Source organism: Pseudomonas chlororaphis (assembly GCF_001921865.1).
GTDB lineage: Bacteria > Pseudomonadota > Gammaproteobacteria > Pseudomonadales > Pseudomonadaceae > Aquipseudomonas > Aquipseudomonas chlororaphis_D.
On record NZ_MSCT01000010.1, the window covers coordinates 170942 to 228612 of the forward strand.

38 protein-coding genes (2 of these 38 running past the window's edge) are annotated in these 57671 nt (G+C 66.8%); 27 read left to right on the top strand and 11 right to left on the bottom strand.

Features of this window, described 5'->3' with window-relative positions; translation table 11 throughout:
• The 4 genes from BTN82_RS13245 to BTN82_RS13260 all read right to left on the bottom strand — a co-directional run.
• Window positions 1–1249 carry the 5' portion of an MFS transporter gene (locus BTN82_RS13245; protein ID WP_075119565.1) on the bottom strand. Its footprint begins 92 nt before the window's first position, so 1249 of the gene's 1341 nt are visible here — the first part of the coding sequence; it begins with the start codon at window positions 1247–1249; its stop codon lies off the left edge, out of view.
• Between the two features lie 63 nt (window positions 1250–1312).
• Window positions 1313–2506, bottom strand: a complete 1194-nt coding sequence (lhgO, locus tag BTN82_RS13250) for an L-2-hydroxyglutarate oxidase (RefSeq protein WP_075119566.1) — start codon at window positions 2504–2506, stop codon at window positions 1313–1315.
• Window positions 2507–2611: 105 nt separating this feature from the next.
• Window positions 2612–3322, bottom strand: coding sequence for a FadR/GntR family transcriptional regulator (locus BTN82_RS13255; protein ID WP_075119567.1), 711 nt, complete (start codon window positions 3320–3322; stop codon window positions 2612–2614).
• A 77-nt stretch (window positions 3323–3399) separates the two neighbouring features.
• Window positions 3400–3753: a hypothetical protein gene (locus BTN82_RS13260; protein WP_075119568.1), complete on the bottom strand. Its 354-nt coding sequence runs from the start codon at window positions 3751–3753 to the stop codon at window positions 3400–3402.
• Between the two features lie 510 nt (window positions 3754–4263).
• Here BTN82_RS13260 and BTN82_RS13265 point away from each other — a divergent pair.
• Window positions 4264–9132 (top strand): NAD-glutamate dehydrogenase, encoded by a 4869-nt coding sequence (locus BTN82_RS13265; protein ID WP_075119569.1) that lies wholly within the window; start codon window positions 4264–4266, stop codon window positions 9130–9132.
• Window positions 9133–9325: 193 nt separating this feature from the next.
• Here BTN82_RS13265 and BTN82_RS13270 read toward each other — a convergent pair whose 3' ends face one another.
• From BTN82_RS13270 to BTN82_RS13280, 3 genes are all read right to left on the bottom strand, one after another.
• Window positions 9326–9745, bottom strand: coding sequence for a cupin domain-containing protein (locus BTN82_RS13270; RefSeq protein WP_075119570.1), 420 nt, complete (start codon window positions 9743–9745; stop codon window positions 9326–9328).
• Between the two features lie 94 nt (window positions 9746–9839).
• The gene (locus tag BTN82_RS13275) at window positions 9840–10121 is read right to left on the bottom strand and encodes a putative quinol monooxygenase (protein WP_075119571.1); all 282 of its coding nucleotides are present in this window, start codon (window positions 10119–10121) and stop codon (window positions 9840–9842) included.
• Window positions 10122–10249: 128 nt separating this feature from the next.
• Complete coding sequence (locus BTN82_RS13280; protein WP_075119572.1) at window positions 10250–11683, bottom strand: PLP-dependent aminotransferase family protein; 1434 nt, start codon at window positions 11681–11683, stop codon at window positions 10250–10252.
• A 166-nt stretch (window positions 11684–11849) separates the two neighbouring features.
• On the opposite strand from BTN82_RS13280, the gene BTN82_RS13285 reads away from it, so the two are divergent.
• Window positions 11850–12290 (top strand): carboxymuconolactone decarboxylase family protein, encoded by a 441-nt coding sequence (locus BTN82_RS13285; protein WP_075119573.1) that lies wholly within the window; start codon window positions 11850–11852, stop codon window positions 12288–12290.
• Between the two features lie 32 nt (window positions 12291–12322).
• Complete coding sequence (locus tag BTN82_RS13290) at window positions 12323–12949, top strand: FMN-dependent NADH-azoreductase (RefSeq protein WP_075119574.1); 627 nt, start codon at window positions 12323–12325, stop codon at window positions 12947–12949.
• Between the two features lie 119 nt (window positions 12950–13068).
• Here BTN82_RS13290 and BTN82_RS13295 read toward each other — a convergent pair whose 3' ends face one another.
• On the bottom strand, window positions 13069–13422 hold the full coding sequence (locus BTN82_RS13295; RefSeq protein ID WP_075119575.1) for a hypothetical protein: 354 nt from the start codon (window positions 13420–13422) through the stop codon (window positions 13069–13071).
• A 271-nt stretch (window positions 13423–13693) separates the two neighbouring features.
• On the opposite strand from BTN82_RS13295, the gene BTN82_RS13300 reads away from it, so the two are divergent.
• From BTN82_RS13300 to BTN82_RS13310, 3 genes are read left to right on the top strand one after another with little or no spacing between them, the layout of a single operon-like run.
• The gene (locus BTN82_RS13300; RefSeq protein ID WP_075119875.1) at window positions 13694–14308 is read left to right on the top strand and encodes an STN domain-containing protein; all 615 of its coding nucleotides are present in this window, start codon (window positions 13694–13696) and stop codon (window positions 14306–14308) included.
• The gene (locus tag BTN82_RS13305; protein ID WP_075119576.1) at window positions 14305–14850 is read left to right on the top strand and encodes a sigma-70 family RNA polymerase sigma factor; all 546 of its coding nucleotides are present in this window, start codon (window positions 14305–14307) and stop codon (window positions 14848–14850) included. The genes BTN82_RS13300 and BTN82_RS13305 overlap by 4 nt, the downstream gene beginning before the upstream one ends.
• Window positions 14851–14888: 38 nt before the next feature.
• A complete protein-coding gene (locus tag BTN82_RS13310) occupies window positions 14889–15839 on the top strand; it encodes a FecR family protein (protein ID WP_075119577.1) in 951 nt (316 codons plus the stop codon).
• A gap of 164 nt (window positions 15840–16003) precedes the next feature.
• Here BTN82_RS13310 and BTN82_RS13315 read toward each other — a convergent pair whose 3' ends face one another.
• Window positions 16004–16633: a type II secretion system protein GspJ gene (locus tag BTN82_RS13315; RefSeq protein WP_075119578.1), complete on the bottom strand. Its 630-nt coding sequence runs from the start codon at window positions 16631–16633 to the stop codon at window positions 16004–16006.
• Window positions 16630–17091 carry a type II secretion system minor pseudopilin GspH gene (gene gspH, locus BTN82_RS13320; protein ID WP_075119579.1) on the bottom strand — a complete coding sequence of 154 codons (462 nt, stop codon included), beginning with the start codon at window positions 17089–17091 and terminating at the stop codon, window positions 16630–16632. Before gspH ends, BTN82_RS13315 begins: the two co-directional genes overlap by 4 nt.
• 109 nt (window positions 17092–17200) lie before the next feature.
• On the opposite strand from gspH, the gene BTN82_RS13325 reads away from it, so the two are divergent.
• Window positions 17201–17632 (top strand): type II secretion system protein N, encoded by a 432-nt coding sequence (locus tag BTN82_RS13325; RefSeq protein WP_075119580.1) that lies wholly within the window; start codon window positions 17201–17203, stop codon window positions 17630–17632.
• Window positions 17633–17751: 119 nt separating this feature from the next.
• On the opposite strand, the gene gspI is transcribed toward BTN82_RS13325, so the two are convergent.
• Window positions 17752–18144 (bottom strand): type II secretion system minor pseudopilin GspI, encoded by a 393-nt coding sequence (gene gspI, locus BTN82_RS13330; protein WP_075119581.1) that lies wholly within the window; start codon window positions 18142–18144, stop codon window positions 17752–17754.
• A gap of 166 nt (window positions 18145–18310) precedes the next feature.
• On the opposite strand from gspI, the gene gspG reads away from it, so the two are divergent.
• The 20 genes from gspG to BTN82_RS13435 form a co-directional block, all read left to right on the top strand.
• Window positions 18311–18760 carry a type II secretion system major pseudopilin GspG gene (gspG, locus tag BTN82_RS13335; RefSeq protein ID WP_186828390.1) on the top strand — a complete coding sequence of 150 codons (450 nt, stop codon included), beginning with the start codon at window positions 18311–18313 and terminating at the stop codon, window positions 18758–18760.
• Between the two features lie 8 nt (window positions 18761–18768).
• Window positions 18769–19752: a type II secretion system minor pseudopilin GspK gene (gene gspK, locus BTN82_RS13340; protein WP_075119583.1), complete on the top strand. Its 984-nt coding sequence runs from the start codon at window positions 18769–18771 to the stop codon at window positions 19750–19752.
• Entirely contained in the window at window positions 19749–20939 is a 1191-nt protein-coding gene (gene gspL / locus BTN82_RS13345) for a type II secretion system protein GspL (RefSeq protein WP_075119584.1), read from the top strand. The genes gspK and gspL overlap by 4 nt, the downstream gene beginning before the upstream one ends.
• The gene (gene gspM / locus BTN82_RS13350; protein ID WP_075119585.1) at window positions 20932–21498 is read left to right on the top strand and encodes a type II secretion system protein GspM; all 567 of its coding nucleotides are present in this window, start codon (window positions 20932–20934) and stop codon (window positions 21496–21498) included. Before gspL ends, gspM begins: the two co-directional genes overlap by 8 nt.
• Window positions 21495–23909 (top strand): type II secretion system secretin GspD, encoded by a 2415-nt coding sequence (gene gspD, locus BTN82_RS13355; protein ID WP_075119586.1) that lies wholly within the window; start codon window positions 21495–21497, stop codon window positions 23907–23909. Before gspM ends, gspD begins: the two co-directional genes overlap by 4 nt.
• A 1525-nt stretch (window positions 23910–25434) precedes the next feature.
• The gene (gspE, locus tag BTN82_RS13365) at window positions 25435–26856 is read left to right on the top strand and encodes a type II secretion system ATPase GspE (protein WP_075119587.1); all 1422 of its coding nucleotides are present in this window, start codon (window positions 25435–25437) and stop codon (window positions 26854–26856) included.
• Window positions 26856–28067, top strand: coding sequence for a type II secretion system inner membrane protein GspF (gene gspF / locus BTN82_RS13370; protein WP_075119588.1), 1212 nt, complete (start codon window positions 26856–26858; stop codon window positions 28065–28067). The genes gspE and gspF overlap by 1 nt, the downstream gene beginning before the upstream one ends.
• A gap of 530 nt (window positions 28068–28597) precedes the next feature.
• Entirely contained in the window at window positions 28598–29755 is a 1158-nt protein-coding gene (locus BTN82_RS13375; RefSeq protein WP_075119589.1) for a substrate-binding domain-containing protein, read from the top strand.
• Window positions 29756–29875: 120 nt separating this feature from the next.
• Complete coding sequence (locus tag BTN82_RS13380) at window positions 29876–31036, top strand: substrate-binding domain-containing protein (RefSeq protein WP_075119590.1); 1161 nt, start codon at window positions 29876–29878, stop codon at window positions 31034–31036.
• A gap of 138 nt (window positions 31037–31174) precedes the next feature.
• A complete protein-coding gene (locus BTN82_RS13385; protein WP_075119591.1) occupies window positions 31175–32326 on the top strand; it encodes a substrate-binding domain-containing protein in 1152 nt (383 codons plus the stop codon).
• Window positions 32327–32464: 138 nt separating this feature from the next.
• Window positions 32465–45103, top strand: a complete 12639-nt coding sequence (locus BTN82_RS13390) for a filamentous hemagglutinin family protein (protein ID WP_075119592.1) — start codon at window positions 32465–32467, stop codon at window positions 45101–45103.
• 88 nt (window positions 45104–45191) lie between these two features.
• Entirely contained in the window at window positions 45192–45617 is a 426-nt protein-coding gene (locus BTN82_RS13395; protein ID WP_261792965.1) for a hypothetical protein, read from the top strand.
• A gap of 341 nt (window positions 45618–45958) precedes the next feature.
• Window positions 45959–46507 (top strand): YbhB/YbcL family Raf kinase inhibitor-like protein, encoded by a 549-nt coding sequence (locus tag BTN82_RS13400; protein ID WP_410002813.1) that lies wholly within the window; start codon window positions 45959–45961, stop codon window positions 46505–46507.
• Between the two features lie 336 nt (window positions 46508–46843).
• Window positions 46844–51109 carry an AMP-binding protein gene (locus tag BTN82_RS13405; protein WP_075119594.1) on the top strand — a complete coding sequence of 1422 codons (4266 nt, stop codon included), beginning with the start codon at window positions 46844–46846 and terminating at the stop codon, window positions 51107–51109.
• 199 nt (window positions 51110–51308) lie between these two features.
• Window positions 51309–52019: a helix-turn-helix transcriptional regulator gene (locus BTN82_RS13410; protein ID WP_261792966.1), complete on the top strand. Its 711-nt coding sequence runs from the start codon at window positions 51309–51311 to the stop codon at window positions 52017–52019.
• A gap of 353 nt (window positions 52020–52372) precedes the next feature.
• Window positions 52373–52975, top strand: coding sequence for a transposase (locus BTN82_RS13415; protein ID WP_075119595.1), 603 nt, complete (start codon window positions 52373–52375; stop codon window positions 52973–52975).
• 74 nt (window positions 52976–53049) lie between these two features.
• Complete coding sequence (locus BTN82_RS13420; RefSeq protein ID WP_075119596.1) at window positions 53050–54711, top strand: ShlB/FhaC/HecB family hemolysin secretion/activation protein; 1662 nt, start codon at window positions 53050–53052, stop codon at window positions 54709–54711.
• A 20-nt stretch (window positions 54712–54731) separates the two neighbouring features.
• On the top strand, window positions 54732–56555 hold the full coding sequence (locus BTN82_RS13425; protein WP_075119597.1) for a DUF2341 domain-containing protein: 1824 nt from the start codon (window positions 54732–54734) through the stop codon (window positions 56553–56555).
• An 11-nt stretch (window positions 56556–56566) separates the two neighbouring features.
• Entirely contained in the window at window positions 56567–56992 is a 426-nt protein-coding gene (locus BTN82_RS13430) for an ExbD/TolR family protein (RefSeq protein WP_009048781.1), read from the top strand.
• Between the two features lie 3 nt (window positions 56993–56995).
• Window positions 56996–57671 carry the 5' portion of an energy transducer TonB gene (locus BTN82_RS13435; RefSeq protein WP_075119598.1) on the top strand. The gene runs 32 nt beyond the window's last position, so only the first 676 of its 708 coding nucleotides appear in the window; it begins with the start codon at window positions 56996–56998; its stop codon lies beyond the right edge, outside the window.

Sequence of the window (57671 nt, forward strand, 5' to 3'; positions counted from 1 at the left end):
CGTCGGTCGAGTGAGTGGCCGAACCGGCCACCAGGGCCAGGCCGCCCAGGGGCGCCAGGCCCCCGGCGATAGCGGTGCCGATTTCCCGGCCGGTGCCGAAACCCGAGGAGCGGGTCTGGGTCGGGAACTGGCGGCTGAGGAACGAGCCCTGGGGGGCGAACATCATCGGCGCCAGGACCCCGGTACCGATGGCGATGGCCAGGTAGATCATCAGCGGTTCGCCGGTATTGAGCAGGCTCAGGAAGGGGTAGGCGAACAGCGCCGAGCACAGGCCGCCGAGCATCAGCACCTGCTTGCTGCTCCAGCGGTCGCAGAGCCAGCCGAAGCAGGGCACGGCGACGATCGCCACCAGGCTGGCGATGGTCACCGACAGCGAGGTGACGTGGGCCTCGACGCCCTTGTACTGGGTCAGGTAGGCCAGGGAGAAGGTCTTGAAGATGTAGCTCAGGGCGTTGTAGCCGATGGCGACGAACAGCACCACGACCAGGCCCTTGAGGTCGTTCTTGAACAGCAGCTTGAGGGGCGAGGCCTGGACCTTGGCGCTGTGCGGGTCCTGGGCGTTGTCCAGCTCCTTGAACTGCGGGGTTTCCGGAATGCTGCGGCGCACCCACAGGCCGACGCCGACCAGGACGATGCTGCAGACGAACGGAATGCGCCAGCCGCCGGCGAGCAGGAAGTCGTTGCCGTTCATGGTCAGCAGGTAGACGGTCAGGGACGACAGCAAAAGGCCCAGGTTCAGCCCCAGCGCCGGCCAGGCGCCCTGGCTGCCGCGCTTGCCTTCGCTGGCGTGTTCATAGGAGGTCACCGCCGCGCCAGACAGTTCGGCGCCGGCGCCCAGGCCCTGGATGATCCGCACCAGCACCAGGATGATCGGCGCCCAGATGCCGATCGAGGCGTAGCTGGGAATCAGGCCGATCAGGGTGGTGCACACGCCCATCAGGCAGAAGGTGATGACCAGCACCTGCTTGCGTCCGAACCGGTCGCCCAGGTAGCCGAACAGCACGCCGCCGAAGGGCCGGGCGATAAAGCCGATGGCGAAGGTGGAGAAGGCCAGCAGCGAGGCGACCTTCGGGTTGCCGGGGTCGAAGAAGATTTTCGAGAAGACGATGGCCGCCATGGTGGCGTAGAGGTAGAAGTCGTACCACTCCAGCATCGAGCCGAAGATGGTCGCGGCCGCGACCTTGCGCAGGCGTTTGCGTTTCTGTTGCGGCGTTTCGGGTGCGGCCGTGGCCGTCTCGTAGACAGACATCCGAGGTTTCCTTGTTGTTTGTAGTTATTTTCAAGCAGGCGCCAGGCACCTGTGCAGCGGGGTTCAAGCAGTCTTGAGAATTCTCTGGGCAATCATCTGGCCGATCGGGATGGCCGAGGTCGCGGCCGGCGAGGGGGCGTTGCAGACGTGCACCATGCGCGGGGTTTCGGCGAACAGGAAGTCGTGTACCAGGGTGCCGTCGCGCATCACCGCCTGGGCACGGATCCCGGCTTCATAAGGCAGCAGGTCCTCGACTTCCAGGGACGGGCAATACTTGCGGCACTGTTCCAGGTAGCCGCGCTTGAACAGCGAGTTTTTCATTTCCGCGGTGCCGGAGCCGAGGTTGTTCCAGAGGGTTTTCCAGAAGCCGGGGAAGCGTGCGTACTCGGCCACGTCGCGCCAGTCGATCGAGAACTTGCGGTAGTTCTCCCGGCCGAGGCCCAGCACGGCATTGGGGCCGACTGTGACGCTGCCGTCGATCATCCGGGTCAGGTGCACGCCGAGAAACGGCAGTTCCGGGTCGGGGATCGGGTAGATCAGGTGGTTGACGATGGCGTTCTTCGCCGCGGGCAGGCGGAAGTACTCGCCGCGAAAAGGAATGATCTGGTGGTCGATCCTGACCCCGGCCAGGGTCGCCAGGCGGTCGGATTGCAAGCCGGCGCAGGCCACCAGCTGGCGGGCCTGCCAGACCTTGTCCTGGCTGCTGACGGTGACGCAGTCGGTGCTCTCGGCAATGGCCGTGACGCTTGTGTCCAGGCGGATCTCGCCGCCCGCGGCCTCGATCACCCGAGCCATGGCCTGGCACACCTGTTTGTAGTCGACGATGCCGGTGGCATCGAGGAACAGCCCGCCGAGGCCGACGATATTCGGCTCGCGGCGGCGCAGTTCGGTGGCGTCCAGGCGCTCGACCTTCAGGCCGTTCTGTTGCGAGCGCTCGTACAACGCATGCATGCGCTCGACTTCCAGCGGGGTGGAAGCCACCAGCAATTTGCCGCAGACCTCGAACTTGATCCGGTGCTGGGTGCAGAAGTCCTTGGTCGCCTGGGCGCCGCGCTTGCACAGGTCGGCCTTGAGGCTGCCGGGGGCATAGTAGATGCCGGCGTGGATCACGCCGCTGTTGTGGCCGGTCTGGTGCCGGGCCAGCACGCTTTCCTTTTCCAGGATCAGCAGCGAGGCGCCGGGCTGGCGCTCAAGCAGCGCCATGGCCGTGGCGAGGCCGACGATGCCGCCGCCGATGATGCAGTAGTCGTGGATCATGCAGATGTCATCCTGGTGGTGCTTGTTTTTATCTGATCATCAGGTTGTCAGACAAAGCTAGGCGAATAAAAAGCGCCGCACCGCGGCGCCGTCGGGTCAGCGGTTTCAGTCGATGCTGGGCAGGTCGATTTTCAAGCGTTGGGCGGCGGCCCGCAGGTGCGCTTCGGCGCAGGCGGCGGCCTGGAGCCGATCGCCGGCGGCGATGGCTTCGTACAGCGCCTGGTGTTCGCGACCGGCGTCGGCGGAACCGCCGACCGAATGCGCCGCCGAGTTCTCCCAGGCGGTGCGTCGCGCCTCGGCGAGCTGGCCGCGGAGAAAGTCATGGAAGGCCACGAAGTAGTGGTTTTTGCTGGCGTCGGCGATGGCCCGGTGGAACGCCACGTCGGCCAGGGCGGCCGCGGCGAAATCGCTGCGCTGCTCGTGCATGTCCTGCAGGGCGGCGCGCATCCGCGCCAGGTCGGCCTCGTCACGGCGCTGGGCGGCGACGGAGGCGGCCTGGGTTTCGATCCACAGGCGCATTTCGAACATCTGCGCCAGGTCAGGCTTGCGGCCCTTCTGGCTGGGAAAGCGGAACACGGTGCCGTTGGGGTTCTGCGAAATGTACGAGCCCAGCCCGCGGCGGCTGATCAGAATGCCGTCGGCCTTGAGTTGCGCCACGGCTTCGCGCACCACCGAGCGGCTGACGTTCAGTTGCTCGGTCAATTGCTGTTCGGTGGGCAGGCGCGATTCGGCGGTCAGGCGGCCGGAGTCGATTTCCTTGCGGATGGCGTTGACCACTCGTTCGACCAGGGTGTCGGGGCGCTGGAGCTGAAGCATGGGAGGCGGTGGCTCGTAAGTCAGGTTGTCAGACAATGCCGGGGCGACGGTTTCTTGTCAAGAAACCGGCTGCGGGCTCAGAGCTGGCTGATGTAGGTGCCAGTGCCGTCGAGGATGTTCTTCAGGGTTTGCTCGACCTCGGCCAGGTCCGCGGCGGCGGTGCCGTGGAGGATTTCCAGGCGGTCGCTGCCGTTGAGCGCGTCGGCGTCGCCGGCGGCGATTTCCAGCAGCAGGCGGGTCGGGCTCAGGGTGACTTTCACCCCGTCCAGGGTCGAAGGCTCGCCGTCGAGGGTGATCTCCAGTTCGTCCTCGTCCGGGTAGCGGGTCATCAGGAACATCTCGCCGCGGTCGCTGTGGCAGCAGAGCATGGCCATGTTGTCTTCTTCGTCGTCGCACGGATTGGCGATCAGGTGGGCGGTGGTCATTTGCATGGGGCGGGGTCCTGGGTCTGGCTCCGGCGGCGGAGCAGGGCGATCAAAGGGCAATTCTGCCAGCCCGGGGGAATTTCTGCTGCTTTGTGTGTCAGAGAACAGGTTGCGGCGTCGCTCGCGAATGCGGGTTTTTCTGGTACGCCAGTGCCGCAAAACCTCGGCCGGGCCGGCATTTTAGCCGCCGGCTGCTAGTGTTGTGGGTGGCCTGGCCCGCCAGTTGCCTGCCAATGACCGAATATGTCGCAGCACCGCAAGCAGCAGGCTTGCCGCTCTCGTTAAGCTGCGCAACGGATGGGCACCTGTAAAGGCATTGCCGGGGCGGCCCGGACAGTCGTTTTTACAGAGGCCCATCCGGGTACGGTGAATGTGACTTGAGCGTCTCGTCCAGCTTCACCACCCTGTCGTCCTGCGACCTCTGCCCGAGATCCAGGAGCAGGATGACCGACAGCCCCGCAAGGGGATTTGCATGCGACGCTTTACTCAATAACAAGCCCAAGCGGAGTACCACAGATGGCGTTCTTCACCGCAGCCAGCAAGGCCGACTTCCAGCACCAACTGCAAGCGGCACTGGCGCAGCACATCAGTGAACAGGCACTGCCACAAGTGGCGCTGTTCGCTGAACAATTCTTCGGCATCATTTCTCTGGACGAACTCACCCAGCGTCGCTTGTCCGACCTGGCGGGCTGCACCCTTTCTGCCTGGCGCCTGCTTGAGCGCTTCGACCACGCGCAACCGCAAGTGCGCGTCTACAACCCCGATTACGAACGTCATGGCTGGCAGTCGACCCACACCGCGGTCGAAGTCCTGCACCATGACCTGCCGTTCCTGGTGGACTCGGTCCGCACCGAGCTGAACCGCCGCGGCTACAGCATCCATACCCTGCAGACCACCGTGCTGAGCGTGCGTCGCGGGAGCAAGAACGAGCTGCTGGAAATCCTGCCCAAGGGCACCCAGGGCGAAGGCGTCCAGCAAGAGTCGCTGATGTACCTGGAGATCGACCGCTGCGCCAACACCGCCGAGCTCAATGTGTTGAGCAAGGAGCTGGAGCAGGTGCTGGGCGAAGTCCGCGTCGCGGTCGCCGACTTCGAGCCGATGAAGGCCAAGGTCCAGGAACTGATCGACGGCATCGGCAACAGCCAGTTCGTCATCGACAGCGATGAAAAGATCGAGATCAAGAGCTTCCTGGAATGGCTGGTGGGCAACCACTTCACCTTCCTCGGCTACGAAGAGTTCGTGGTGCGCGAGGACCAGAACGGCGGCCATATCGAATATGACCAGAACTCCTTCCTCGGCCTGGCCAAGCTGCTGCGCGCCGGCCTCACTGTCGACGACCTGCGCATCGAAGACTACGCCGTGAACTACCTGCGCGAACCGACGCCGCTGTCGTTCGCCAAGGCCGCGCACCCGAGCCGCGTGCACCGTCCGGCCTACCCGGACTACGTGTCGATCCGCCAGATCGACGCCGACGGCAAGGTGCTCAAGGAATGCCGCTTCATGGGCCTGTACACCTCGTCGGTGTACGGCGAAAGCGTGCGCGTGATTCCCTACATCCGCCGCAAGGTGGAGATCATCGAGCAGCGCTCCGGCTTCCAGGCCAAGGCGCACCTGGGCAAGGAACTGGCCCAGGTCCTCGAAGTGCTGCCGCGCGACGACCTGTTCCAGACCCCGGTCGACGAGCTGTTCAGCACCGTGATGTCGATCGTGCAGATCCAGGAACGCAACAAGATCCGCGTGTTCCTGCGCAAGGACCCGTACGGCCGCTTCTGCTACTGCCTGGCCTATGTGCCGCGCGACATCTATTCCACCGAAGTGCGGCAGAAGATCCAGCAAGTGCTGATGGATCGCCTCAAGGCCAGCGACTGCGAGTTCTGGACCTTCTTCTCCGAATCCGTGCTGGCGCGCGTGCAACTGATCCTGCGGGTCGACCCGAAGAACCGCCTCGACATCGATCCGCTGCTGCTGGAAAAAGAAGTGGTGCAGGCCTGCCGCAGCTGGCAGGACGACTACGCCGCCCTGACCGTCGAAAGCTTCGGCGAAGCCCACGGCACCAATGTGTTGGCCGACTTCCCGAAAGGCTTCCCGGCCGGCTACCGCGAGCGCTTCGCCGCGCATTCGGCGGTGGTCGACATGCAGCACCTGCTGAGCCTCTCGGAAAAAAATCCGCTAGTGATGAGCTTCTACCAGCCGCTGGGCCAGGTCTCCGGCCAGCGCGAGCTGCACTGCAAGCTGTACCACGCCGATACCCCGCTGGCGCTGTCCGACGTCCTGCCGATCCTGGAAAACCTCGGCCTGCGCGTGCTCGGTGAGTTCCCGTACCGCCTGCGCCACACCAACGGCCGCGAGTTCTGGATCCATGACTTCGCCTTCACCGCCGCCGAAGGCCTGGACCTGGATATCCAGCAGCTCAACGACACCCTGCAGGACGCCTTTGTCCATATCGTCCGCGGCGACGCCGAGAACGATGCGTTCAACCGCCTGGTGCTGACCGCTGGCCTGCCATGGCGCGACGTCGCGCTGCTGCGTGCCTACGCCCGCTACCTGAAGCAGATCCGCCTGGGCTTCGACCTGGGGTACATCGCCAGCACCCTGAACAACCACACCGACATCGCCCGCGAGCTGACCCGGTTGTTCAAGACCCGTTTCTACCTGGCGCGCAAGCTCACCAGCGAAGACCTGGAAGACAAGCAGCAACGCCTGGAACACGCGATCCTCACCGCCCTGGACGAGGTCCAGGTGCTCAACGAAGACCGCATCCTGCGTCGCTACCTGGACCTGATCAAGGCTACCCTGCGGACCAACTTCTACCAGACCGACGCCAACGGCCAGAACAAGTCCTACTTCAGCTTCAAGTTCAACCCGCACGCGATTCCCGAGCTGCCCAAGCCGGTACCGAAGTTCGAGATCTTCGTCTACTCGCCGCGCGTCGAAGGCGTGCACCTGCGTTTCGGCAACGTCGCCCGCGGCGGCCTGCGCTGGTCCGACCGCGAGGAAGACTTCCGCACCGAAGTCCTGGGCCTGGTAAAAGCCCAGCAAGTGAAGAACTCGGTGATCGTGCCGGTGGGCGCCAAGGGCGGCTTCCTGCCGCGTCGCCTGCCGCTGGGTGGCAGCCGTGACGAGATCGCGGCCGAAGGCATCGCCTGCTACCGCATCTTCATCTCGGGCCTGTTGGACATCACCGACAACCTGAAGGACGGCGCCCTGGTGCCGCCGGCCAACGTCGTGCGTCACGACGACGATGACCCGTACCTGGTGGTGGCGGCCGACAAAGGCACCGCGACCTTCTCCGACATCGCCAACGGCATCGCCATCGACTACGGCTTCTGGCTGGGCGACGCGTTCGCCTCCGGCGGCTCCGCCGGCTACGACCACAAGAAGATGGGCATCACCGCCAAGGGCGCGTGGGTCGGCGTGCAGCGCCACTTCCGCGAGCGCGGCATCAACGTCCAGGAAGACAGCATCACCGTGGTAGGCGTGGGCGACATGGCCGGCGACGTGTTCGGCAACGGCTTGCTGATGTCCGACAAGCTGCAACTGGTCGCCGCCTTCAACCATCTGCACATCTTCATCGACCCGAACCCGAACCCGGCCACCAGCTTCGTCGAGCGCCAGCGCTTGTTCGACCTGCCGCGCTCGGCCTGGAGCGACTACGACAGCAGCATCATGTCCGAAGGCGGCGGCATCTTCTCGCGCAGCGCGAAGAGCATCGCCATTTCGCCGCAGATGAAGGAACGCTTCGACATCCAGGCCGACAAGCTGACCCCGACCGAGCTGCTCAACGCCTTGCTCAAGGCGCCGGTGGACTTGCTGTGGAACGGCGGTATCGGCACCTACGTCAAGGCCAGCACTGAAAGCCACGCCGACGTCGGCGACAAGGCCAACGACGCGTTGCGGGTCAACGGCAACGAGCTGCGCTGCAAGGTGGTGGGCGAGGGCGGCAACCTCGGCATGACCCAGCTGGGTCGTGTGGAATTCGGCCTCAACGGCGGCGGTTCCAACACCGACTTCATCGACAACGCCGGCGGCGTGGACTGCTCCGACCACGAAGTGAACATCAAGATCCTGCTCAACGAAGTGGTGCAGGCCGGCGACATGACCGACAAGCAGCGCAACCAGCTGCTGGCGAGCATGACCGACGAAGTCGGTGGCCTGGTGTTGGGCAACAACTACAAGCAGACCCAGGCTTTGTCTTTGGCGGCGCGTCGCGCCTTTGCCCGGATCGCCGAGTACAAGCGCCTGATGAGCGACCTGGAAGGCCGCGGCAAGCTGGACCGCGCCATCGAGTTCCTGCCGTCCGAGGAGCAGCTGAACGAGCGCGTCGCCGCCGGCCACGGGCTGACCCGTCCGGAACTGTCGGTGCTGATCTCCTACAGCAAGATCGACCTCAAGGAGCAGCTGCTGGGCTCCCTGGTGCCGGACGACGACTACCTGACCCGCGACATGGAAACCGCGTTCCCGCCGACCCTGGTCAGCAAGTTCGCCGACGCCATGCGCCGTCACCGCCTGAAGCGCGAGATCGTCAGCACCCAGATCGCCAACGACCTGGTCAACCACATGGGCATCACCTTCGTGCAGCGCTTGAAGGAGTCCACCGGCATGAGCCCGGCCAACGTGGCGGGCGCCTATGTGATCGTGCGCGACATCTTCCATCTCCCGCACTGGTTCCGCCAGATCGAAGCCCTGGACCACCAGGTTTCGGCCCAGGTGCAACTGGAGCTGATGGACGAGCTGATGCGCCTCGGCCGTCGCGCCACCCGCTGGTTCCTGCGCAGCCGTCGCAACGAGCAGGACGCGGCGCGCGATGTCGCGCACTTCGGCCCGCACCTGGCGGCGCTGGGCCTGAAGCTCGACGAGCTGTTGGAAGGCCCGACCCGCGAAGGCTGGCAGACCCGCTACACCGCGTACGTCGAGGCCGGCGTGCCTGAGCTGTTGGCGCGCATGGTGGCAGGTACCACCCACCTGTACACCCTGCTGCCGATCATCGAGGCCGCCGACGTGACCGGCCACGACGCCGCCGATGTGGCCAAGGCCTACTTCGCCGTGGGCAGCGCCCTGGACTTGCCGTGGTACCTGCAGCAGATCAGCGATCTGCCGGTGGCCAACAACTGGCAGGCCCAGGCGCGCGAAGCCTTCCGCGACGACGTGGACTGGCAGCAGCGGGCGATCACCATCTCGGTCCTGCAAATGGCCGACGCGCCGCAAGACATGGAAGCCCGCGTGGCCCTGTGGCTTGAGCAGAACCAGAGCATGGTCGAGCGCTGGCGTTCGATGCTGGTGGAAATCCGTGCCGCCAGCGGCACCGACTACGCCATGTACGCGGTGGCCAACCGCGAACTGCTGGACCTGGCCATGAGCGGTCAATCGGTGCTCGTCACCGCCTGATCGAGCGTTGCCTGAAAAAGCCCCGTATCGCGAGATACGGGGCTTTTTTTTGCCTCATGGAATCGGTATGGCCGCCCCCTGTAGGAGCGAAGCTTGCTCGCGATCCGCGCAGCGGCCAGACAGCCGCTTATCCGGCGTTGTCTGTACCGGCCTCATCGCGAGCAAGCTTCGCTCCTACAGGAGAGGCCGGGGCTTATTTTTTCAGCGGCGTCAGCACGTCGTCCTTGTCGTCCTTGAGCATGAACACCAGCAGCTTGGCCGGCTGGGTGGTGCTGGCGTTGGCCGACACCGGATGCTGCGAGCCGGCCGGCTCGTACCAGGATTGCCCGGCTTTGTAGGTGATGGCCGGCTCGTCGTTGACCCGCGAGGTGATCTCGCCTTCCAGCACATAGGCCATGGCCGAGCCGGCGTGCATGTGCGGCACCGTGGCCTGGCCCGGAGCGTACTCGACGGTGAGCATCATGGCGGTCTTGCCGGGGGCGTTGGTCAACTGATGCTCCTGCAGGACAGTGAGCTTTTCCTGGCCGTACACCGGGTCATGGGCGGCGGCGCCAAGGCTGGTCAGCAGGCCGAGGCCGGCAAGGGCGCAGGTGAGGGCGTTGAGGGTTTTCATCTGGGTTTCTCCGGTTCGAGGGGGTGATTCAAGGTAAGCCGAGCTCCCCGATCGGCCTATAACCAATCCCGGCAAAGAACGGCAGACCAATGCCTCAGTGATCGAAGTCCAGGGCGCAGGCCAGGCGGCTGGCCAGCAGGTCGATGAAGCCCTGGGCCGCCGGCAGGCGGAAATGCGCCTGCATCTCGGCCGCCGAGCGCCACTGGCCGCGCACGGTCCAGTGCAAGGGGTCGCCGGCGTCGCGGCGAGCGCTGTACGCCAGGCAACCGGGGGCCGCGCCCAGGGTGGCGAGCAGCGTCGTCAAACGTTGGCCAAGCTCGTCCGAGCGGCCCTGGGCGGCGCGGATCTGCACGGTGTTGATGGCTGGACTGGACATCTGGAATCCTCCGCGAAGTCCCGTCGGCGGCGCAAGGTATCCGCCGCGACGGCATGGGGTGGAGGCTTAGGGTAGGGCCGCGAGGTTGCAACAAAAATAGCCAATCCCCGGGAAAAGCCCCGGGCCAATCAGGCGATCTGCCGCAGCAGGTCGCGCACCTTGCCCAGGGCCGGGTCGATGTCCAGGGTTTCGATGGCGCCGAAGCCGATGAACAGCCCGTCCCTGACCGGCTGCTGATAGAAGAAACCGTGCAGCGGGTACAGCCCGACCTCGACTTTCTTCGCCAGCTCCAACAGCAATGGGATGTTCACCGGCACCTTGCACAGTGCCGCCATGTGGAAGCCGGCGGTGGACGGCACGGCCTGCAGCCAGGGCGCGAGGTCGCCGTCGAGGCGTTGCAGGATGCGCTCGCGGCGCCCGGCGTACACCGTGTGGCAGCGGCGGATGTGCTTGAGCAGGTAGCCCTCGGCAATGAACTTGGCCAGTGCCCATTGCGGCAGGGTCGAGGTGTGGCAATCGCTCAGGCGCTTGGCCTTGACCACCGCCGGCAGGATCGCCGGCGGCAGCACCGCGTAGCCCAGGCGCAACTGCGGCAGCATGGTCTTGGAGAAGGTCCCGACATAGGCCACCACGCCGCGTTTATCCAGGCTTTGCAGGGAGTCGGTGGGGCGTCCCTCGTAGCGGAAATCGCTGTCGTAGTCGTCCTCGATGACGATCGCCCCCAACTCCCGCGCCCGCTCCAGCAGGGCTTCGCGGCGGGCGTGGCTCATGGGCATGCCCAGGGGGAACTGGTGGGACGGGGTGACGTAGATCAGCCGCACGCCGTCGGGAATCCGCTCGACCTGGATGCCTTCCTCGTCCACCGGCACCCCGACCACCGTCGCGCCCTGGGCGCTGAACAACAGGCGCGCGGGGGTGTAGCCGGGGTCTTCCATGGCCACCAGGCTGCCGGGTTCCAGCACCACCCGGGCGATCAGGTCGAGGGCCTGTTGCGCGCCATTGCAGACCACGATGTCGGCGTCGCCGCAGATCACGCCGCGGGAGAACGACACATGCCCGGCAATCGCGCTGCGCAGGGCCGGCAGGCCTTCGGGCTGGCTGTAGAAACCGCCGCTCTGGGCCACCCGGCGCAGGGCGTCCTGGGTGCAGCGCCGCCATTCTTCCTGGGGGAACTGATTGCGTGTGGTGGCGCCGCCGATGAACTCGTAGCGCGAGGTGCCTTCCAGGGTCGGATGGCTCAGGGGCGAGGGCAGTTCCTGCCATTTTTCCAGGCTTTGCGCGCAGGCCAGGTCCGCGGCGCTCTGCTTGCGTTCGGCCTTGACCGGGCGGGCGTTGACGAAGGTGCCGCGGCCGATCCGGCCGATCAAAAAGTTTTCGTAGGTCAGCAGGCTGTAGGTGTCCGACACAGTCTTGCGCGAGATGCCCAGTTGCTCGGCCAGCAGGCGGCTGGGCGGCAACTGTGTGCCCGTCGCCAGCCGTCCGCACTCGATGGCGTCGCGCAATTGCCGGTACAGCTGCTCGGCCAGGTCCTTGCGCCCGTTGATGACGACATGCAGTTCCATCGATGAGATTCCAAAACGATCAGTGCCCGCCAGATTACCCCCAAGGCCGGGTTTGGTGTAGCGGCCGGCCCATTGGACTGCCCATAACCCCCGGGATTGGTTATAGGACCTGGCGGCCACGCCCCTTAGGCTATGCCATATCCATTCGCAACGCCCACGGTGCCCCATGGAACCCCGCCTGGATTACTACAGCGCCTCGCCAGAAGCCCTCAAGGGCCTGCTGATGCTCGAAGCCCAGACCTTCGAGCTGTCCATCGAGAAGCCGCTGCTGGAACTGGTCAAGGTCCGTGTTTCGCAGCTCAACCACTGCGCGTTCTGCGCCGACATGCATGCGGTGCAGGCCCGTCAACACGGCGAGAGCGAGCCGCGGCTGCATGCCCTGAGCGTGTGGCGCGATTCGGCGGCGTTCAGCCCGCGGGAAAAGGCCGCGCTGGCCTGGAGCGAGGCGGTGACCCTGTTGTCCGAGGCCGCGGTGCCGGATGGGGTGTTCCAGGCCGCACGCGGCGAATTCAGCGAACGCGAGCTGGTCGACCTGACCGTCGCGGTGGCCGCCATCAACTGCTGGAACCGCCTGGCCGTGGCGTTTCGCCAACAGCCCAGCGTTTAACCCCGTTTTTCAATCCCACCAAGGTAACTGTCATGAAACTGCTGCACGTCGACGCCAGCTCCAAAGGCCAGCGTTCCAATTCCCGGGCCCTGGGCCGTCACTTCATCGAGCTGCTGCAAGGCCAGGGCGTGGAACTGGACATCGACTACCTGGACCTCGCGGTGGAAACGCCGCCCCACGTCAGCGAAGCCTTTGCCATCGCCACCTACACCGCGCCGCATGCGCGCACGGAAGAAATGCGCCAGACCCTGGCGGCCTCGGACGCCCTGTGCCAGCGGGTGATGGACGCCGACGCCTGCCTGTTCGCCATGCCGATGTACAACTGGTCGATGCCGTCGACCTTCAAGGCGTTCATCGACAGCATCACCCGCACCGAGCTGACCTACCTCAACACCCCGGACGGTATCGTCGGCCAGTTGACCCGGCAGAAGGTGCTGTTCCTCACCAGCCGCGGCGCCGACCTGCGCCCGGGCAATCCCATGGCCTGGATGGACGCGCTGACCCCGGCGCTGAAGGCCGCCTTTGCCTTTATCGGCGTGGAACAGCCGCTGTTCGTCGACGCCCAGCCGCTGCAATTCGCCAACCCCGAAGCCCGCGAGGAAGCCCTGGAACGGGCCCGGGCCGAGCTGGCGGTGGTGGCGCGGCAATGGGCGGCGTGACGCCTCGATAACGACGGCTGCGCCGTCGATCGCGAGCCAGCTCGCTCCTACAGGGACGGCCGCGTTCTTTGTAGGAGCGAGCTGGCTCGCGACAAGACCCGTCAGGCCGACACCCAACCTCAAGGCCGCTGCGGGGTCACCGAGGTGCCGAAGCTGTTGCCCATCCGCGTGCCGGTGGCCGCGGGCGTGGCCAGGCCCATCTGGTTCGGCGCGCGTTTGTTGATCGGCACCTGCATGGCTTCCTGGTTCATCTGGGTGGCCTTGGCGCCGTCGGGGTTGTTGCCCATCTGTTGGCTCAGGCAATCGTAGTCCGGGGCCTTGTAACCGCCGACGCTGACATCCACGCAACCGCCTCGGCCGACGGCCGTGGCGTTTTCGGCCGGCGGTTCGACAGGCTCGGCGGCGTGGCCGGCCAGCGGCAGCAGGGCACCGAGCAGCAGGCTGGCGGCAAGGGTGTAGACACGGTGTTTCATGGGGGCCTCCTGGCGGGCCCGGGAGGGGCCGTTGTGGTCCTTGAGTGTAGAGCAGGACGCGTGGCGAAAAGGTGATGGTTTTTTTGCGGGCGCCGTCACACCAGATTCATAAACTGGCCTCAGGATGACGGTTTTCAGGGACAGGTCAGCCGTGCAGCGACGCCGAGCAAAGGTCGGGTATCGGTCTTTCTTTCACGCGTGGATCGCGCGCTGCGGCCTTGCGCTGCTATTGGCGCTGGCGGTCTCGGGCGTGGCCCGGGCGGAGCCGCCGATGGTGGATTCGCGACAGTTGCAGGACCTGGACATCGCCGCCCAGGACCTGGCCGACGCCCTGGAACTTTTCAGTCGTTCGACCGGGATGGCGGTGCTGGTGGACCGCGAACTGACCCGGGGGCGTCGCTCGGTACGGGTCCAGGGGCGCTACAGCGCCCGGGATGCCTTGAGTCGCCTGCTGACAGGGAGTGGTTTGATGGCCCGTTACGCCCGTTCCGATGCTTTTACCTTGCAAGTCGCCCAACTCAGCGATCCGCCCGCCGCCAAAGGCGCGGGCGGCAGCGCCGGGGCCTGGGCCAACGGCAGTTTCGCCAGCGCCTTGCAGCGCGCGGTGGAGGCCGGCCTGTGCCGTTCGGAATTGACCCGCCCGGGTCGCTACCGCGCGGTGCTGCAACTGTGGATCGACCGCGGCGGGCATATCGAGCACAGCCGCCTGGTCACCACCACCGGCGACCTGAGCCGCGACGAGGCGCTGGTGCAGAGCCTCGGCGAGACCTGGGTCGAGCGCCCGGCGCCGAGTTCGCTGCGCCAGCCCGTGACCTTGCTTCTGCTGCCCGACAGCACAGGAAAACCCATGGATTGCCGACAGCGGGAAGGAGCTTCCGGGGCATGAAGAATACCGGGCACAGTCCGATGGTCAGGTTGTTCCTGAGCTCCTACGACGACTTCAAGGCGCGCCTGCGCCGCCGCCTGGGCTCGGAGGACCTGGCCAACGACGTGCTGCATGAAACCTACCTGCGGGTCGACCGCATGGAAGCGCCGCCGAACCTGGCCCAGCCCAATGCCTACCTCTATCGCATGGCCCTGAACATCGCCGCCGACCGCCGCCAGGCCGACGCCCGGTTGCTGACCGGCAGCGAGGTCGAGGAGCTGTTGCAGATCAGCGACGAGGCCCTGGACCCGTCGCGGGTGGTGGGCGGGCAGAAGGAAATCCAGTCCCTGCTCAAGGCGCTCTACGAGCTGCCGGCGCGGCGGCGCAGGATCTTCATCGCCGCGCGCCTGGAGGAGGCGCCGCACCTGGAAATTTCCCAGCGCTTCGGTATTTCGACACGGATGGTCGAGAAGGAAATCAAGGCGGCCCTGGGCCATTGCGCCGCGCGCCTTGAAAGAAAAGTGATTCAGCGGTTCGGTCCCGGCGCCGGAAAACCGTCCTAGTCACAAAGGCCCCGATTAATCCGTGAGTACCTGCACGCTTGAACATCTTTAGCATCTCTTCCTCTCGGGCCGCACCGGACCACCGGTTGCGCCACGAGGCCCAGGACTGGCTGGTCCTGTTGACGTCGGGGCGAGCCACCGCCGCCGATGCGCGGGCCTTGCAGCAGTGGTGCGCGCAGAGCCCGCAGCATGCCGAGGCGTTCGAGCAGGCCAAGCGCTTGTGGCACAGCCTGCAACCGGCCGCCGAACAGTGGCAGCGCGAGGCCCGGCCGCGGCGCTTCGGGCGCCGGGCGTTTCTCGGCGGGGCGTTGGCGGCGTCGGTGGCGCTGGTCGCCGTGCGGGTTTCGTTGCCCGGCGGTTTTGCCGGGCTGGGCGCCGACTACAGCACGGCGGTCGGCGAACAGCGCCGGGTCGAGCTGGACGACGGCCTGAGCCTGGAACTCAACACCCAGACCCGCATCAGCCGGCGCCAGCTGGCCGAAGGCGGGCAGGGCATCGAGTTGCTCGAAGGCGAGGTCGAGGTGTCGAGCCAGGGCGCGCTGCCGGTGCGGGTCCAGGCCGGCGACGGCTGGCTGAGTGCGTCCCGGGCGCGTTTCAACGTGCGCAACACCGACCACAGCGTCTGCGTGACCTGTATCGACGGCGCGTTGCAAGTCGAGGTCGGCGGCCGCCTGATTCGCCTGGACAGCGGCCGCCAGCTGACGTACGACAGCCGCCAGGTCGGCGAGCCGCGAGCGGTGGACCCGACGACGGTGATCGCCTGGCGTGAACAGGTGCTGGTGTTCGACAACGCCACCCTCAACACCGTGATCGACGAAATCAACCGCTACCGCCCGGGCATGCTGGTGCTGCTCAACGCCGAGCTGGGCAAGCGCAAGGTGCAGGCCCGGTTCAACCTCAACCAGCTGGCCGGCGTGGCCCTGCTGATTCGCGACGCCTACGGCGCCAAATGCACCGAGCTGCCCGGCGGCGTGGTGCTGTTGAGCTGAAGGGCGGCGGTGCCCAGGCTGGCTCTATCGCGAGCAAGCTCGCTCCTACAGATTGCCGCGATTCTTGTAGCCGCTGCCGAGCGCAGCGAGGCTGCGTACGAGGACGAAGTCCTCGCCAAGCCTGGGCCCGCGGTTTATCTGGCGCAACGGCGCGGCCGCCGGGGTCATTCCAGCGGCCCCAAGACCTGGCGATAACGTTCTTCGCCCTGGGGCGTCTGGCGCACCAGGCGGATTTCCAGGCCCGGGGGGTTTTCCTTGCGGTTGCCGCTGAGCTGGCGCCAGCCCTTGTCCCGGTCCCAGACCCGCACTTGCAATGCGCTGACGTGTTCCAGCACCGCCACGCCGTTGTTCGGCGCCGGCAGCGGATAACGATCGCGCGCGGCGGCCGCCGCGCGGTACAGGGTGTCGCCCTTGAGCCACCAGCGCACCCGTTGCAGGCCGTCGCCGGGGATCGCCGCGCTGCGGATCACGTCGAGGCGGAAGGTTCCACCGTCGGCGCTGCGCACGGTCAGCGCGGCCGGTACCGCGGCGGCCTCGGCGCCGGCATCGGCCCCGGGCAGGGCCGGCTCCTTGAGCTCGACGCTGGCCCGCAACGCCACGTCGCGCTCCAGCTGATGCAGAGTGCGCAACAGCGCCTCGGTCTGTTCGCTGCTGGCCTGCAAATGGCTGTCGGCGCGGCTGACGCTGTCCAGGCCGCGCCAGGCGATGACGCTGACCACCGCCATCAGCAGGATCGCCACCATCACCTCGATCAGGGTAAAGCCGCCCTGGCGGTCGTTCCGGCGGCGGTTCATTGCAGCGCCACCACCCGCACCACGCCGCTGGCCGTGCGCTGCACGGTCAGGCTGTGCTGGCCGTCGGAAAGCCGTACCTGCAACGGCGCGTCTATCCATTCGGCATTGAGCACCAGGCGTGGGCCGGGCTCGATCCGCACCTTGATCGACGGGCTTTCCCAGGGGCGCGGGCGCAGCTGCGGGTCGTCCTTGAAACGGTCGACGCCGCGACCGTCCTCGCTGGTCCGGCTGAAGGCGAAACCCTTGGCGTCCGCGCGCCAACTGATGGGCCGGCCGTCGACCCGGGCTTCGGCCTGGGCCACCTGCAGCAGCTGCGCCAGGCGCTCGGCGTCCTTGCGCAGGCCTTGCAGCGGGTCGGGGCGGATGCTCAGGCTGATGGCGGCGCTGGCGATCCCGATGATCACCAGCACCACCATCAGTTCGATCAGGGTGAAACCCTGTTGTCGGGATCGGGTCATGGGGGCGCGGCTCCTGTGCGTCGGTTTTCATCCTGCCCGGCGAATGTGAAATAAAAACGTGACCATTGCCCGGTAGGCTGCGAGGACGGACAAACAGGAGGTCCCCGCCATGGCATTCGCCCATCGATTTTCCCCGCCGCAGCTGGTGCAGGCGCTGGCCCTGCTGGCCATCGTGGCCGGGGTGGCGACCTGGTCGTCGCTGCTGCTGACGCCCGCCGAGTCGCGCACCCCGCAGGCGCCGCCGCAAACCCTCGCGGCGCGCGCGCAAAGCCCGGCGCAGCAGTGGTTTTCCAACCAGCCGCAGGTACTGGACATCAAGGTCACCGGGTTGCTGGCCAGCCCCCGCGGCGCGGTGGCGATCCTCAGCCTCAACGACGCGCCGCCGCGCAGTTTCCTGGTGGGCGAACGCCTGGCCCAGGGCGTGCGACTGGTGGCCATCGAGGGCGACGCGGTGGTGATCGAGCGCGGCGGCGAGCGCTCGCGACTGGATGTCGGCAAGCTGCCGGAAGGCCCGGCGCTGCCGGTGCTGACCCGGCAATAGAGCGACGGCGCGGCACCCGCACGCAACCTGTAGGAGCGAGGCTTGCCCGCGATCCAGGCAACGCGGATTGTCTGAACGGACGCCATCGCGGGCAAGCCTCGCTCCTACAAAGGGCCTGGTCAGCGATTGGTGTTTTTCGGTACGCGCGCCACCAGGGTGTCCAGGCGCGCCAGGGGCGGGGCCTCGCGGCTGCGGTCCAGGACCAGCACGCTGACCCGGGACAGCCGCGGGTCGGGGCCGGGCCCGATGTTTTGCTCGCAACGCAGCTTCAGCCGGCCCTGATCGCACTCGATATTCTTGCTGCCCGGGGCGAAGCGGCCTTCCAGGCGCAGTTCCGCCAGGCGCGACTGGGCCGCCAGCATGGCGATGGATTTGTCCCGCAGCAGGCCGTTGCCCTGAGTCATCAACCCGGCCACGCGCACCGCCGCCGACATGGCCACGGCGATGATCGCCAGCGCCACCAATACCTCGATCAAGGTGAAGCCCCGTTGCTGCTTGCGTGCTCCCGGCATGGGCGTCTCGTGGCGCGAATGAAGGCTTGCAGGCTACCCGGCAAATTTGACCGATTGGCTACGGACACTCCCGAGCAACGTCAATATCACTGACATATTTTCTTGCAACACTGCGCGACGAATCGAAATCAAGCCAAGGAATGTCGAGATGGATGTCGCGCACTGCATGTCACCCCCCGGATCTTGCCGTCAGCCCCGCCGCCCACGCGGCCAGGGCGGTTTCACCCTGATCGAGATCATGGTGGTGGTGGTCATCCTCGGGATCCTGGCCGCGATGGTGGTGCCCAAGGTCCTCGACCGGCCGGACCAGGCCCGCGCCACGGCGGCCAAGCAGGACATCGGCGGGCTGATGCAGGCCCTCAAGCTCTATCGCCTCGACCACGGCACCTACCCGAGCATGAACCAGGGCCTGAAAGTCCTGGTGGAGCGCCCGGCGGACGCCAAGAACAGCAACTGGCGCTCCTACCTGGAACGCTTGCCCAACGACCCTTGGGGCCGTCCTTACCACTACCTCAACCCGGGGGCGAACGGCGAAGTCGATGTGTTCTCCCTGGGCGCCGACGGCCAGCCAGACGGTGACGGCGTGAATGCCGATATCGGCTCCTGGCAGTTGTAAGCGCGGCCATGACAGCCGGACCGCCGACCGCGGCGAGACAACGCGGCATGGCCATTATCAGCGCCTTGTTGATCGCCGCCGTGGTGGCGGTGATCGCCGGCGGCATGCTCACCCGCCAGACCCTGTTCACCCGCGGCCTGGAAAGCGAGCAACTGCGGGTCCAGGGCAGTTGGCTGTTGCAGGGCGGCCTGGAAGTCAGCCGCCAGCGCCTCTGGGACGATCGCCAGCGCGACGTGCTGACTCGCCTCGACCAGCCCTGGGCGCGGCCGATCCAACTGGCGGCGCTGGGCCCGGGCAGCGGGCCGTTCGAGGGCCGGCTGGAGGACGAGCAGGGCAAGTTCAACCTGCGCAACCTGCTGGCCGACGACCGTCTGGACAACCTGCAACTGGAGAATTTCCAGCGCCTGTGCGAGTTGCTCGGGGTCAGCGCGACCCTCGGCCAGCGCATCAGCCAGCGGGTGATCGCGTCCTACCCGCGGCAGCTGAGCCCGGAAGGCGCGCCGACGCTGGCCAAGGCCGCTTTCCAGAGCGGCCGCGACACGTCGCCGGAGGCCGCGCGCAAGCCGCTGCCGGCCAAACAACCCATGCTGCGCAGCCTCGACGACCTGCTGGCGGTGGACGGCGTCGATGACAAGCTGCTGGCGCGCCTGGAGCCTTTCGTCACCATCCTGCCGGCCAATACCTGGGTCAACGGCAATACTGCCAGCGCCGAAGTACTGGCCGCGACGGTGCCGGGGTTGGCCTTGCCGCGGGCCCGGGCCATGGTCGCCGAGCGCGACAGCGGCCAGTGGTTCATCAACCAGGGCGATTTCATCAACCGCCTGCGCATGCCGAGCGTGCCGGCGGACGCGGTGCGCGTCGGCATCACCAGCCAATGGTTCCGCCTGCAGGGCCAGGCCCGCGGCGAGCGGCGCCGGGTCACGCTGCTGGCTTTGCTGCACCGCGACGAAGACAACATGCCCCGGGTGATCTGGTCGCGGGTGGGCGTATGAGCCGCTTGCGCGTCAGCCTGCCGCCGCTGCGGACGCTGACCGTCCAGAGCCCGGTGGTGTTCGCCCGGCTCGGCCGCGAGGAACAGGTCGGGGACACCGGCGTCGCCAGCCTGATGCAACTCGGGCAGACGCCCAAGGCGCCGGCCCTGGAGTGCTTCCTGCACCCCGAGGACAGCCTGCTGGCGAGCATCGAGTTGCCGGCCCTGGCGCCGGCCAAGGTCAGCGCGGCGGTGGCCTGCGCCGCCCAGGCGCTGATCCTCGGCCAGGGCGAGCAGATGCATGTGGCCCACAGCCCGCGCGACGCCGAGGGCCAGGTGCACATCAGCTGGCTGCCGCGCGAGGCCCTGGCGCGGCTGGGGCAGGTGCTGGAGCAGGCCGGGCTGAAACTGCGCGGCCTGTACCCGGCGCCCTATGCCTTGCCGGTGCCGGCGGCCGGCCAGTTGACCGCCAGCCTGCTGGACCAGCACCTGCTGCTGCGCCACGGGCCGCAGCACGGCAGCGTGCAGCCGCTGGCCGAAGACGCCGTGCAGGCCTTGCTGGCCAACGGCGCCGGTTTGCAATGGGTGGGCGACGGCGCTCCGGCAGGGGCGCTGGAGCAACTGCCACAGGCGCAGCGCTGGAGCGGCTCGCTGCCGGGCTGGGGCCTGCACGGCGGCTTGTCGAACCACGGGCGGCGCCAGCAGGGTTGGGGCCGTGCCGCGACCCTGGGCGCGGTGGCGCTGGCGGTCTGGACCCTGGGCCTGAACCTGTATGCCGCGCAGCAGGCGGCCCAGGGCCAGCAGCTCAAGGCGCAGATGAGCCAGCGGGTGCGCCAGGTGTTTCCCGAGTTGCCGGTGATCCTCAACCCGCTGCAACAGGCGCGCCAGCAACTGGCGGCGCGCCAGAGCGGCGCCAGCGGCGAGGCCCCGCAGAGTTTCAACAGCCTGGTGCAACAGGCCGGCAACGCCATGCCGTTCATGGTCGGCGGCGTCGAACAACTGGACTACGACAACGGCGAATTGCGCCTGAACCTGCTCGGCGATACCCGGGTGCCGGCGCCCGACAGCGGCTGGCAGGGGTTGCTGAGCCAGGCCGGGGTCCAGGCCAGCCCGGGCGAGCAGGGCTGGACCTTGCGCGCCGCGTCCGCCGATGCCCCTGGTGCGGTGCCGATGGAAGACGACGACAGCGAGGACGATGCCGATGAATAAGCAGACCCTCGGCCGCTATCGCGAGCGCTGGCAGCGTCAGCTCGCCCAGGCGCGGCTGTACTGGAACGGCCTGGCCCTGCGCGAGCAACGCCTGCTCAGCGGCGCCGCGGTGGTGCTCGGCGGCCTGCTGGTATGGCTGCTGCTGATCGAACCGGCGCTGAAGAAAATCGACTACTGGCAGGCCGAGATCCCCAAGCTGCGCTCCCAGGCCGAAGCCCTGGAGGTCTTGCTGCACGAGGCCGGCGGCCCACGCGGCGGCGACACCGGGCAGGACCTTGAACAGTCCCTGCGCCAGACCCTGGACGCCGCCGGCTTGCAGGGGGTGTACCAGTTGCAGGCGTCCGGCGAGGGCGACGCCGCGGCCTGGCACCTGAGTTTTCAAGAGGCCCCGGCGGACGCCGTGGTCGGTTGGCTGCTGGGCAACCCCCGGCAGTTTTCCCTGGAAGTGATGGAGGCCCGCCTGCAACGCGCGGGGCCGGCCGACATCGATGGCACGGCAGGCAAACTGTCCGGAACCGTTCGCATGGATCAGGCGCTTGGCGCTAAGGAAGCTTCATGAAGTGGTCAGGTTCTTTCTACGCTCGCCAGTGTCGCAAGGCGCGACCGCTGTTCTTGCTGGGGCCCTTGGTCCTGGCGTTGGCGGCGTGCAGCAATAACAAAGGGCCGCAGGCGCCGCTGCTGGTGGACAGCGAGCTGGGCCAGCCCCTGGCCGAGACCAACCGCAGCGGCGGCGACGTGGTGGCCGAGCGGCAGAAGGCCCAGGCGCAACAGACCCAACGGCCCAAATACCAGCATCCGATCAGCCGCCCCGGCCGCGGGCCGGGCAGCGCCGCGAGCAATACGGTGGTGCGCAACCCCCTGGGCGACCAGCCGGTGCGCCTGAACTTCGTCGACGCCGATATCCAGGCGGTGGTGCGGGCCCTGGCGCGCTCCACCGGCCAGCAGTTCCTGGTGGACCCGCGCGTCAAGGGCAACCTGACCCTGGTCAGCGAAGGCGAAGTGCCGGCCCACCAGGCCTACGACATGCTGCTGGCGGCCCTGCGCATGCAGGGTTTCAGCGTGGTCGACGTCGGTGGCGTGGCCCAGGTGGTGCCGGAAGCCGACGCCAAGTTGCTCGGCGGGCCGATCTACAACGCCGGCAAGCCGTCGGCCAACGGCATGCTGACCCGGACTTTCCGCCTGCAATACGAAAACGCGGTGAACCTGATCCCGGTGCTGCGCCCGATCGTGTCGCCGAACAACCCGATCAACGCCTACCCGGGCAATAACAGCATCGTCATCACCGATTACGCCGAGAACCTCACCCGGGTCGCACAGATCATCGAAGGTATCGATATCCCCAGCGCCCTGGACACCGACGTGGTGCCGGTGCAGAACGGCATCGCCGTGGACATCGCCGGCATGGTCTCCGAACTGCTGGAGTCCCAGGGCGCCGACCCGACCCAGAAGATCAGCGTGGTCGGCGATCCGCGCTCCAATTCGATCATCATCCGCACCGGCAGTCCCGAGCGCACGGAGTTGGCGCGCAACCTGATCTACAAACTGGACAACGCCCAGAGCAACCCGAGCAACCTGCACGTGGTGTACCTGCGCAACGCCCAGGCCGGCAAGCTGGCCCAGGCCCTGCGCGGCCTGCTCACCGGCGAAAGCGACAGCGGCACTGGCGACAACGCGCGGGCCATGCTCGGCAGCATGGGCGGCATGAGCGGCCAGGGCAGCAGCGGTAGCAACCAGAGCGGCAGCACGGGTTCCACCAGCGGCAGCGCAAGCCTCGGCGGCGGGAGCAGTTCCGGCAGCGGGTATGCCCAGGGCGGCAGTTCCAGCAGCAGCCAGGGCGGCACCCAGAACGGCGAGCAGAACACCGCGTTCAGCGCCGGCGGCGTGACCATCCAGGCCGACGCCACCACCAACACCTTGCTGATTTCCGCGCCGGAACCGCTGTACCGCAACCTGCGCGAAGTCATCGACATGCTCGACCAGCGCCGCGCCCAGGTGGTTGTCGAAAGCCTGATCGTCGAGGTCAACGAGGACGACGCCGCCGAGTTCGGCGTGCAATGGCAGACCGGCAACCTGGGTGGCAACGGCATCATCGGCGGCGCCAACCTGGGCGGCAGCAACATTAATCTCAACGGCAAGACCAGCCTCGACGTGATGCCCGAGGGCCTCAGCGTCGGCCTGGTCAACGGCACCGTGGACATCCCCGGGATCGGCAAGGTCCTCGACCTCAAGGTGCTGGCCCGGGCCTTGAAGAGCAAGGGCGGAACCAACGTGCTGTCGACCCCGAACCTGCTGACCCTGGACAACGAGGCGGCGAGCATCTTCGTCGGCCAGACCATTCCCTTCGTCACCGGCAGCTACGTCACCGGCGGGGGCGGCACCAGCAACAACCCGTTCCAGACCGTACAGCGCGAAGAGGTGGGCCTGAAGCTCAATGTGCGGCCGCAGATTTCCGAGGGCGGCACGGTCAAGCTCGACATCTACCAGGAGGTCAGCAGCGTCGACCCGCGCGCCTCGGTGGAGGCCGGCACGGTGACCAACAAGCGTGCGATCGACACCAGCATCCTGCTCGACGACGGCCAGATCATGGTCCTCGGCGGCTTGCTGCAGGACGGCTACAGCCAGAGCAACAGCGCGGTGCCGTGGCTGTCGAGCATTCCCGGGATCGGCGCGCTGTTTCGCAACGAGAGCCGCTCGACCAACAAGACCAACCTGATGGTGTTCCTGCGGCCCTACATCATTCGCGACAGCGCGGCGGGGCGCAGCATTACCCTTAATCGCTACGACTTCATGCGTCGGGCCCAGGGTGGGTTGCAGCCGGAGCGCAGTTGGGCGATGCCGGACATGCAGGCGCCGCAATTGCCGACGGCGACCAAGGCGATTCCGGGGACGGCGCCGACGCCGGTGTCGTTGCCGGGGCAGGGGCAGGGGCAAGGGCCTAGGGCGACGATTAGGGCGGTGCCGGTGCAATGAGTGGGGTGATTGGGTTTACATGTGGTGTACATATCCGTTGCTGCGGTAACGGCCACTTAGGGTTCCGCCCTTACGGCGGGTCACTTTTGGCAAACACCCCAAAAGTAACCAAAAACGCTTGCCCCTCCATACGGCCCCTCGCTAAGGCTCGGGGTGCCCTCACTCCGGCATTGCTCCGGGGGCACGCCGCCACCGGCCATCCCTGGCCGGGGGCGGCTAGCGCGGCATCCTTGCCGCGCTGCCCCCTACGCAACGCCTGCGTTCGGCCTCTGGGAACGGGGCGGGTGAATCAAGAGCAAAATCAAAAGCCAAGCGCGTTTTACGCCGCTTTTGTAGCCGCTGGCGAAGCCTGCGTACGGGCGCGTAGCGGCCGCCGGGGTATTTCTGTCGAACCGGATACACAGGTTTCGCGCCTGCTGCGCAGTCGTGCGCAGCCTTCGGCAGCGGCTACAGGAATCGGGTTGACGCGGCTTTGTGTAGCCGCTGGCGAAGCCTGCGTACGGGCGCGTAGCGGCCGTTGGGGTGTATCTGCCAAACCGCGTGCACAGGTTTCGCGCCTGCTACGCAGTCGTGCGCAGCCTGCGGCAGCGGCTACAGGGATTGGGTTGAAGCGGCTTTGTGTAGCCGCTGGCGAAGCCTGCGTACGGGCGCGCAGCGGCCGCTGGGGTGTATCTGCCAAGCCGCGTGCACAGGTTTCGCGCCTGCTGCGCAGTCGTACGCAGCCTGCGGCAGCGGCTACAGGGATCGGGTTGAAGCGGCTTTGTGTAGCCGCTGGCGAAGCCTGCGTACGGGCGCGCAGCGGCCGCGGGGGGATTTCTGCCGAATCGTATGCACAGGTTTCGCGCCTGCTGCGCAGTCGTACGCAGCCTGCGGCAGCGGCTACAGGGATCGGGTTGAAGCGGCTTTGTGTAGCCGCTGGCGAAGCCTGCGTACGGGCGCGCAGCGGCCGCTGGGGTGTATCTGCCGAACCGTATGCACAGGTTTTGCGCCTGCTGCGCAGTCGTGCGCAGCCTGCGGCAGCGGCTACAGGGATCGGGTTGGCGCGGCTTTGTGTAGCCGCTGGCGAAGCCTGCGTACGGGCGCGCAGCGGCCGCTGGGGTGTATCTGCCGAACCGCGTGCACAGGTTTTGCGCCTGCTGCGCAGTCGTGCGCAGCCTGCGGCAGCGGCTACAGGGATCGCGGTCGAATCCAGGCCGACTGGCAGGTCGCCTCGCTTGGCTGTGGCTTTTGATTTTCTTGCCCCGTCGGGAGGCCGAGTGGAGGTTCTGCGCAGTGGGCAACCCGGCAGGGATGCCGGGTTAGCCGCCCCAGGCCATGGATGGCCTGTGGCGGCGGCCCACGGAGCAGGACCGGAGCGAGGGAATCCGAGCCTTAGCGAGGACCGGACGCTGGGGGCAAGAGCCTTTGGTTACTTTGGGTTGGCCGGCACTCCGGGTTTCAAAGTGACTCGCCGTAAGGGCGAAATCCTAAGTGGCCGTGACCGCAGTAACGGATATGTACACGGTCATGACCTAGAGGTGTCCGCATGAACCAGCAGCTCCCCTACGCCTGGGCCAAATCCCAACGCATCCTCCTGCGCCACAGCGAGGAAGGCCCGGTCCTGGTGGTCTGCCCCTCGACCCCCGGCTGGTCGATCAGCGAGGTGCGCCGCCAGTTCGGCCAGGCGCGGCTGGAGCGGGTGCGCGACGAGGAACTCGACGGCTTGCTGGCCAGCGCCTATTCCGACACCGGCAGCGCGGCGGCCGTGGTCGGCGCCGCGGAGAACGAGGTCGACCTCGACCGGCTGATGCAGGACATCCCGGAAATCACCGACCTGTTGGACACCCAGGACGGCGCGCCAGTGATCCGCATGATCAACGCCTTGCTGACCCAGGCCGCGCGCGACGAGGCCAGCGATATCCATATCGAACCCTATGAAAGCCACTCGGTGGTGCGCTACCGGGTCGACGGCACGCTGCGCGACGTGGTCTCGCCGCGCAAGGCCCTGCATGGCGCGCTGGTGTCGCGGATCAAGATCATGGCCCAGCTCGACATCGCCGAAAAACGCCTGCCCCAGGACGGCCGTATCGCCTTGCGCGTGGCCGGGCGACCGATCGATATCCGCGTGTCCACGGTGCCCACCGGCCATGGCGAACGGGTGGTGATGCGCCTGCTGGACAAACAGGCCGGGCGCCTGCAACTGGAAACCCTCGGCATGGACCCGCAACTGCTGGCCAGGCTCGACGGCCTGATCCGCCAGCCCCACGGCATCGTGCTGGTCACCGGCCCCACCGGCAGCGGCAAGACCACCAGCCTCTATGCGGCCCTGGCCCGGCTGGACGCCAGCACCAGCAATATCCTCACTGTCGAGGACCCGGTGGAATACGACCTGCCGGGCATCAGCCAGATCCAGGTCAACGCCAAGATCGACATGACCTTCGCCCTGGCCCTGCGCGCCATCCTGCGCCAGGACCCGGACATCATCATGATCGGCGAGATCCGCGACCTGGAGACCGCGCAGATCGCCGTGCAGGCCTCGCTCACCGGGCACCTGGTGCTGGCGACCCTGCACACCAACGACGCGGTGTCGGCGGTCAACCGCCTGATCGACATGGGCGTCGAGCCGTTCCTGCTGGCCTCGTCGATGCTCGGCGTGCTGGCCCAGCGCCTGGTGCGGCGCCTGTGCCCGCAGTGCAAGGAACCCGATCCGGCCGCTCCCGGCACCTGGCGCCCGGTGGGCTGCCCGGCCTGCAACCAGATCGGCTACAGCGGGCGCACCGGCATCCACGAACTGTTCTGCATCGACGACGACGTGCGCAGCCTGATCCACCAGGGCGCCGACGAGCAGGCGCTGCGCGCTGCCGCCCGCCGCGCCGGGATGTTCAGCATGCGCGAGGACGGCGAGCGCTGGGTGCGCAGCGGCGCCACCGCCCCCGAAGAAATCCTTCGCGTAACCCGGGACGCCTGATGAACCGTTATCGCTACGAAGCCGCCGACGCCCTCGGCAAGATCGAGACCGGGCACCTGGAGGCCGACAGCCAGAGCGCGGCCTTCGGCGTGCTGCGCGGCCGTGGGCTGACGGCCCTGATGGTGCAGGTGGAAAGCAATGCGCCCAAGGCCGGCGGCGGCAGCCTGTTCAGCGCCAAGCTGTCGGACAACGACCTGGCCTGGGCCACCCGCCAACTGGCCAGCCTGCTGGGCGCCAGCCTGCCGCTGGAAGCGGCGCTCAGCGCCACGGTGGAGCAGGCCGAGCGCAAGCACATCGCCCAGACCCTGAGCGCGGTGCGCGCCGACGTGCGCAGCGGCATGCGCCTGGCCGAGGCCCTGGCGGCGCGGCCACGGGACTTCCCCGACATCTACCGGGCGCTGATCGCCGCCGGCGAAGAGTCCGGCGACCTGGCCCAGGTCATGGAACGCCTGGCCGACTACATCGAGGAACGCAACACCCTGCGCGGCAAGATCCTCACCGCCTTCATCTATCCGGGCGTGGTGGGGCTGGTCTCGGTGGGCATCGTGATCTTCCTGCTCAGCTACGTGGTGCCCCAGGTGGTCAGCGCCTTCTCTCAGGCGCGCCAGGATTTGCCGGGGCTGACCCTGGCGATGCTCAACGCCAGCGACTTCGTCCGCGCCTGGGGCTGGCTGTGCTTCGGCGTGCTGGCCGGCGGTTTCTGGAGCTGGCGCCTGTACCTGCGCAGCCCCCAGGCGCGGCTGAACTGGCACAGCCGGGTGCTGCGCCTGCCGCTGATCGGGCGCTTCGTGCTGGGCCTGAACACCGCGCGCTTCGCCTCGACCCTGGCGATTCTCGGCGGCGCCGGGGTGCCGCTGCTGCGCGCCCTGGAAGCGGCGCGCCAGACCCTGTCCAACGACCGCCTGAGCCAGAGCGTCAGCGACGCCACCGCCAAGGTCCGCGAAGGGGTCAACCTGGCCGCCGCGCTGCGGGTCGAGAAAGTCTTCCCGCCGGTGCTGATCCACCTGATCGCCAGCGGCGAGAAAACCGGCGCGCTGCCGCCCATGCTCGAACGCGCCGCGCAGACCCTGTCCCGCGACATCGAGCGCCGCGCCATGGGCATGACCGCCTTGCTCGAACCGCTGATGATCGTGGTCATGGGCGGGGTGGTGCTGGTGATCGTCATGGCGGTGCTGCTGCCGATCATCGAGATCAACCAGCTGGTGCAATAAAGGCATCGATGGCCGCTCGCTTTTTTGTAGGAGCGAGCTTGCTCGCGAAAAAATTCAAGGCCGCGGGATGTTTCGGGAAGAACCGCGTCAAGGTTCACGAGCATCGCGAGCAAGCTCGCTCCTACAGGGGAAAGGGTCGGTCCAGGCAATTTTTTTCTGTGCTCCGTTCACCACCCGAGCGCCGAATCCGCCGAACTCGGGTTCCTCGTTCTGTCATACGCGACCATCCGTATCGACCCCGGTCCGCGCCCCGCACAGCGCCCCGCCAAAACCGCTGAAAAAAGCCCGGAAACCTCGCTGTCACCTGCGCGCAAACCCCTGCGCCAAAGCCCTCGAACACCCGAGAAAGTTTTCCGGAATCAAGCGCTTTCTCCCGAGGTTTTTTCCTTTATCTGTCACCGGAAACTGCGAACTTCTTACCCATGGCCTCACCCACACAACGCTCTCCGAGCAGGGCAGAGGATCTGAGCGCCATGGCGTCATGCAAGAACCATTGACCTCCGTATACACACGACGAAAGGAGATTCTTCATGTTTAAGCGCACTATGATCGCAGCTTCCCTGGCTGTAGCCGCCCTGGCTTCGGCCCAATCGATGGCTGCTGTCGTTGGTGGCGGTGCCACTCTGCCTCAACAGCTGTACAACACTCCGGGCGTACTGAGCTCCGGTTTCAGCGCCTACTTCGGCGTCGGCAGCGGCGGCGGCAAGACCGCTGTGCTGACCAACAACATCGGTTCGCTGACCACCACCCTGCCAGCCGGCACCACCGTTGATTACGCAGGCAGCGACTCGATTCTCAACGCCACTGAAATCAGCACCTACCAGGCTGCCCACCAGGCCCCAGGCGTACCGGCCACTTCCCCTGACAACTGGGGCCCGCTGCTGCAATTCCCGTCGGCCGCCACCTCGGTAACCATTCCCTACAACAAGGCCGGCACCACCAACCTGAACCTGACCAGCGAGCAACTGTGCCTGGCCTTGTCGAGCAACAATGGCGCCGCCCGTACCTGGGGCGAAGTGCTCGGCACCTCCGATACCACTCCAGTTCGCGTGGTGTACCGCACCGGTAGCAGCGGTACCTCGGAAATCCTCACCCGTCACCTGAACAACCGTTGCTCGTCGGTGTTCACCACCGTCAGCAGCACTTTCGTCAATGCTCAGCCAGGCGCCAAGCCAGCTTCGTGGATCGGCGTCAGCGGCAGCGCCGCCGTGGCCACCACTGTGGCTGCCACCGCCGGTGCCATCGGTTATGTCGGTCCTGAAGATGTCGATGCCACCAACAACGCTGTAGTGGCCCGCCTCAACGGCCTGCTGCCAACCGTGGGCAACGTACAGACCGCCCTGAGCACCATCGCACCTCCAGCCACCGCCGCCGACCGCGCCGACCTGACCAAGTGGGCGCCGGTACTGCCTAACCCGGCCACCGGCTACTCGATCGTCGGCTACACCAACTTCATCTTCGGTCAGTGCTACAAGGACGCTGCAGACGTCACTTCGATCCGCAGCTTCCTGAGCAAGCACTACAACGCCACCTTCGCCAACAGCAACGACCAGGCGATCATCGACAAGAAGCTGATCCCGCTGACCACAGCATGGAAAACCGCTATTCGTAACTCCTTCATTCCACCAACCAGCGCCCAGGGCGTGAACAACACCAGCGTGTGCAACGGTATCGGCCGTCCAGCCTGATCCAGGCCTGGGCTTACTACCCACAACACCGATCGGCAACGGCGCAAGCCGTTGCCGATTTTTTCTTCGCGCGAATTTCAAGTTGCCGGGGAACACTCCCGGGCAGCAAAGGGAGTTGCCATGTCCAGATATCTGTTGCTTGCCCTGGTGGCGGCCTTGACCGGCCTCTGTACCGCTCCGGCCTCGGCGGCCCTGGACGGCGGCGGTTCCTACCTGATGCAGGGCTTCTTCACCACGCCCGGTGTCTTGCCGCCAGCGGCAGGTGCCTACCGCGCCGCCGGCAGCGGGGCGGGCAAGCGGGCGCTGCTGAGCAATGACAGCCAGGCCCTGGCCCCGGGCTCCTCCGAGCGGTTCTCCGTGGATTACGCCAGCAGCGAATCGCGGCTGGGCGCCACTGAGTTCGCCGACTACCGTAGCCTCCATCAGGCGCCGGCTGCCGGGCCCGGCTCGGCCGCGGACTGGGGCCCGCTGATCCAGGTGCCGGTGGCGATCACCTCGGTGGCGATTCCCTACCGGGTGCGCCTGGCCAGCGGCCAGCCGGTGACCGACCTGGACCTGAACGGCGGTATGCTCTGCGGCCTGTTCGCCGGCACCATCAGCACCTGGGACGAGATCAACCCGGCCTATGCGCGCGTGTCGGTGAAGGTGATCTACCGCGCCGACCGCAGCGGCACCAGCGAGTTGCTAACACGCCACCTCAACAGTCTTTGTCCCCAGGTTTTCAAGGTCAGTAACCTGTTCGCCACGGCTCACCAGGGGCCGTTGCCCGGGCATTGGCAGGCGGTGAACAGCGATCAGGCTCTGTTGGCCGCGCTCGCGGCCAGCGAAGGCGCCATCGGTTACACGGGGCCCGCGGCCCTGGATATCAGCAGTAACGCCCAGGTGGCGCGGATTAACGGTTTGCTGCCGCCCACCGCCATCGAACAGGTCAGCCTGGCGCAGTTCGTGCCTCCCGCCAGCCTCAGCGATCGGGTCGATCCGGACAAGTGGGCACCGACCATTGCCAACCCGGCTTTCGGCTACGGGCTCGTCGGCCACAGCTACCTGATATTCGGCCAGTGCTACCGCGACCCGCAGGACGCTACGGCGCTGCGCAGCCTGCTGCTGCGCCTCTTCGGCCCGAACCCCCAGGCCAATAGCGACGCCCAGTTGCGCGCGCAGCACCTGATTCCCCTGGACGCAATCTGGAAAAAGGCCGTGCGCGACAACTTCCTGCTGAGCAGCAGCTTCCTGAGCCTGAACAACCCCAGCGTGTGCAACAGCATCGGTCGTCCGCGCTGAGCCCACAGACCAGCCTGATCGCGGCCAGCTGGCTTGGGCCTGGTTCAAGCAATGCGAACAGGGCCGTGAGGGGGAGAAACCACGGCTGTTACAGCGGCCACCTAAGCAAGATCCATTCAACCTGCGAGGAGATTCCTGATGTTCAAACACACGTTGATCGCGAGCACCCTGGTTGTCGCCGCCCTGGCTTCGGCTCAATCGATGGCTGCCATCGTGGGGGGTGGCTCTACGCTGCCGATGGCTTTGTACACCACCCCTGGGGTGTTCGCCGTGGGGTTTGCGCCCTACATCGGTGTCGGCAGCGGCACCGGCAAGGTTGCCTTCTTGAGCAACGATGCCACCAGGCTGAACCTGGCTGCCGGTACCAAGGTGGATTACGCGGCTAGCGACTCGATACTCAGTGCTGGTGAAATCAGCACCTATCAGGCCGAGCACCTGGCTCCAGGCGTACCGACTTCTTCCCCTGACAACTGGGGCCCGTTGCTGCAGTTCCCATCGGCTGCCACCTCAGTGACCATCCCTTACAACAAGGCTGGCACCACTAACCTGAGTTTGACCAGCGAGCAACTGTGCGTGGCCTTGTCGAGCAACAACGGCGCCGTCCGTACCTGGGGTGAAGTGCTCGGTACCTCCGATACCACACCGGTTCGCGTGGTCTTTCGCTCTGACAGCAGCGGTACTTCGGAGATTCTCACTCGTCATCTGAGCAATCGCTGCGCGTGGTTGTTCACCACTGTCAGTAGCACTTTCGTCAATGCCCAGGCGGGCACCAAACCTGTGTCCTGGATTGGTGTTCGCAGCGATGCGGCCGTGGCCAGTACCGTGGCGACCACCGCTGGAGCCATAGGTTATGCCGGCCCTGAAAATCTGGATGCCACCAATAACGCGGTAGTGGCTCGAATCAACGGTTTGCTGCCAGCGGTTGGCAATGTAGTGACAGCCCTGAGCAACATCGCACCTCCAGCCACCGCGGTTGACCGTGCCGATCTGACCAAGTGGGCACCGGTATTGCCTAACCCGGCCAGTGGCTACCCGATTGTTGGTTACACCTATTTTATCTTCAACCAATGCCACAGAAGCCCGACAGATTTGAACTCGGTGCGTATTTTCCTCGCCAAGCACTACAACGCGGTTTTCACCAGCAGCAACGATCAGGAAATCATCAACAAGAAGCTGATCCCGCTGACCGCTGCTTGGAAGACCGCCATTCGCAACACCTTCATTCCAGTAACCAGCGCACAAGGGCTGAACAACCCCAACGTATGCAACGGCATCGGCCGTCCGCTCTGAGCCCACAGGCACATGAAGTTTTCATGACAAAGGTTCGGTGCCGGTCGGCGCCAACCGCCTATTAGCTGAGCGTCCCGTCCGTGACCGCGGGCGGGGCCGCCGATCTATTTCGCGACTGTGTAAAAGGATAAGTGAGCGATGCGCCTCGGTAAGCCCAACCCTGTTCTGAACTCCGCAAGCCGCTACGAGGCGGTGCATGTCCTGCGTCTTCATCCGCTGGCCCATGCCATCGCCCTGTTGCTGGTGGCGGGCAGTGCCCAGGCCGACACGGCATTCAGCGCCGGCTGGTTCGCCAGCAAGGGCGCGGCGCAGCAAACGGCGGGTGTCGGCGGTGTCGCGGGGAGCTTGCCCAAGCCCGGTTCGCCGCCGCCCCTGGCCCAGCAGTTGAAGGCCAGCCAGCAGTTGCAGCAGTCGTTGAGCAATGTCAGTAACACGGTGGCGGCCATCGCCGCGCAGCAGGCGGCCCAAGCGGCGGGCCGGCGCTCGGCGTTGGTGGCGGCCTCGAGCATTCCCGATGGGCTGGGCGAGGGCGGGCTCAAGGTCGACGAGAATGCCCTGACCCAAGGCTGGACCAATGCCAGCAAGCCGGTGCAGACCCAGGCCGACGGCAAGACCACGGTGAGCATCGGCCAGACCGCGGACAAGGCCATCCTCAACTGGGAAACCTTCAACGTCGGGCGCAACACCACGGTGGACTTCCAGCAGCAGGCCGACTGGGCGGTACTCAACCGGGTCAACGACCCGCAGGCACGGCCGAGCGAGATCCAGGGCCAGATCAAGGCCGCCGGCACCGTGATGCTGGTCAACCGCAACGGGGTGATTTTCAGCGGCAGCAGCCAGGTCGATACCCGCAACCTGGTGGCCGCGGCGGCGAACATCAGCGACAGCCAGTTCCGCGAGCGTGGGCTGTACGTCGACAGCAGCGGCTCGCAGCCGACCTTTACCGACGCCGCCGGCAAGGTCCAGGTGCAACAGGGCGCGCTGATCCAGACCCGGGCGCCGGGCGTGTCCACCGAGTCCGGTGGTTATGTCCTGCTGCTGGGCAGCGAGGTGGACAACGCCGGCAGTATCGTCACGCCCAAGGGCCAGGCGGCCCTGGCCGCCGGCGACAGTTTCTATATCCGCAAGGGGGCCGGCACCGCCGGCAACACCACCTCGACCACCCGCGGCAACGAAGTGGCCAGCACCCGCAAGGCCGGCAGCCAGGCCGGCAAGGTCAGCAACAACGGCCTGCTCCAGGCCGCCACCGGCGATATCACCCTGACCGGCCACCAGGTGCAGCAGAACGGCGTGGCCCTGGCCACCACCTCGGTGGACAGCCGCGGCACCGTGCACCTGCTCAACTCGGCCAGCGACGGCACCTCTAGCGTGACCCTGGGCGAGGGCAGCCACACGGCGATCCTGCTGGACGCCGCCAGCGGTACTGCCCTGGACAGCCAGCGCGGCGCCGGCCTGACCGGCCTGGGCGGCCCCGGCAACAGCATCGGCGGCGCCTTCGACAACCTCAGTGACGTTGCCGACCGGACCGACCAGTCGCGGGTGGAAATCGTCAGCGGCGGTAGCGTGGATTTCCGCGCAGGCTCCAGCACCCTGGCCACTGGCGGCCAGGTCGTGGTCAGCGCCGGGCAACGCAGCCTGGTGCGCGACGGTGCGTTGATCGATGTGGCGGGCGCGGTGGGGGTCAAGGTGGCCATGGAGACCAACAGCGTCAAGGTCAATATCCAGGGCAACGAGCAGCGCGACGCCGCCGGCAACCGCGACCAGGGCAGCCTGAACAACAACGATGTGTGGGTCGATGTGCGCGAGCTGGTCTACGTGCCGGCCGGGACCAACGGCTACGCCACGGACCGCTGGTACACCGCCGGCGGCCTGCTGGAAGTGGGCGGTTACCTGGGCACCCAGGCCCACGGGGTGGGCGAGTGGATGGCCCAGGGCGGCAGCGTGACCTTCAGCGGGCGCGATGTGGTGACCCAGGCCGGTTCGAGCATCAACCTGTCCGGCGGCACCCTCGACGTCCAGGGCGGCCTGGTGCGCCAGACCTGGCTCAAGGGCCCGGACGGGCGCCTCTACGAGTTGTCCCGGGCCCCGGGCGACATTCTCTACAGCGGTATCTACAAGGGTTATGAGGACAACAGCCAGCGTTGGGGCCAGACCGATTACTACTACAACCCGCTGATTGCGCCGCAGCAGCGTTACGAAGAGGGCTACAGCGTCGGCCGCGATGCCGGCAGCCTGGTGATCGGCACCGGCAGCGCGGTGCTCGAAGGTCAGTTGCTCGGCACCACCTTCCAGGGCGATCGCCAGACCCAGGCCGCCAAGGCCGGGCTCGATGGCTACAACCAGACCCAGAACACCGTGGCCCGCGGCGCCCAGCTGATCGTCGGCAGCTACATGCCGTTCTGGCACAAGGACAGCGGCACCCTGCAAAATGTCTTGCAGGCCACCGAGCGCACCCTCAAGCAGGTGGTCCTGGCCCCGGGGCAGGTCGCCCAGGCCCTGGACATCGGACTGGACTCGGCCCTGGGCGAGCGCCAGGGGCGGCTGCAACTGGATACCGGGCTGCTCAACGGCTTCGACCTGGGCGCGGTGCGGATCGCCGCCTACGAGAGCGTCACGGTCGACGGCGACCTGCGGGTCGGGCCGGCGGGGGAGATCGCCCTGCACGGTCCGCAGGTCCAGGTGAATGCCGGGTTGACCAGCCATGGCGGGCGCATTGCCCTGGGCAACGTGCTGCGGCAAAGGATATCGCCGTCAGCCGACCTGACGGACCCCCTGATCGGTTCCACCGCATCCCGGGCCAGCCTGGTCTTGAGCGAGGGCGCGCGCCTGGACACCAGCGGGTTGTGGAGCAACCTGTTGCTGGCGCCGCAGGACAACCGCGGCCTGGCCTTTATCAACGGTGGCAGTGTGTCGCTGCGCAGCCGTGGCGACCTGACCCTGGCCGCCGGCAGCCAGGTGGATGTCGGCAGCGGCGCGGCGCTGCTGGAGAACGGCAGCCTGCGCGGCGGCAAGGGCGGCGACCTGACCCTGGCGGCCAATGCCGGCACCAGCATCGGCAATGGCGTCCTGACCCTGGCTGGTCAACTCAAGGGCTATGGGGTAACCGGCGGCGGCACCCTGAGCCTGCAAGCGGGCAAGGTGCAGATCGGCGGGGGAGCCGTGCCCGACGCCGCGACCCTGGTCCTGGGCAGCGACTTTTTCGACAAGGGCTTCGGCGCCTACGACATCACCGGCAACCAGGGCCTGAAAGTCGCCGAGGGCGCCCAGGTGGATATCCGGGTACCGGTCTATGCCCAGGCTGCCGGGACGGCCAGTGCCGCCAGCGGCGAGCCGGCCGCCGGGGCCTTGCAGCTGTGGCTGCCGGAGCACTATCAGGAGGACCCGGTCAAGGGCCGCCTGAGCCAGCGCGCCGGGGCCAGCCTGAGCTTGCAGACCGGGGGGCTCGATTCCACTGCTGCCGATATCGCCAGCGTGGCCCTGGACATCGGCCAGGGCGCCGTCGTGCGGGTGGACAATGGCCAGTCCATTGCCTTGCGCGGGGTCGGCCAGATCAATGTCGACGGTCACTTGATCGCCCGTGGCGGCAAGGTCTCGATCGGTGCTGCGAATCCGCTGCAGGTGGACACCCAGAAACTGACCAGTAGTCATCAGCGTTCGATCCTGCTGGGGCACGAGGCCCTGGTGGATGTGTCCGGCTATGTGGCCAGTGCCCTGGATGCCCAGGGCCGGCGCTACGGCAAGGTCGGCGACGGTGGCAGCATTGTCATCGGCGGCACCCTGGACCCGGCCACTGGCCGCGCGGCGGCACCGGATCTGTTCGTACAGCTCGCGGCCGGTTCGCGCCTCGAGGCGTCCGGCACCCAGGCCACCCTGGATATCAAGGGCGCCGGCCCGACGACCCTGGCCAGCAATGGCGGCAGTATCAGCCTCAGTTCGCTCAATGGCCTGTACCTGGACGGCGACCTGCGCGCCGCCGCCGGTGGCCAGGGGGCGGCAGGCGGCAGCCTGACGGTGGCCCTTGAGACCGCCGCCTATGATCGCAACTGGCTGGACAGCGATGCACCCCTGGTGCCGCGGGAGCTGCGGCTCAGCCAGCGCCGCCAGCCCCTGGATGGCACAACCTCGGGGCGGTTGGCCTATGGACAGGGCAATCTCAGCGTCGAGCAGGTCGACGCCGGCGGCTTTGGCAACCTGGCGTTGCTGAGCAACGGTCAGATCAGTTTCGATGGTGATGTCGATCTGGCCCTGGGCCAGAGCCTACAGCTGTATTCGGCCTCCCTGGGCCTGGCCCAGGACGCGGCGGCCGATACCCGGGTCAGGCTCAGCGCGCCTTATGTGCGCTTGGCAGGTGTCGCCCCGCTTGGCGGTGAGAGCAACGTCACTGTGCCCGTGGTACGCGGTGGCAGTTCGACCCAGGCGACCCAGGCGCAGTTGGTCGTGGCCAGCCAGTTGCTGGATATCCGCGATGAGGTCAACCTCGGTGCCCATGGCGACATCACCCTGCTTAGTGGCCAGTTGCAGTTGGACCAGCGCGGCTTTGCCACGATGGATGTGCGTAGCGCCGGGGACATGCGCCTGCTGCGCCCCACTGGCAATATCTCCTTTACCCGCCTGAGCACCCCGGGTGACCTGAGCCTGACGGTGGCGCAACTTTATCCGGCGACCCAGGCCAATACCGAGATCCGCGCCCGCCACCTGAGCATCGGCCGCAGCAGCGCCCAGGACCCCGGCGTGCCCTATTCGGCCTATGGCAACCTGCTGTTGTCCGCCCAAAGCATCGACCAGGGCGGAGTGGTCCGTGCGCCCCAGGGCAGGCTGGTGCTGGGCTTCAATGGCGGCGAGGAAAACAACACCTCGACCGTGCGCCTGTTGCCCGGCAGCCTGACCTCCCTGAGCGCGGCGGGGCTGGCCATGCCTTTTGGCGGCACGGTGGACGGCCAGGCCTGGACCCAGGACGGCAAACCGCTAGGCGAGAGCGTGTTCAATGCCAACCTGTCCCTGACGCTGCTCGGCCAGTCGATCGATGTCCAGAGCGGCGCCGTGGTGGACTTGTCGGGGGGCGGCGAACTGACCGGCGCCGGTTTCGTCTCCGGGCGTGGCGGTTCCACCGATGCGCGTTTCAACCCCTTGGTGCAGATCGGCGCCGACGGTCGTTTCAGCCTGCCGGGGCGAGCCAGCAACCCGGTCTATGCCATCGTGCCCGGCAACCAGGCCGGTTATGCCCCCGGCGCCGGGCAGAGCGGCGCCCAGGACCCGGTGATCGGCCAGCAGATCACCCTGGCCGCCGGAGTGCCGGGACTGGCGCCGGGGGTCTATACCCTGTTGCCCGCCAACTATGCGTTGTTGCCGGGGGCGTTCCGGGTCGAACTCAACGGCGCCGCCGGCCTGGCCGCGCAGCAGCCGGGCCTGGCCATGGCCAACGGCTCCTGGAGTACCTCGGGGCGCTTGTCGGTCCTCGGCACCGGGATCCAGGACAGCCTGTCGCGCCAGGTGATCCTGACCTCGGCCGATGTGCTGCGCCGCTATTCCCAATACAACGAAACCTCCCTGAGCCAATTCCTCGTCAGCGACGCCGCGCGCCTGGGCATTCCCCGCGCCGCCCTGGCCGCCGACGCCAAGGGCCTGACCCTGAGTCTTTTGCAGAACCAGACCGGGCAGGCGTCCTTCACCTATGCCGGCACCAGTCGCTTCAGTCCGGGCAAGGACGGCTACGGCACCGTCGCCAGCGTGCTGAGCCAGAGCCAGAGTTCCCGGATGGAGATCGTCGCGGGCGGCCCCAGCGCGGGCTTTAGCGGCACCTCGATCGATGCCGCGCAGCTCAATGCCTTGGGCGCGGCCAGCCTGCTTATTGGCGGTACCAATGAGCGTCGGTATGGCCAGGGCGGCAACTACATCGTCTTCAGTTCCAACCTGACCGACCTGACCTTGCGCTCGGGGGCCCTGTTGTCGGCCCCTGAAGTGATGCTCCTCAGTGGCATGACCACGGGGGGCATCGTGGTGGAGCAAGGCGCCGTGATCGATACCCTGGGACGTGGTGCCAGTGCCTATGATTCCCGCGACGGCTTTATCTACGACCCCGGCACGACCAGCCTGCTGGCGGTGTCCAACGGCTGGCTCGACCTGCTGCCGCCGACCCCGGCGAGTAACGGCCAGGTGGGCCCGGGCAGTATTCGCATCGGCAGTTGCGCCGGCACTTGCAACGGCGTGACCCAGTTGTATTCCGACGGCACCCTGGCCGCCGCCACCGATAACCTGTTCGAGCTGGGGGACGAGGTGCGCTACGGCACCCGCAACCTGACCCTGGCGGTGGGCGGGGTCAATGTCGGCAGCAGCCAGAGCCTGGCCGAAGCCGCCGCGGGCCGGACCCTGGCACCGGGCCTGACCCTCAACCAGCAGGTGCTCGACCGGCTGTTGCGCGGCGACCGCGAGCGCGGCGCGCCGGCCTTGGAAACCCTGACCCTGAATGCCCGGGATTCGTTGAACTTCTACGGCTCGGCGCAGCTGAGCACCCTGGACCCGGTCACCGGTCAGTCCAGCCTGAGCAACCTGATCCTCGGCACGCCGGCGATCTACGGCCATGGCAATGCCGAGGACGTGGCCAGCATCCGCACCGCCAACCTGATCTGGAACGGCACGGCCGGGCTGCCGGGCACGGTGATCAGCCAGGGCGCCGGTACGGGCAGCGGGCGCCTGGAGCTGGCCGCCGAGCGCATCGAGTTCGGCTACGGCCCGCAATCGCAACCCGACAGCCTGGCCTCCTTCGATCGCCTGGCCCTGGGCTTCGCCAGCGTCGACCTGCGCGCCAGCCAGCGCCTGACCGCCAACCACAAGGGCAGCCTGGCGGTCTACCAGAGCCAGGGTGCCTACGAGAGCGGCAAGGGCTACCGCTACAGCGGCGGCGACCTGAATATCCTCACCCCGTTGCTGACCGGCGAAGCCGGCTCGGTGAACCGGATCAAGGCCGGCGGCGACATCCGGATCTCCGGTGGCGGTGCCGCGCCTGGGCCGATCAACACCCTGGGCGGCGAACTGGCGTTGCAAGGGCGCAGCATCAGCCTGGACACCGCGGTGGTGCTGCCCAGCGGCAAGCTGAGCCTGCTGGCCGAGCGCGACCTGCTGCTGGCGGACAACGCCCGGCTGGACCTGGCCGGGCGCACCGTGCCGTTCAACGACCTGAACAAGTACAGCTGGGGCGGCGACGTGACCCTGGAAAGCCGCGGCGGCGATATCCGCCAGGCCGTCGGCTCGCGGATCGACCTGTCGGCGCAGAACAACAAGGCCGGGACCCTAAGCGCCATCGCCCTGGACCCGGGAGCGGGCCAGGTAGCGCTTTTGGGAGCGATCCTCGGCGGCAGTTCCGGGTACTACGATGCCGGCGGCACGCGGGTGCCGTACAAGGCCGGCGGGGTGGATATCCGCGCCCAGGGCGTGGGCGACTTCGCGGCCCTCAACCAGCGCCTCAACGAAGGCCAGGTCTACGGTTCGCGCAGCTTCCAGCTCAAGCAGGGCGACCTGCAACTGGGCAGTGAGCTCAAGGCCGGGGAGATCAACCTGTCCCTGGACAATGGCCACCTGACGGTGCTCGGCACCGTGGACGCCAGCGGCGAGCAGGTCGGCAGCATCCGCCTGGCGGCGCGCAACGGCCTGACCCTGGGCGGTTCGGCGCTGCTCGATGCCCATGGCACGCAACTGCGGGTCGACAGCTACGGCAAGATCATCGACGCACCGAACCGCGCGGTGGTCGAACTGACCTCGGGCGAGGGCCGGCTGGTGCTGGCCGAAGGCAGCCGCATCGACTTGCGCCACGGCACCGCCGCGGCTGCGGGCAGCCAGCCCGGGCAGCACGACGGCCAGACCCGGGGCACCCTGGAACTCAACGCGCCACGGCTGGGCGGGGTCAGCGGCGGCGATATCGATATCGATGCCAGCGGCCGCCAGCAGATCAGCGGGGCCCGGTCGATCGCGGTCAATGGCGTCTGGCGGTATGACGACAACGACAGCGACGCCGTGCTCAAGGACGGCAGCGACGCTGTCAGCGGCAAGCCGTACCGGGTGGTCAACCAGGCGTACATGGACCTCAAGCACGCGCAGAGCACGGCCTTCGTCGACGCGGCGCTGGCCAATGGCGCGCTGCTCGACGGCAAGCTGGCCGGCCTGACCGCGGGCGGCTACGGCGATGCCCTGCACCTGCGCCCCGGGGTGCAGATCAGCAGCGAGCGGGATGTGGTGATCCAGGGCGACCTGGACCTGTCCGGCTACCGCTATGCCAGCCTCAACCCGCATTTTGCCCGGACCGCGGTCTACGGCTCCGGCGAGACCGGCAACCTGGCAATCCGCGCCGCCGGCAACCTCGACGTGCGCGGCAGCGTCACCGATGGCTTCACCCCGCCGCCGGCCACCCCGGACGACGCCGGCTGGGTGTTGCTGCCCGGCAAGCAGCCGTTCGGCGGCGAGTTGGTGGTGCCGGGCCTGGGCGTGACCCTGGCCGACGGCACGCTGTTCCTCGGCGGCAAGACCCTCAACTACGACTTGCCGATCAAGGCCACCACCTTCGCCAGCGGCGTGGTACTGCCCACCGAAGGCCGCCTGGCGCAAGCCCTGACCCTGGCCGCGGGCAGTGTGGTGCGCGGCGACGTACGCGCCGCCGACGGCAGCCTGCTGTACGCCGCCGGCACCTTGCTGGAGCAAGCGGTGACCCTGCCCGAGGGCACCCGGCTCGGCGCCGGGACCCTGTTGACCAGCCGCACCGCGTTGCAGGCCATGCTCTGGCCCAAGGGCGTGGCGCTGCCGGCGACCCTCGACCCGAGCAGCGGCCAGCAGGACACCTTTGCCCTCAATGGCGAGCTGGCGCTGAAAGCCGGCGCGCTGATCCCGTCGCAGACCGACGTCAAGCTGCCCAACGGTGCCTTGTCGGTGGCCCTGCGTCCGCTCGACGGCGAAAGCCAGGGGCGCAACTGGGCGATCGCCGGGTTGCTGCCCGAGGGCTCGCAATCCTGGTCGCTGCGCCTGGTCAGCGGCGCCGACACCGCGGCGGCCGATACCCGCAGCGTCACGCCCCGGGTGGTCGATGGCCAGTTGATCCTGGCCGATACCCATTACTCGCTGTTCCGCGACCGCGAGATCGTTCCCGGCAAGCCGGGGGGCAATTGGGTCTGGGGGCCTGACGTGGAGAGTCCGGACTGGAGCTGGTTGGGTTTCGAGGCTGGCCAGCCGCTGTCGCAGAGCGATCTGGATAACGGAATGTGCGACTGGGCGCCGGGGATGTGCGTCTTCAAGCCCAGCGTCGATAGCTGGGTCTGGGGGCCTGACGTGGAGAGTCCAGACTGGAGCTGGTTGGGCTTCGAGGCAGGCCAGCCGTTGTCGCAGAGCGACCTGGATAACGGAATGTGCAGCTGGGCACCGGGGATGTGCGTCTTCAAACCCGGCGAGCCGGGCGAACCCGACAAGCCTGGAGAAGTGATCGCGGTACGGGCCATGGCACCGATCTTCAGCGTACTGCGCACCGGCACCGGCGACCTGGACCTGATCGCCGGCGGCGATCTGAGTATGCAATCGGTCTTCGGCGTCTACACCGCCGGCACCCAGTCCGAGGCCATGGGCGCAGGTTTTGCCGCAGCCCGCGGGGTGGGCAGCGCCGGTACGGTGCTGGGCGGGTACAACAGCCTCCCTCTGTACGGCAATGCCAACTACAAGGCCGGTTTCGACGAACAGGTGGCGGCCTACGAAAAACTGGTGGCTGGCGGTGGCCTCTACCAGGCCTGGTACCCGGAGCAGGGCGGCAACCTGTTGCTGTCGACGGCGGGCAGACTGCGTGGCGATGCTCTGGGCAGTTTCTGGGACCAGAGCGTGAGCAGCACCGCCTTGTCGAGTGCCGCTGTGGGCAACTGGCTATGGCGCCAGGGCAGCGGCTCGGCGGCAGTGGACCAGGCCGTCCCGACTGCCTGGTGGATCAACTTCGGTACCTATGTCACTCCGACCATAGGCGCGCCCATGCCCCAGGTTACCGGCTTCACCGGAATCGGTACCCTGGGCGGCGGCAACCTGGACGTACGGGTCGGCACCGATGCCGGCACCCTGCTGCGCCGTGGCGACCGCGATCTGACCACGGCGCGGCGTAGCGAGGCGCTGATCCTGGCGGTGGGCAGCACCGGGCGGGTGGCCGCCGATGGCGGCTTGGCCCTGACCGGGGGCGGCGACCTCAAGCTGAATATCGGTGGCGGCCTCAACCCTTCCCTGGATGCCCGGGCGTCCAGTGTTGGCAGCGGGCCCGCGGTGGGGCAGAGCCATGACTTGAACGGCGCCCTGATCAACCTGCGGGGTAATGTGCAGGTTGAAGCCGGGGCCCTGGGCGGCATCAAGCAGAATTTCGGTCGCTTCAGCCTCAACCAGGACGCCCAGGAAGCGCGGGCCTACGATCCGTATTCGGCCTCGATGGCCAGCGCCACCGGCGGGCTGGTGATCATTCCCGGCGATGCCACGGTCAGCCTCACCACCCGTGGCGACCTGGTGCTGGGTGGGGCCGTCGATCCGGGCCGTACGCGGCAGCACAATACTTCGGCGTTCAGCCTGGACGGCACCGCCTACCTGGGCGGCGGTAGCGGCTGGTTTTCGCTGTGGACCGCGCATACCGCCATCGACCTGTTCTCGGCGGGGGGCAACTTGACGCCTTCGACCCAGAGCGGAGAACTGGCCGTGAACAGCAATGAAACGCCAACGCCACCACGGGCCCAGCTCGATACCTCGCCGACCGACGGGCGTTTTATCTATCCGTCGATCCTGCGGGCCGTGGCCCCGGGCGGCAACCTGTACTACGGCTCTTCGGCGCTCTATACCCGCAACCAGCAGAACTCGCCTTATTCATTAGTGCTGGCGCCTTCGCCCAACGGCCAGTTGCAGATGCTCGCGGGCGGTTCGATCTTCGCCGGCGGTTATGCGCTCAACCAGTCCGGCGCCGACAGCCGCCTGTTGCCGACGCCGTTTGCGCCGGCCTTCGAAGGTAGCGGCGACGGGCGTTTGCTGGTGAGCAATCTCAGCCCCGATGGTTTGTCTTCCTTGCAAGGCATGGGCGGCTTCCCGCTCTTCGCCTTTGGCGGCGATACCCTGACCACCCTTGGCGGCCGACGAGATCCGGCGCGGTTCTATGCCATGGCCGGCGACCTGGTGGGCATCCGCTCGGGCGAACAACTGAACTTCAGTGCTGGCCTGCGCCAGGGCCAGACCTGGTACGACGCAGCCGCGCCGGTCTGGATGCTGGCCGGTCGGGATATCGTCAACAGCGGGACCCAGTTGGGGCAGGCGACGGCCATCGTGCCCATGCTGGGGGGCGGTTCGAGCAGCGGCAACCTGTTCGTGCACAGCGACCCGCTGGATATTTCCCTGGTCTCGGCCGGGCGCGACATTCTTTACAGCAGCTTCAGCGTCGCGGGCCCCGGCTTGCTGCACATCAACGCCGGGCGCGATATCCGCATGGAAGACAAGGCCTCGATCACCAGCCTCGGCCCCCTGGTGCCGGGCGACAGCCGGCCGGGGGCGAGCATCGTCCTGCAGGCGGGGGCCGGGGCCGGCGGGCCGAACTACACGGCCTTTGTCGCGCGCTACCTGGACCCGGCCAACCTGGCCAGCGACAGTGCGTCCCTGGCCGCGCAGCCGGGCAAGGTGGCCAAGACCTACGAGACCGAATTGGCCAGCTGGCTGAAGCTGCGCTACGGCTTCAGCGGCAGCGACGAGCAGGCCCGGGCCTACTTCGCCGGCTTGCCGGCGGTGGAGCAGGGGCTGTTCGCGCGCCAGGTGTATTTCGCCGAGCTGCGCGCCGGCGGCCTGGAGTACAACCAGGCCGACGGTCCGCGTCGCGGCAGCTACCTGCGCGGACGCAACGCCATTGCCGCGCTGTTCCCGGACACCGACGTGGCCGGCAACCCGATCGTCTACCAGGGCAATATCACCCTGTACGGCGGCGCCGGGGTGCACACCAATGTCGGCGGCGATATCCAGATGCTCACCCCAGGCGGGCAGCAGGTGTTCGGCATCGAGGGCAATGCGCCGCCGTCCACTGCGGGGGTGATCACCCAGGGCCAGGGCAATATCCAGCTCTATTCCCAGGGCAGCATCCTGCTGGGCCAGAGCCGGATCATGACCACCTTCGGCGGCTCGATCCTCGGCTGGTCGGCCGAGGGCGACATCAACGCCGGGCGCGGTTCCAAGACCACCGTGGTCTATACCCCGCCAAGGCGTGTGTACGACAACTGGGGCAACGTGACCCTGTCGCCGTCGGTGCCGAGTACCGGGGCCGGGATCGCCACGCTGAACCCGATCCCCGAGGTGGCGCCGGGGGATATCGACCTGATCGCGCCGCTGGGCACCATCGACGCCGGCGAGGCGGGGATCCGTGTCTCGGGCAACGTCAACATCGCTGCCCTGCAAGTGGTCAACGCCGCCAACATCCAGACCCAGGGCAAGTCCTCGGGGATTCCGGTGACGGCGGCGGTCAATACCGGGGCTATCACGTCGGCCAGTTCGGCGGCGTCTTCGGCGACCCAGGCCGCCGAAGACGTGGCGCGCCAGCAGCAGGCGGCGTCGCGGCAGAACCTGCCGTCGGTGTTCACCGTGCAGGTCCTGAGTTTCGGCCAGGAACGCCTGGCGCCGACCCAGGACGGCGCCAGCCGGGCCAACCCGACCTACAACCCGGACAGCCCGGTGCAGGTCCTGGGTGCCGGGCCGCTAAGCGACCAGGCGCGCCAGCAGTTGACCGAGGAGGAGCGGCGGCAACTGACTTTATAGGTTCTCTCGTGGCAACACAGTTCGGGGCAATCGTTGATTGCCCCTTTTTTTTGCTTGCGTACAACACTCCCACGAAGCCTCTAGCTGGGTGACCGAGGTCACCCATGTCGGCAGCGAAATCGGCACCGGCGGCGATCTGACCCGGGTCAGCGGCGGGGATCAGAAGTGCCTGAAGATCGATGTCAAGCAGGTGGACCAGCAAACCGTCAGCCAGAGCATCGGCGCGGCCTATGGCAAGGCCGGCTACCAGGTGGTGCAGGGCAGCGACCCGGCCAGTGATATCAAGACCATCACCGTGCATGTGGTCGAGTTCTGGTCGTGGATGTCACCCGGCGCCTTCTCCGTAGCGGTGAACAACAAGTCGCACTTGAAGGTGGACACCGGTGTGCCTTCGCCGGTCGAGGTCAAGACCTTGAAGCGTGAAGGCATGCAGATGATCACCGAGGATGACTGGAAACTGATTACCGAAGCGGGTTTGCAGGCCATTACCGATTCGATGGCCAAGCAACTCTGAATCCAGGGTTGTTCCGCCTCCGGGCGCTCGCATTCTGCCGGGCGCCCGACCTTTGCGGTTAACGCCAACTCCCTTGCCGCCCAGCCGCCACCGATCGACATTGCCACCGGCCCTGACGAATACCCTGTAGCCGCTGCCGAGCCCGCGAGGCTGCGTTCGACTGCGCAGCAGGCGCAGGGTTCTAAGAGCGAAGCAGGACTTTCGCTGCTGTCGAACCGAAATCGTGGAAAAGACGGTTTTGGGATAAAAGTTGATTGTTTTCTGACTAACGCGGCCCGAATGAAGTTCTTATGATCCGCCTCACCTTGTAATGTCAAAGTGAGATGAATCTAGTGCGTACTTTGTTACTCAAACTGGCCCTGCCAGCCTCCCTTCTTTTATCGGGTTCGGCCATGGCGGAATCTTTCACCTTAACCAGCGCGAATATTGCTCAGGGCAAGTCCATGAATCGTGCTCAGGAGTTCCAGGGTTTCGGTTGTAGCGGCGGTAATCAGTCGCCACAACTTTCGTGGAGCGGAGCGCCCGCCGGGACCGAGGCGTTCGCGGTGTTTGCCTATGACCCCGACGCGCCTACCGGCAGTGGCTGGTGGCATTGGCAACTGGTCAATATTCCGAAGAATGTCACCACGCTGGCCGCGGGCGCTGGCGACTCGAACAAGCCGTCGATTCCGGCCGGCAGCATGAGCCTCAAGAACGATTACGGCGCCCTCGGCTTTGGCGGGGCTTGCCCGCCCGAAGGCCACGGCGCGCACCGTTACCAGTTCACGGTCTTTGCCCTGTCGAAGAAACTGGAGCTGCCCGAAGGCGCCTCCGGGGCCCTGACGGGTTACATGGTACGGGCCAACTCCCTGGCTTCGAGCACCATCGAAGCGCTGTACGAGCGAAAGTAAATCTTAACTGCTCGCTGAAAATTCTGATTTACCCCGTCTGTGGTTCCGAAGCTTCGGAGAACTTGTTATTAGCTTCAAAGTCGCTTCTGGCGGGGTAATGAAGATGCATATCCCTCGGCCTTGCCGGGGGATTTTTTTGCCTGGAAACCGAGTGGCTGCGCAAATAAGCGGTCATTGGTATTTATAAATAGGCGTGAATTTATTTTGCTGGGTTTTAAGGATGCAGGGTCTTTGTAAGTTGGGAGGAAAGTTAAAACAGGGATGCTGGATTTCAAGTAGTAGGGAACTGTCTGTCAATAACCATAAATGACCCTTTTGAAAGGATTTGATGTCAGCATGATAAAGGATGCATCTGTTTCAATCGTGAGAATCCTGGCGCTGCATGGCCGGGGAAGTAATGGCGATGTGACGAGGATACAGTTGAAGAACCTCGGGTTGAACGAATCCGAGTACGAGGTTGTTTACGCCAATGGTCCGCTGCCGGTCGACGCGCCGGGTCCGGGCATGGACGATCTGCAAGCGTTGATTCCCGGCCCCTGGTATTCCTGGCTGCCTTGCGCCGACGCAATGACCGGGGAGGCGCTGGCCGACGCCCTCTGTGACGCGGTCTTGCATGTCCTGGCCATTATCGAAAACCAAGGCCCGTTCGATGGCGTTTTCGGTTTCAGCCAGGGAGGGGTGGTCGCCAGCCTGGTCAATGGTCTGCCGGGTGACGAGGCCTTGATGGCGGCGTTGCAGAAACGCGCGGGCCGCTTCGTTGCGCTTCCATCGCAGAACGGGGCGATTTTTCGCGCGGCGCTCATGGCCTGCGCGGGAGCAGGGTTGCCGCTGGCCGAGCTGCGTTCGCGGGCGGGGCTGGGCCCGGTTCCGCTGTCGTCGTCTCGGAGCATTCACCTGATCGGGCGCGAAGACGCCTATAAACCCTGGTCGGAATCCCTCGCCCTTGCTCTGGACTCCACGCAGGCAGAGGTCTTTTATCTGGCCGGTGGCCACGCCATCAACCCGTTGCCGCGGGACCACACCGAGCTCGGCGATCTCTTGCGCCGCTGCCTGGGCCGCAGCGGGAATGAGCCTGATCTCGCCCTGCCTGGGCTGGAGTGGCAGCCGTCCAGCGCTCGCAGTTCCCGCGCGGTGGCCCGCGACGTGCAAGTGGCGGCGGTCAAGCTGGATACGCAAGGTTTGCCGCAGACCATTGTCGAGATGCTGGCAGCTCAACCGGCCGACGCGCCTTTGTTGCGCCTGGCCAGGGAGCGCGACGCCCGAGTGGCGACCACTTACGGCCAGATGCTTGCGTTCTGCCAGCCCGGTGGCGACGGCGACCTGCGGCGGCTGGGTGTACAGGCCGGCGAGGTGGTTGCCTACCTCGCGCCGCCTGGAGGCAGCGCTGCGGCGGCCGTGGCGTTTCTGTCCATCGCGGCGCAGACCTGCGCCGTGCCCTTTGGCGCGACGATGAGCGAGGCCGATGCCCGCTCGGCGCTGGCGCAGTACGGGGTCAAGCACATGGTGCTGTTCGAGGACGTATCGGCCCCCGGGGTGCGCACCGCCTTCGAGGGGTATGCGCGCAGCGGCCAGGCCCGCTTGCACCACGCGTGTCAGCGCGGAACCGAGGCTCCCGGCCTGTTCCGCTACGGGCCAGCGATGGCGGGGTTCCAGGACCGGCCGGCGCTGGTCAATCCGCCGACCGCGCACTGCCTGCTGCTGCGCACCTCGGGCAGCACTTCCGTGCCCAAGGTGGTGCCGCTGCGCCAGCGCGACCTGGTCTGGAACGCCGCGATCCTGGCCGATGGCATCGGCATCGACGCCCGCGATGTGACGTACAGCGTCATGCCCCTGGACCATATCGGCGGGCTCAGCGCTTCGATCCTCTGCAGTGTCGCGGTGGGGGCCTCGATCACCTGCGAAGGCCTGTACAACCCGCAGGGGATGGTGGAAGCGCTGATGCATTCCAACCCCCAGCCGACCTGGTATTCGGCGGTGCCGACCATCCACAACGCCACGGCACGCTACCTCCAGGACGATGCGTCAACCTGCCTCGACCCGCAGGGGCGCTGGCCGGGCCACAGGCTGCGGGTGATCCGCTCGGGAGCCGCGGCGCTCAAGGAAGCGGATCGCCTGGCGCTGGAGCGGATCTACGGCTGCGAGGTCGTCGCGACCTACAGCATGTCCGAGCAGATGCCGATTTCCCAACCGCCCAGGCACCCCACGGCAGGGGCTCGCCAGCCGGGCGCGGTGGGGGTGCCGGTGACGGCTTCCCTGGCGGTGGTCGATCCTGTCACGTTGCGGCCGCTGCCGTTCGGCACGGCAGGGGAGATCGCGATCTCGGGGCCGAGCGTGTTCACCGGCTACCTGGACAATCCCACGGCCGACCGGCAGTCGCGTTTCCTGTTGCAGTCGCCGGAGGACGGGCGGCTGCATACCTGGTTCCTCACCGGCGACCTGGGCGAGATCGACGCCGACGGCACGCTCTGCTTGCGCGGCCGCCTCAAGGAACTGATCAAGCGCGGCGGGGAGCAGATTTCTCCGTTCGAGGTGGAAAACGCCCTGACCCAGCATCCGTGGGTCAATACCGCCGTGTGCTTCCCCGTTCCATCGGACCTGTACGGCGAAGAGGTCGGCTGCGCATTGGTCCTGGAGCCCGCCATCGTCGGCCAGGCCAGCGAGTCGGAGGTGGCCAGGGAAATGCGCGCGTTCCTGCGGCAACAGGGCCTGGCGCCCTATAAATACCCGGCGTTCTTGAAGCAGGTCGCCGACGAGGAATTGCCCAAGACGCCCAGCCGAAAGTACCTGCGCAACGGGTTGGCACAGGTCCTGGGCCTGGCGCCCCGGCTTGCCGACAGCCCAGTGGAGCCGGCTACCGTCGCGGTCTCGCGCCAGCCGCCAACGGTGCTGGCGGAACCGGCCCAGGCCGGCCCGAAGGTGGATTGGTCGACCCTGGCCGGGTTCCGTTTCCTGCTCGCGTGCTACGTGATGTTCATGCACATCGGTTCGGAGCAGTCCTGGGCCGCCTTTGCCAACCTGCGCCAGTTTCCCTGGCATGTGCATGCCTTTTTCGTGGTCGCGGGGTTCTCGCTGGCGGTCTTCATGCCGGCCCTGATCACGCGCAAGGCGGCGTTCTTCTGGGCGCGCGTCTCGGCGATGTATCCGCTGTATGCCGTGGCCTTGCTCTTCGCGCTGATCAATCTGTTGCCCCATTGCCAGCCCTCGACGTTCTCGGCGTTCTTCCACTGGAATGCGCAACCGGGCGACGCCGATCGATGGTTTTGCGAGGGAACCCCGCTCTTGCCGGATTCGTGGCTGGCCAACCTGCTGTCGACGGTGGCGGTGTACCTGGCGGGGTTGTCGGCCACGCCGTTGTGGGGCGCCTCCTGGTTCATGGGGTTCTACCTGTGGTTCATCTCGATGTACTTCCAGTGCCTGGTGGTGTTCCCGGTCCTCTATAACGCGCTGTACAAGAGCCGCGGCAACACCCGGCGCCTGCTGTGGCTGACCGCCGCGGGCCTGGTGCTGAACGTATTGATCTTGCTGGGCTTCTGGTACGGCTACGCGGCCGACGCCACGGGCCATGGCTTCTTCGACCTGCTGACGGGCGAGTGGCTGGCCCCCGACGCGGCGCGGATGGCGGCGGCCGACCGGGACAATGCGGTGATGCTCGGCTTCTACCTGTTCGCGCCGTTCTGGATGGTGTACTTCGTCCTCGGCATGTGCGTCGCGTTCCTGTACGACGCCATCCGGCCTGCGGAGCAAGGTCGCGCCTACCGGTGGGGATACGTGGCGGATGCCATTACCTTGCTGGTCATTGCCTTCAGCGCGGCCCATGTTCTGCAGGGGTACATTCCCCATGGTGCCGCGGTCGCCCAGGACACCTTCTTCCTGCGCCCCTCGGCGGCCGACAGCGTTGCCGACCCGGGCATCGTCCACCGGATCTGGGACGAAATAAACTCGCGACTGTTCGCGCCCATCACACTGCTCTGGGTGTTTGCCCTGAGCACCGGACAGGGCCTCACCGCAAGAATCCTGCGGCTCAACCCGATCTCCCAGACCCTGGCGCCCACGGCCTATGCCTGCTTCCTGTTTCACCAGGTCGTCGGCCAGTGGTACTACGCGGCGACGCGCCACGGCGAATGGTGGAACTGGTGGAGCTACCGCAAGGACTTCTACTGGTTCAGCCCGCAACCGGTTCCCGTGGAGTGGTACGAGTACTTCTACGTGGTCGGGCTGGTGGTGATATTCGCCAAGCTGGTGCAGCCCCTCGAACAGCTGGCCAGGCGCGGTTTCGCCCTGGCGCTTGGGGCCCTGCAGAAGGCGAAGCCTGTGGCCGCGCTGCCCGAGGACACGCTGGGTGCGATACTGCAGATCGTCCAGCGGAGCACGGGCCTGGAGGCCAGGGCCGAGTGGAGTCTTGAAGAGTGCGGCCTGGCGTCGCTGGGCGTGGTCCAGTTCACCAACACGCTGCGGGCGCAGTTCTCCACGTCCGGTTGCATGCTCGTCTTGTCGGTGGCGAAGATCATGTCCGCCGGCGACATCCGCGAGATTGCCGCGATCGTCGAGGCCGCCAGGGACGAGGCCAGGCAGCCTCAAGACCGGGCGCTGCAGATGACGTGAGCGCGGGGCGGCCTTTGCCTTTGTGCGGGGCAAAGGCTGCTCCACAACCCCTGGTAACGCTGACGATCAGCGTGTGCGCGCAATGGCCTTGGTGATGGGTGAGTCGATGCGGGAAATCATAAGTCGGGTGAAAGAGGCGTTGCGGGCAGACCGGCCCTTGCCGTTCGCCGCGTACATATCGTTAAAGGAACAACGCATTTTGAATGCGCCGATCGCCAAGCCGCTGCTGATTGTGGTGCTGGCGGGCGTCAAGCAATTGGGGCGCGACGACGAGATCGTCTGCCCGACAGGCAGCTTCCTGTTCTTGTCCAACACCTCCAGCATCGATATGCGCAACATCCCGGGCGAGGAGTATTTCGCGGTGTTGATCGAGTTTGAATTCGCCGATTTCGACCAGTTCAAGCACCCCAGGACCAGCGACAAACGCTACGTTCAAGGCGTGCTGGACGAAGCCTTGGCGAAAACCCTGAAGCAGTACGTCGAATGGTCGGTGTTCGCGCCTCGGGAACTGTGGAGCTTTCGCCGCAAGGAGCTGCTCCAGCTGATCTACCTGTCCGGGCATGCCGAGGTCGCCAGCATCGTCGGCCATCCCAGCCTCAGCCATCAACTGCACGACATCATCAGCGAGCAGATTGCCGGCCACTGGAGCGTCGAACGCCTGACCGAAACGTTGGCGGTCAGCGAATCCACGTTGCGGCGCAAACTGAAAGCCGAAGGGACCACGGTCAAGTCGCTGGTGGACCGGGCCAAGCTGGGCCACGGCCTGTTCCTGGTGCAAATGACCCTGGAACCGATCGGGCGCATTGCCGAGCGTTGCGGGTATCAGTCGCAGTCGCGGTTTACCGACAAGTTCAAGCAGCTGTTCGGCATCACTCCGAGCGAACTGAGGAAGACCCGGATTCCCGACTAGCTTGCGGCCCGGCCCTGTCGGGCTTTGCCTTCCCGGAGCCGACGCCGCTCGCCATTCCTGCGTTCAACCTCCCTTCGAGCGCTACCCATCCGGTCGTTCCCAGGCCGCCCGTCGGCGAGTTGGGGATGGGCGCCGCCTGCCTGCCTTTGCGCAAACCCTTGCCGCGCCGCCCCGGACGCTTGCGGCGCCGCCTTCGTCGACCTGCCGGCCGCGCCCCTGGCGAATGAAGCTTTTGTGACAAAAGTTCGGTAGCACTTCGCCAGTCCCGTCATGGAGGTGTGACGTGCTTGAGGGGGCCTTCGGGCCACTTTTCTGAGCCGAGGCGGGACGCCGGGAGTGAGGTTATGGGGACTATGGAACGCTACGCGAAAGTGGGCATGCAGGAGCTGGACCAGCGGCTGTCGAAGATCGTCGAGGCCGCGCGCAAGAAGCCGGTGTCGGTCTATCGCTACGGCGCGCCGTGGGTCTGGATCGTTTCCCAGGATGACTGGCAGGGCGCCTTGAAGGAGGTGTCGAGCTACATCCCGCCTGGCCATTCGCTGGTGTTGCTGCGTCCGCAGATCGACGCCTTGCTCGACCAGCACCGCGACCTTCTCCAGGGCCTGGACCGCGAGGCCGGCATGCTCATCGCGCCGCGCACGGTGATGCACATCCTGCTGTTGCAGCTCCTGTATTCGGTGCCCGGCGAGCAGCAACTGTACGAGCAGCTCAATTACAACCTGCTGTTCCGCTGGTTCGTCGGCCTGGACCTGAACCAGAAGGTCTGGAGCCTCGGCGTGCTGAGCCGCGATATCGCCACGCTGCTGAACGATACGCTGGCGGTGCAGTTGATCCAGAAAATCATCGGCGAGGTGTTTTGCGGCGCCTTGCTGCACATGCCCGAGTTCTCGCTGAACTTCGCGCTGTTGCACAGCTGGCTGGCCAAGCACGCCACGCCATCGACCTTGAGCAATTGAAACGGCCAAACGCCGTACAGACGGCGACGGCGCGTTCGACGCGGTTGGACATTCTTGGAAATCTAGGGGGCGGTGTGGAGCAACTGTTCAAGACAGGGCGGCCGGTGTCGACCAGGCGCTGGCTGCCGGTGTGCGGCTGGCTGGCGCTGCTGGTGGCGAGCCAGCCGGTGTTGGCCGAGGAGGGCGGCCCGGCGGCAGGCGGCGCGGTCGAAGGGGGCGCGGCGCAAGACGCGGCAGCGCCCGCGCGGCTGGTGGACGTGAATGAGTACTTCGTGCGCGGCAATACCGTGCTCGATGCCCGGGCCATCGAAGAGGCGGTGTATCCCTTTCTCGGCCCGCAGAAAGCCCTGAGCGATATCGAGGGCGCCCGCGACGCCTTGCAGAAGGTCTACCAGGCCCGCGGTTACCAGTCGGTGTTCGTCGAGCTGCCTGAGCAGAAGGTCGAGGACGGCATCGTCTACCTGCAAATCAGCGAGACCAAGGTCGGCCGGGTGCGGGTGGTCGGCGCCAAGCATTATTCGCCGGTGGAGATCCGCGACGAGGTGCCGGCGCTCAAGGAAGGCGAGGTGCCGGACTTCGCCAAGGTCCAGGGCCAGCTGGCGGGGCTGAACAAGACGCCCGGGCGCCAGGTCATGCCGCTGGTCCGCGAAGGCCAGCGCCCCGGCACCATGGACGTCGACCTGCAGGTGGAAGACCAGAACCCCTGGCAGGCGAGCGTCGGCCTGAACAACGACTACAGCGCCGACACCAAGCACCTGCGGGCGGTCACCAGCCTGGGCTACAACAACCTGTGGCAACTGGGCCACAGCATTTCCCTGACCTATTTCACCGCCCCCGAGGACCAGGACAACGCCAAGGTCTGGTCCGGTTCCTACACCGCGCCGCTGAACGAGCGCTGGAGCCTGCAGTTCGCCGGCTACCAGTCCGACAGCAACGTCGCCACCATCGGCGGCAGCAACGTGCTGGGCAAGGGCCATTCCTACGGCCTGTCGCTGATCTACAGCCTGCCGGCCAACGGCAACTGGGCCAACTCGTTTTCCGTCGGTGTCGACTTCAAGGACTTCGAGGAAGAGCTGACCCTGGGCGGCGAGCGCGACACGGTGCCGCTCAAGTACGCGCCGTTCACCTTCGCCTACAACGGTTTCCGCTACACCGAGACCTCCCAGCTGGGCCTCGGCCTGAGCCTGGTGGCGGGCACCCGCAGTCTGTTCGGCTACGGCAGCTCGGATGAAGACTTCGACTACAAGCGTTATCGCGCCGACCCCAGTTTCGCGGTGCTCAAGGGCGACGCGAATTACACCTACACCTTCGCCAACGACTGGCAGAGCGCGACCAAGGCCACGTTCCAGCTGGCCTCGGGGCCGCTGGTGTCCAACGAGCAGTTCGCCGCCGGCGGCGCCACCTCGGTGCGCGGCTACCTGGCCGCCGAGCGCACCAGCGACGACGGCTACCTGCTGTCCCAGGAGCTGCGCACGCCGTCCCTGGCCAAGTACCTGGGCGGCTATGTCAACGAGTGGCGCTTCTACGCCTTCGCCGAAGGCGCGCGGATGTCCCTGCGCGACGAGCTGCCCGACCAGGAGGCCGACTACAGCCTGGCCAGCGTCGGCCTGGGCACTCGCGCCAGCTTGAGCAAATGGCTTTCCGGCAGCCTGGACTGGGGTTACCCGCTGCTTGACGGACCGAACACCCAGAAACAGGACTCGCGCGTGCACTTCAGCGTGCAGGCGACGTTTTGATCCTTCACGGAGTAACTTTCATGCAGCGCTTACTGATTTCCCTGTTGATCTGCCTGGGCTTCGTGCTCCCGGCGACCGCCCAGGCGTGGTGGCAGGACGACTGGCACTACCGCAAGCAGATCGCCATCGACACCACGCCCCAGGGCGCGGCGATCAATCAGGCCCTGGGCCGGACCGCGCTGCTGGTGCGCCTGCACACCGGCAATTTCAGTTTCGACGGGGTCAAGGAAGACGGCTCGGACCTGCGCTTCGTCAGCGCTGACGACAAGACTGTGTTCAACCACCAGATCGAAAGCTTCGACCCGCTGATGGGCATGGCCCTGGTCTGGGTCGACGTGCCGAACGTGGAAGGCGGCCAGCGCCAGGACATCTGGATGTACTACGGCAACCAGAAAGCCCCGGCGAGCGCCAACGGCCAGCTGACCTTCGACCCGAACTACATCGGCCTCTATCACTTCGACGGCGCCAACGGCACCCCGGCCAAGGACACCACGGCCTACGGCAACCATGCGCAGAACGCCACCGGCGCGAGCATCGACGGGGTGATCGGCCGCGCCTTGCAGTTCAACGGCCAGCCGCTGCTGCTGCCGGCCAGCCCGTCGCTGCAGCACAGCGCCGACGGCGCCTTCACCTTCAGCGCCTGGCTGCGCCTGGACCAGGCCAGCGGCGAACAGCTGCTGCTGGCCCGCCGCGAAGGCGCCAGCAGCCTGCTGGTCGGGGTCAACCAGGGCGTGCCCTTCGTCGAGGTCGACGGCCAGCGCGCGGTGTCGACCCAACCGCTCAACCCCGGGCAGTGGCAGCACCTGGCCCTGACCGCCCAGGGCAGCCAGTTGGCGCTGTACGTCAACGGCCGCGAAAGCGCCAGCCTGGCGCTCGCGCTGCCGGCGTTCAATTCGCCGCTGGCAATCGGCGCCGATCTGCCCGCGGCGACGGGAGCCGAAGCCAGTGCCTTCCTGCCGTTCGCCGGGGCCATCGACGAGTTGCGCCTGTCCAAGGTCGCCCGTCCCGCCGGCCTGCTGCTGGCCGATGCCGCGGCCCAGGGCGCCGAGTCGAAGCTGGTGGTGTACGGCGTCGACGAAGAACAGTCGGGCTTCGGTTTCGGCAGCCTGGGCTTTCTGCTCAAGGCGGTGCCGGTGGATGCCTGGGTGATCATCGCGGTGCTGGTGCTGATGATGTTCCAGTCGTGGATCATCATGATCCGCAAGAACCGCATGGTCAGCCGCGTCAGCAGCGCCAACCAGGCCTTCCGCGAGCAGTTCGCCCGGGTCGGCACGCGCCTGGAAATGTTCGCCGACGACCGCGAGCTGGCCCAGCTCCTGGAGCATTCCTCGCTGTGGCGCCTGTACCAGGTGGCGGTCCAGGAGATCCGCACCCGCCGCGCCCAGGGCGCCGACACCTCGTCGGTCTCGGCGGCGACCATCGAGGCCATCCGCTGCTCCATGGACGGCGTGCGCACCCGCGAGAACCAGCAGCTCAGCTCCAAGCTCTCGACCCTGTCCAACGCCATCGCCGGCGGGCCGTACATCGGCCTGCTGGGCACGGTGCTGGGGATCATGGTGGTGTTCCTCGGCACGGCCATGGCCGGCGACGTCAACATCAACGCCATCGCCCCGGGCATGGCCGCGGCCCTGCTGGCCACCGCCATGGGCCTGTTCGTCGCGATCCCGGCGCTGTTCGGCTACAACCGGCTGATCACCCGCAACAAGGAAGTCAGCGCCGACATGCGGGTCTTCGTCGACGAGTTCATCACCCGCCTGGCCGAGCTGCATGGCGCTGGCCAGTCCAGCGAAACCGCGCCGGCGCGTGCCCATAACGCCCCCGCCAACGCCGGCCTGCCGGCCTGAGGAGAAACGTCATGGCTTCTGTGAACGCCTCCCACGACGATGACGACGACGCGGCGGTCGACAGCATCAACATCACGCCCCTGGTGGACGTGCTGATGGTGGTGTTGGTGATGTTCATCCTCACGGCCACCGCCCAGGTCTCGGGGATCCAGATCAACCTGCCCAAGGCCAGCGCCTCGGTGTCGTTGTCCGAGGCCAAGACCAAGGCGATCTCGGTCAACGACGGCGGCCAGGTGTTCCTCGACGCCTACCCGGTGACCCTGCCGGAGCTGGAGGAACGCCTGCGCATGGAGAAGGCCCTGAACCCGGACTTCCCGGTGATCGTGCGCGGCGACGCCACGGTGCAGTACCAGAAGGTCATCGAGGTCCTGGACCTGCTGCGCCGGCTGGAGCTGTCCCAGGTCGGCCTGGTGACCGGCAAACCGAGCCAGGGCTGACCCATGACCGCACAACAACCCATCAACCTGCCGCCGCTGAAAAACCGTACCGCGCCGCGCCTGCTCAAGTGGGGCGCCGGGCTGCTGCTGGCGGCGGGCGCGGCCTGGCTGCTCTGGCAGTGGGCCAACGACATGAGCGGCGTGCGCCGGGAGGCGCCCAAGGTGCCGACCATCATCCCGTTGCCGCCACCGCCGCCACCGCCGCCGGAGAAACCCAAGGAGCCGGAGCCCAAGGTCGAGGAAAAGGTCCCCGAGCCGGAGCCGACCCCGGAACCGGAGGAGGTCAAGCCCGAAGAGGAAGCACCGCCGTCGCCGGTGGACGACCTGGCCAATCCGATGCAGATGGACGGCGACGCGCAGTCCGGCAACGACGCCTTCAACATCGGCGCCGGCAAGGGCGGCGGCATGGCCGGCTCCGGCGGCGGGCGCCTGGGCAACGGCACCTACAGCCAGTTCCTGGCCTTCACCTTCCAGCGCGTGCTGCGGGAAAACCCGGACCTGCGCAACCAGGCGTTTTCGCTGCAAACCGACGTCTGGCTGAGCGCCGTCGGCGAGATCACCCGGGTCGAGCTGGTCAAGTCCAGCGGCAACCCGCAACTCGACACCCAGGTGCTGGCCGCCTTGCGCGGCGCTCCGCACCTGACGGAACGGCCGCCGGCCTCCCTGACCCTGCCTGTAC

Excerpts from the sequence above, each read along its gene's own strand:
- lhgO (WP_075119566.1), bottom strand. The coding sequence starts at position 2,506 with ATGATCCACGACTACTGCATCATCGGCGGCGGCATCGTCGGCCTCGCC.
- BTN82_RS13255 (WP_075119567.1), bottom strand. The coding sequence starts at position 3,322 with ATGCTTCAGCTCCAGCGCCCCGACACCCTGGTCGAACGAGTGGTCAAC.
- BTN82_RS13260 (WP_075119568.1), bottom strand. The coding sequence starts at position 3,753 with ATGCAAATGACCACCGCCCACCTGATCGCCAATCCGTGCGACGACGAA.
- BTN82_RS13265 (WP_075119569.1), top strand. The coding sequence starts at position 4,264 with ATGGCGTTCTTCACCGCAGCCAGCAAGGCCGACTTCCAGCACCAACTG.
- BTN82_RS13270 (WP_075119570.1), bottom strand. The coding sequence starts at position 9,745 with ATGAAAACCCTCAACGCCCTCACCTGCGCCCTTGCCGGCCTCGGCCTG.
- BTN82_RS13275 (WP_075119571.1), bottom strand. The coding sequence starts at position 10,121 with ATGTCCAGTCCAGCCATCAACACCGTGCAGATCCGCGCCGCCCAGGGC.
- BTN82_RS13280 (WP_075119572.1), bottom strand. The coding sequence starts at position 11,683 with ATGGAACTGCATGTCGTCATCAACGGGCGCAAGGACCTGGCCGAGCAG.
- BTN82_RS13285 (WP_075119573.1), top strand. The coding sequence starts at position 11,850 with ATGGAACCCCGCCTGGATTACTACAGCGCCTCGCCAGAAGCCCTCAAG.
- BTN82_RS13290 (WP_075119574.1), top strand. The coding sequence starts at position 12,323 with ATGAAACTGCTGCACGTCGACGCCAGCTCCAAAGGCCAGCGTTCCAAT.
- BTN82_RS13295 (WP_075119575.1), bottom strand. The coding sequence starts at position 13,422 with ATGAAACACCGTGTCTACACCCTTGCCGCCAGCCTGCTGCTCGGTGCC.
- BTN82_RS13300 (WP_075119875.1), top strand. The coding sequence starts at position 13,694 with ATGGTGGATTCGCGACAGTTGCAGGACCTGGACATCGCCGCCCAGGAC.
- BTN82_RS13305 (WP_075119576.1), top strand. The coding sequence starts at position 14,305 with ATGAAGAATACCGGGCACAGTCCGATGGTCAGGTTGTTCCTGAGCTCC.
- BTN82_RS13315 (WP_075119578.1), bottom strand. The coding sequence starts at position 16,633 with ATGAACCGCCGCCGGAACGACCGCCAGGGCGGCTTTACCCTGATCGAG.
- gspH (WP_075119579.1), bottom strand. The coding sequence starts at position 17,091 with ATGACCCGATCCCGACAACAGGGTTTCACCCTGATCGAACTGATGGTG.
- BTN82_RS13325 (WP_075119580.1), top strand. The coding sequence starts at position 17,201 with ATGGCATTCGCCCATCGATTTTCCCCGCCGCAGCTGGTGCAGGCGCTG.
- gspI (WP_075119581.1), bottom strand. The coding sequence starts at position 18,144 with ATGCCGGGAGCACGCAAGCAGCAACGGGGCTTCACCTTGATCGAGGTA.
- gspG (WP_186828390.1), top strand. The coding sequence starts at position 18,311 with ATGTCACCCCCCGGATCTTGCCGTCAGCCCCGCCGCCCACGCGGCCAG.
- gspK (WP_075119583.1), top strand. The coding sequence starts at position 18,769 with ATGACAGCCGGACCGCCGACCGCGGCGAGACAACGCGGCATGGCCATT.
- gspL (WP_075119584.1), top strand. The coding sequence starts at position 19,749 with ATGAGCCGCTTGCGCGTCAGCCTGCCGCCGCTGCGGACGCTGACCGTC.
- gspM (WP_075119585.1), top strand. The coding sequence starts at position 20,932 with ATGAATAAGCAGACCCTCGGCCGCTATCGCGAGCGCTGGCAGCGTCAG.
- gspD (WP_075119586.1), top strand. The coding sequence starts at position 21,495 with ATGAAGTGGTCAGGTTCTTTCTACGCTCGCCAGTGTCGCAAGGCGCGA.
- gspE (WP_075119587.1), top strand. The coding sequence starts at position 25,435 with ATGAACCAGCAGCTCCCCTACGCCTGGGCCAAATCCCAACGCATCCTC.
- gspF (WP_075119588.1), top strand. The coding sequence starts at position 26,856 with ATGAACCGTTATCGCTACGAAGCCGCCGACGCCCTCGGCAAGATCGAG.
- BTN82_RS13375 (WP_075119589.1), top strand. The coding sequence starts at position 28,598 with ATGTTTAAGCGCACTATGATCGCAGCTTCCCTGGCTGTAGCCGCCCTG.
- BTN82_RS13380 (WP_075119590.1), top strand. The coding sequence starts at position 29,876 with ATGTCCAGATATCTGTTGCTTGCCCTGGTGGCGGCCTTGACCGGCCTC.
- BTN82_RS13385 (WP_075119591.1), top strand. The coding sequence starts at position 31,175 with ATGTTCAAACACACGTTGATCGCGAGCACCCTGGTTGTCGCCGCCCTG.
- BTN82_RS13390 (WP_075119592.1), top strand. The coding sequence starts at position 32,465 with ATGCGCCTCGGTAAGCCCAACCCTGTTCTGAACTCCGCAAGCCGCTAC.
- BTN82_RS13405 (WP_075119594.1), top strand. The coding sequence starts at position 46,844 with ATGATAAAGGATGCATCTGTTTCAATCGTGAGAATCCTGGCGCTGCAT.
- BTN82_RS13415 (WP_075119595.1), top strand. The coding sequence starts at position 52,373 with ATGGAACGCTACGCGAAAGTGGGCATGCAGGAGCTGGACCAGCGGCTG.
- BTN82_RS13425 (WP_075119597.1), top strand. The coding sequence starts at position 54,732 with ATGCAGCGCTTACTGATTTCCCTGTTGATCTGCCTGGGCTTCGTGCTC.
- BTN82_RS13430 (WP_009048781.1), top strand. The coding sequence starts at position 56,567 with ATGGCTTCTGTGAACGCCTCCCACGACGATGACGACGACGCGGCGGTC.